The sequence below is a fragment of the Aminobacter anthyllidis genome, assembly GCF_018555685.1.
Lineage (GTDB): Bacteria > Pseudomonadota > Alphaproteobacteria > Rhizobiales > Rhizobiaceae > Aminobacter > Aminobacter anthyllidis.
In genome coordinates this window covers 222,153-274,702 of sequence record NZ_JAFLWW010000005.1, presented here as the reverse complement: position 1 = coordinate 274,702, position 52,550 = coordinate 222,153, and the positions used below count along the sequence as shown (strand labels likewise).

Below are 52,550 nucleotides of genomic sequence, written 5' to 3'. Positions count from 1 at the left end.
TGATGGTATTCCTACGATCGTCGCTAAGAGGTCGAGCCATGCGTTTCGATTGCATCCATATTTTCGTGCTGATCATTAAATGACTGTTTAGTCGCTCATTGTCAAGGGCCTTTTGCGCAGAGCGGAGGATGGCTAACAGTCGTTCCATCGAACCCGACCGATCGGAAGCGCCTGCAGGTGATCGTTGGTGACTGGTGCGGTTCATGGAAGAGGGCGTCCGATCAAGCAGGAACGTATGTCAGCCTGATCACGTCCTCGCCAATGCGATCGGTGAAAACAAGGCGGAGTGGCGGCCGGGGGCCGGCGAAGAACGGCTTGCCGCGACGAAGCACGACGGGGTGGAAGTAGAGTCGATACTCGTCGATAAGGCCGAGGTCGGTCAGGCTTCGCGCCAGGTCTGGTCCGGAAACTGCGATCTCCCCAACGAGCCGAGCCTTCAGCTCGCGTATCACCGCCTCGAGGTCATCCTCGACAAGCGTGGCGTTGGGGCCGACTGACTTCAACGAGCGCGACACGACCCATTTGGGTTGGCGCCGCCACGCCGCCGCGAACTCGCGTTGCTCCGCACTCCACTCAGGACGGTCTTCGTCCCAATAGCGCATGACCTCGTACATGCGGCGACCGTACACACTGCCCGCCAGGTCGCGCACGTGTTCTATCCAGTGACGAAAGAGCACGGGGTCAGGCGCAAATTCCTGGTGGTCGACGTAGCCGTCCAGGGACTGGTTCATTCCAAAGACGAGCTTCGCCATGCTGCATAATCTCCGCCGCAGGGACTCAGAATAGCTTGAGGCGACATTGCGCAAAAGTGAGGTTGGGCCGCACGCCGCTTTGTCGGAGTGACGAACAGTCAAAGCACAGCTGACCACCCTCATGCGACCTTCGAATTTCTGCTTCCGGGCCAACACCCTGCCTTCCGCCTCAAAGCAAAAAGGCCCCGCATCGACGGGGCCTTTCTCTTGAATGTGGGCTGGGTGGATCAGTCGGCCAGTCGCGGCGCCGACACGTCGTTGCCGAATTGGTGCAATGTCAGGCTTGGCGATGGGCGGGTGTCGGCCGGCACGAAGGTGATCGCGGCCTCGACATCCTTGTAGAAGAAGCGATGCCCGCCCTCGGGGAAAAGGCGAAACTTCGGCTGGCCGGTCAGCTGGGCAAACAGCTTGTCGCCGTCGCGCGTGATGTCGAAGACCATCTCGGGTGCCAACTGGTAGCGGCCGGTATAGCCGTCGAGCAGCTTGGGGTCGATGACGGCTTCGACCGGCTTCGGCTTCGGCTCGGTGAGCGGGATGTCACGGTTGAGCAGGTGCATGCCGATGTCGTTGACCCCGGCGTCGGAGTTGGCGAGGACGACGACGCCAGTTTTGGAGGCAGGGTGGAAGCCGATGAAGGTGGTAAAGCCGCCGGTGCCGCCGCTGTGCCAGACGATGTCGCCCGACGAGCTCTCGGTGACCATCCAGGCGAGGCCGATCTGTGTGTCGTAGTTGACCGGCCTGCGCTTGACGCTCGCCGCGGCAACGGCGTCGGTGAGCGGGGACTTTTCGGTGCTCAGCGCCATAGCCAGGAAATTGAGCAGATCGTTGGTCGACGAGCGCAAAGCACCGGCGCCGGCGAAGGCCGGAAGGTCCCAGTTGGGAACTGGCTGCAGATCGCTGTTGTGGCCGGTGGCCATGCGCTTGGCGAGTTCAGGCGAAAGCGTGATCGCGGTGCTCGACATGCCGAGCTGGGCGGTGATGCGCTGGCTCACCAGCGTCTCGTAGTCGACGCCGGCACGGCGAGCGAGCGCTTGGCCGAGCAGGCCGAAGCCGGTGTTGGAGTATTCGAAATCTGCACCGATGTCGCGCGGCAGCTGGTAGCGCGACAGGAAGCGGTAGAGCTGCTCGGTGGTATAGGTGGCATAAGGATTGAGCGTATCCGGCGGGATCAGATCGTCGGGCAGGCTCGGCAGGCTGGAGCGATGGGTTGCCAGATCGGCAAGCGTGATCACCTTGCCGGCGCGCTCGGGCACGGTGACGCCTTCGGGCATGTAGTTTGCGAGCGGGTCGTCGAGCCCGACTTCGCCGCTGGCCGCCATCTCGGCGAGCAACAGGCCGGTGAAGACCTTGGTGATCGAACCGATCTCGTAGAGCGTGTTGCCATCGACAGGGCGTGGATCGTTGGCGCCGAACTTGCCGTGTGCAACGATGCTGCGGCCCTGCGGCCCGATCGTGCCGACGACGATGCCGACGCTTTCGCCCCTGAGGTCGATGCGTTCGGCAAGGATCTTGCGGATTTCCGAATCGGCCGGGAATGGATTGGAGGCGTTGCTGGCGGATGCTGTCGTCACCGTGAAAGGTCTCTCGATCAGTTGGTCAAGATAGAGCAGGCCACCGGAGAAAGCAGCCACTGTGCAGATCGCCGCGGCGGCCGTCAGGGCACCTGAAAGCGCAGTTGGTTTTCTATTGGAAGTCATCGTGTTGCTGTCTCTCGAACAGGCGTTGTCGCTTGGGAGCATCGCTCATCTGACAGCTTGAGATTGCAAGAGCATTGCGCGGTGCGCGCCCAATCAGATGGGCTGCCAAGCGCAGTCGTCTGGCTTGCCGGTTCGCCCTGACAGGCGCATGATCCGGGCTTCAGCGAACTCGAAATGCCCCCGAGGTGCGAGATGAGCGGATCCGCCGCATTCGACGCCTGGAGTGCTGGCAACAGCTACGAGCATTACATGGGCCGGTGGAGCCGGCTGGTGGCGACGAAATTCGTCGCCTGGCTTTCGCCGCCCGAGCAGGCGGCGTGGCTTGAGATCGGCTGCGGCACCGGCGCGTTGACGGCAGCCGTGCTTTCAGCTGCGGCACCACGCTCGATACTGTCCATCGACCCGTCGGCCGATTTCGTCGCGCACGCCCGCAAGGCGATCGGCGACGGCCGCGTCCGGTTCGAGGTGGCGGATGCGCTGAACCTGCCGGCCGAGCCGGCAAGCATCGACGTCGTCACTTCCGGCCTCGTGCTCAACTTTGTTCCCGACAGGCCGGCCGCCCTTGCCGAAATGCAGCGCGTGCTGAAACCGGGTGGCCTGCTGTCGTTTTATGTCTGGGATTATCCGGGCGGCGGCATCGGCTTCATCCGCCAGTTCTGGCAGGCAGCAATCACCATCGATCCGGCCGCGGCGGAGCTGGGCGAAGGCAAGCGGTTTCCATTCTGCACACGGGAAGGGCTGCTGGCGCTGTGCCAGGAAGCCGGCCTGCGCGACATCGCCATCGCGCCGATGGAGATCGAAACCCGCTTCGCGGATTTCGAGGCGTTCTGGCAGCCGTTTACGCTCGGCGCGGGGCCGGCGCCCGGGTACTGCATGAGCCTGAACGAGTATCAGCGGGCGAAACTCAAGGCGCGCCTGGCCGAGCGGCTGGGATCAACCGAGCCGATCGAACTTTTGGCGCGCGCCTGGATGGTCAGGGCAAACAGGCAAGGCTGAGCGGCGGCTCACTTCCGGCCGCCTGGCGAAGCAAGCCGGCCTATTCGCTGGCGATGAACTTCAGCGTGCCGGCGATGCCCGAGCCTGACATGCCGCCCTTGCGGTCCGAGGGATGGTTGATGCCGTCCATGACCGGGATTTCGGTGAAGTCGAACGGGCTGATGCCTTCCAGGATAGCGGCGTTGACGCCAAACTGGTTGGGGTTCGAGCGGCGCTGGTGATGGGTGTAGATGCCGCATTTCGAGCAGAAGTAGTGCTTCGCGGCCATGGTGTTGAACTGATAGAGGGTGAGGGCTTCTTCACCTGCCAGGACATCGACGCCGCCAAGGTCGGCCGACAGGGCGACGGCGCCCTTCATCCGGCAGTAGGAGCAGGTGCAGCGCCGCGCGCTGCGCAGGCCGTCCGACAGCCTGACGCGCAGGCGGACCGTGCCGCAGTGGCAGGCGCCGTTGATCTCGTGGATGTCCATGTCCATCGGCAGTCTCTCTTCCCGCTTCATATCGCCAAGCATGCCAGCATGCCGGTATTGCCTGCGACGGGCAAAGGAAAGTCCCGGCTTGTCACCGGGACAATTTGGGAGCGGGCGGGAGGGAACTCGTTGTCAGCCGTGGAAGTTGCGGTCGGGGGTGCCGAAGGATTCGCTGCGTTCGACGCTGCGGTAATAGTCGACGAGCAACTTGCCGCGTTCGGGCTTGAACGCGCGGCCGGCTGAGGCGACCGAGGAAATGCGGTCGATGCGGAAGGCACGGAAGTCGTTGCGCATCTCGCACCAGGCGATCAGGGTCCAGACCTTGCCCCAGAACCACAGGCCGAGCGGACGCACCTCGCGGGCCGAGCCGCGACCGGCCTCGTCATTGTAATCGAGCTTCAGCACCTGGCGCTTTTCGACGGCGCGTTCGATCAGGTCGATCGCCTCGCGGTCGGCGTCGGAGACCACCCACATCGGGGTATGGATCTCGGTGCGGGCGATGCGGTCCTTTTCCGAGTCGGGCAGGACAGCGCCGATCTTGACCAGCGCCTCGTCGGCGGCGCGCGCCATGGCGGCACCGCCGAAGGCGCGGACCATGCGGGCGCCGGCAACCAATGCTACGATTTCGTCTCGTGTGAACATCAGCGGCGGAAGGTCGAAACCCTCCCTCATCATATAGCCCACCCCGGCCTCGCCATCGATCGGCACACCCGTCGATTGCAGGTCGGCGATGTCGCGATAGATCGTGCGCTCGGAAACCTCGAGCCACGCGCCCAGCTTGTGCGCGGTGACCAGGCGGCCACCTCGGAGATGCTGTACGATCTGGAACAGCCTATCGGCGCGTCTCATCGAAAACCCCTCAAAGTCTCGCGCTGTTCTTTGCCAAGTGGGGGCGCCTGGCGTCGATGACAATGCGCGTCGTCAAAAAGTCGGTCCGGCATGCCGTCTCGTACCTGGCGCCGAGCTGCGCCGAAGACCTCGGAATGCGAACCTCTTCATCCTATCATCGCACAGGCCTCCTGACAGCGTATTGTCAGGAGACGTCACCATGCTCTGGTGCGACCGTGGCATGCTCGCGCGCAAACATGGCGCGCATCCCGGCGATCTGGTCGACCTGTTCCGGAAACAGCGTCTCGAGAAAGGCCGCGGCGAAGGTGCCTGGCGCCGAGCCGGGGGCCGAGACGACGTTGTTGTCGGCAACGGCGTGCGGCACGTCCTGGTAGGCTGCGCTACCGGCATAGGCCGGCTCATGGCCGAGGATCCAGTCGCGGCCGTTGCTGGTATGGGAGACACCTTCAAACAGGCCGGCGCGGGCGAGCGCCAGCGTGCCGGCGCAGATGCCGCCGACGACACCGCCGCGCGCGGCGACTGCCTTGAGCAGCGGCGAAACGTCCGGCGCGTCCTTCGCCGTCCAGCCGTCCGAACCGATCACCGCGACCGCGTCCAGGTCGTTGTTTTCCAAGGGATCCGCGCCGCGCGTGGGGGAAAGACTGAAGCCGGCGATCGAGGTCAGCGGCGAGCCATGCGGCGAAATCGCCACCGCGCGCGAGCCGAACCACTCGACCGCCGAGGCAGCCAGCAGGCCGTATTCCCAGTCGGCATAGCCTTCGATGAACAAGACGCCGATGGTCTTGGGTGCGGTCATGGGCGTGTTCCCTGTGTCAGGCGATGTGTCAGTTGCGGTCGGCGCGGCGGGCGTCGAAACGGTCGGGCCAGCCGATATCCTTGCGGATGCTCGTCGGCAGGGAATTCATGAGACGCTCGGTGCGGATCTCATTGTGCATGGTCCTGACCTTGCCGGCATAATGCCTGATGGTGCGAAAGATGCCAGGTGTGAACGTGTTCATGACGGGTCCTCCTTATCTTGAGTGAGAGGAGTATCGCACACCCCTCCTGACAGCAGTCTGTCAGGAGCACGCTGGGGTTTTGAACTATATTCGCGTCAGCCCTTGGCAGGTACCGTGTAGTTGAGCGCGAGCCGTCCGCCATCGGCGAAAATGGTCTGCCCGGTGATGTAGCTGGCGTCGTCGGAGGCCAGGAAGGCGGCGATCGCGGCGATCTCCTGCGGCTCGCCGATGCGGCCGAGCGGGGTGCGCGACAGCATGCGGGCCTTCGCCGCCGGATCGGCCTTGGCGCGCGCCAGCATGTCGGTCGAGATCGAGCCGGGACCAATGGCGTTGACGCGGATGCCGTGGGGCGCGAGGCCGAGCGCCATGACTGTCGTCAGCTGGGCGATGCCGCCCTTGGACACCGCGTAGGGCACCTGGTCGGCGATGGCGACGACCGAGTTGACCGACGACATGTTGATGATGGTACCCGGCGCGCCGCCCGCCTTGACCTTGTCGACCATGATCCGTGCAACGGCCTGGCCGGCGAGGAAGGCACCCTTGAGGTTGATCCTGAGCACGCGGTCGAAATCGTCCTCGGTGAGGTCGAGGAAGTCGGCCTGGTGGTCGATACCGGCATTGTTGACCAGCACGTCGATGTCGCCGAAGGCGTCGATTGTCGAGGCGACGAGATTGTGGACATCGAGGCGCTTGCCGACGTCGGCGCGGACGAAGCGGGCTTGGCCGAGCTTCTCGAGGTCGCGCTCGGCGGCAAAGCCCTGCTCCTGGTCGATGTCGGCGATGACCACGCGCGCGCCTTCCCTGAGAAAGCGCTCGGCAATGGCATAGCCGATGCCCCTGGCGCCGCCCGTGATGATCGCCGTCTTGCCGTCGAGCTTCATTGAGCGCTCCTGCCGTTGTCGCCGGGAAGGCGAATCCAGTGGCGGACACTGGCGGGAAGGGCAGGCGGGGTCAACGGGGAGGGCTGGCGACCACCGTCCCTGTTCAGCCGCCCGATGCTGCTTTGAAAACCGCCAGCTGAGCGTCGTATGCGCGCCTGTAGGCGGGCCGCGCCTGGCCTCGGGCGACATAGGCGGCGAGGTTCGGATAATCCTCCACGATGCCATCCCCTTCCAGCCTGCGGAGCACCATCACCATCATCAGGTCGCCGGCGCTGAAGTCGCCATCGAGCCATTCGGCATCGCCGAGCCTATTGGAAAGTTGGTCCATCCGGACGCGGATGCGATCCTTGAGCATCGGTATCCGCTCCTCGAGCCAGGGCTTGTCGCCTTCCACGAAAGGCGCCTGCTCGAGTTCGACGATCGGCGGCTCGACTGTGTTCAGCGCCGCAAACATCCAGGTGATGGCGCGCGCCCGGGCGTTGGCTTCGCTTGGCAGCAGCCCGGCATGGATGATTGAGCCCGACTCGAACAGGACGAGGTCGCCTTCCTCGTAGGTCGGGATCTGCCCATAGGGATGACGCGCCAGATGCGCTGATAGCTTCATCGCCTTGAACGAAACCAGACGGACTTCGTAGGGCTGGCCTACTTCCTCGAGCGCCCAGCGTACGCGCATGTCGCGCGCCAGTCCCTGGCCCTGGTCGGGCGAAGCCTCAAAAGCGGTGATGGTGGGAGTCATCGGCAGGCTCCGGGTGGTGCATGTCCTTGCATGGTGCCTCCACAGGACGAACGCTGGGCAGGGTTGCCGACAGCCTCGTCGCATTTTCTTGAGTCATTTCTTGAGCCTGGGCATTTCGCGTTCGGAAGCTCCAATAGCACACGGCCGTGGCTGGTGCTTTTGTCAGCAGACAGCCGCCGTGGCCTTCCATCACCGGGTGGCCGGGGTGGACAATGGCCGTCGCGCCCCTATGTCGGAAAGGCGGGCGGGTTAACGCCGAACAGGCTGCAAGCGACAGGAGCGCACAATGCCGACTGCCAAGAACACGATCTGCCTGTGGTACGACAAGGATGCCGAGGCCGCGGCCCGATTCTATGCCACGGTGTTTCCCGACACCAAGATCACTGCCGTCCATCGCGCGCCCGGCGACTACCCCTCGGGCAAGGAGGGCGACGTGCTGACGGTCGAATTCACCGTCGCCGGCATCCCCTGCATCGGCCTCAATGGCGGGCCAATGTTCACGCATGACGAGGCCTTTTCCTTCCAGATCGCGACCGACGACCAGGAAGAGACCGACCGTTACTGGAACGCCATCGTCGGCAATGGCGGGCGGGAAAGTGCCTGCGGCTGGTGCAAGGACAAATGGGGCATCAACTGGCAGATCACGCCGCGCGTGCTGACCGAGGCCATGGCTGCCGGCGGCGCCGAAGCCAAGCGGGCGTTTGCCGCGATGATGGACATGAGGAAGATCGACGTGGCCGCGATCGAGGCCGCACGGCGGGGGTGAGGCAGGCTAACGAATGTCCTTCTGTAGCCTGACGGCTGGTGCCAGATCTGTCTGCACGGTTCCGGCAAACCGGAAGCCAGAGGCCTCGTAGAACGGGCGAGCCCGCTCGCCCGCCACCACCTCCAGTGTTCCCGCGCCGAGCGCCTTGGCGCGGCGTTCTGCTTCGGCGAGGAGCAGGCTGCCTATGCCTTTTCGCCATGCTTCTGGCGCGACAAAGAGATCCTCCAGTTCGGCTCGATCAGCGGCGTCGCCTGGAAGGACTGTCGCGAAGCCGACGATCTGCCCGGCCGATTCGGCGACCGTGACATGCGGCAGGTGCGCTGCCGGAACTTCTCTCGCCTCCGGCATCGCCCGCAGTTCCTCGACATGGTCACCCCAGGCCAGTGAAGACCGCAACTTGAGCGCGCCGAGGGCATCCCTGTCCTCTGGATGAGCAGCCCGAATGCCTGTTGTCATTGCAGTTCCCGTGCGCTCGTTCAGTTGCTGCCTCACATCTTCTCGCCGGGCAGGCGGCTTGCCTGCCTGACCCAGTCGGCGAACTGGCCTTCGTCGAAGGGACGGCCTTCATGGATGTCGAGATATCGCACGTCGGCCTGCCTGGACGTGCCGGGCGGCAGCGGCGAGAGTTGCGCGCCCTTGAAGAAGGCGACCTTGACGTATTTGGTCAGGCAGTGGAAGCCGAGGAACCAGATGTCCTTCTCCATGCCGTAGAAGGGTGAGTTCCATTTCACCGCCTTGACCACATCAGGCACCGCCTCGGTGACGAGGGCGTCGATGCGGCGGCCGACGTCGTGTTTCCAGTCGGGCATGGCGTCGATGTAGGACTGGACGACAGCGTCGCCATAACCCTTCGCAATCTGCGGATTGCCGCCGGACAGCAGCCTGGGTGCTGCGTCCTTGGCCATCAGGCGCGGCCCTTGGCAGCCGGCAAAGCGTCCTGCCCGCCGCTGAAATAGGGTGCGAAGAACATGTAGATGCCGGTCGGGATCAGCACGAAGAGCGGCGGCAGGGGCAGGTAATAGTACCATTCAGGCAAGGTGGTGAGGGCCATGCCGGCAAAGATCGATGCGACGATCAGGCTGAACAGGAGCGAGGTCCAGCGATGGACGATGCGGATCACTTGGCTCATTGCAATACTCCCTGAAATCGATGGCGGCGCTGCGGTCAGTCGAGCTTGGCGACGACGTTGCCCAACTGATCGAAGAAGCGCGGCCAGCCGACCGATGCGCCCTGGAAGTAGGCCTTCTGGGCGGTGGTGAAGCCGTGCTGCTCCATGCGCAGGCTGGTGCCCGACGCGGTGGGGGCGAGCGTCCAGGTGACGATGCTCCGGAGGTCCTTGGTGTCCCAGCGATAGGACAGCGCGCGGTGCTCCTCGACCGTCTCGACCTCGCAATCGACCTGGCCCCAGTCGGCGGAAAGCTTAAAGCGGCGGCCGGCCTCGGGGGCAAAGTCGTTGTTCATCAGCCATTCGGCGATGAGATGCGGCTGGGTCAGCGCGCGCCAGAGCTTTTCCGGCGGGTAGGGAAAATCGCGTTCGACCACGACCGAGCGCGTGGTTTCCATTGTTTCGGTCATTGGTCCATCCTCTTGAGTAAATTGTCGAGATCGTCGAAGCGGTCGTTCCAGAAACCGGACATCTCAGTCGTCCAGTCGACCAGGGTTCTCAGCGCATTGCGCTCGGCGCTGTAGTAGGTGTAGCGGCCCTGCTGCCGGTCGCGCACCAGCCCGGCCGTCTTCAGGATCTTCAAGTGCTTGGAAACCACCGGCTGCGAGACGCCGGCCTCGCCCAGGAGGCCCACGACGGTGGTGTCGCCATCGCGGCAGAGACGCTCGAACAGGCCGCGGCGCGTCGGATCGGAAAGCGCGCGAAAGATCGCATCCTGAGGCTCGGTCATGAGTCATACCCAATTGGCTATGTGATGATGCATAGCCAATTGGGTATGGGATTGTCAATGGGGTGGAAAGAGCTGTTCGGCTGCCTTCAGGTCGCGATGTCGTTGAGCGCTGGCAGTGGTTTCGGCAGGTTGGTTTCGCCAAGTCCCCTGCGCAGCTCGATCTCGATGTCCCGACAGATCTGGGAGATGGGCACGTCATTGGCGCCGCCTTCGAATGGGTTGGCGCTGCTCTCGCCGACCAGATCGAGCGACATGTACACCCAGCCCAGAAGGGCGCTGAACGGAATGGTGAGCCAGATCGCGATAGCGCCGAGCACGCCACCCAGCTTGCCCATTTCGGCAAAGACCGGGACAATGCCAAACGGCAGCAAGGTGCAGAAGATCATCATGAACATTGAGCTGATGATCGCGTATTGCCGGGGATAGGGATTGTTCTTGATACGGTCGCAACGCGCCTGCTGGTCGTGGAAATCACGAATGAGCTTGGTGAGTTCCGAATAGATCTGCGGCGGAATGCTGGTGCTTTTGAGCAGTCCGTTGACTTGGGTCAATTGCATGTCGAGCAGGGCTGTTGCCGGCTGAGGCGATTTCAGGACGTTCTCGGCTTCCTCGCCCAGCAGCCCGCGTAGTTCGTCGGCCAGCGAAGTCTTGTCTTCCTGGATGTGATATCGCCGCCGGCGGAACTCGACATTGGCTGCCCGTGCCAGCGACTCCCATGGCATCGGACGTCGCAACGCAAAGCGCAATGCCGTCAGCCAGGCGAGGTGGCGATGGACAAGCTGCCTGGCTGTGGCGGCATCCGTGAAGTCGCGGCAAAAGCTGGACCACAACCGGCTGCTTGCGGTGATCTGCGAAAAGGCCTGCAGGGCCTCGTTGGCGCGCGTGAATACCTGCGAATTCTTGAACCCGGCAACGAGCGACACGGTCGTGCCAAGCACCAATACGATGGACCATGGCACCGAGAAACCCGAGGTGCCCGGAAGGCGATAGGCCGCAATCGCCAGGCCGCTGACCACGACCATGTAGATGACGCTGCGCCGCGACCAAAGGGCGAAGTCCAGCAACCTGTAAGAACGACCTACATACATTGGATGTCCCGAATCCCTTCACGGCAGGCAAATCACGCCATCGAGCTCACCATAATCGGTCGAAATCGTTTTGACAGTCACGCGATATGGCGGTTCCACCCATTGCCCCATCCATGGAACCACACTTGCGCGCCGCCGCGGCGCTGTTGCAAAACAGGGCATGTCGAAGACCACTCCCGCCACGCTCGCACTGACCAAGTCGGGCATTCCGTTTGCGCTCGCGAGCTATGACTACGACGCCGGTGCCGAGCGCGTCGGGTTGCAGGCGGCCGAGGCGATGGGGGTTTCGCCTGCCATCGTGCTCAAGACGCTGATGGTCGAAGTCGACGGCAAGCCGGCCTGCGTGGTCGTGCCCTCCGACCAGGAGGTCAACATGAAGAAGGTCGCAGCCGCTTTCGGTGCCAAGGCGGCGCAGATGATGAAGCCCGTCGATGCCGAGCGGCTGACCGGCTACAAGGTCGGCGGCATCTCGCCCTTCGGCCAGCGCAAGCAGGTGGCGACCGCCGTCGAGGAGATGGCAACGCTGGAGGACGAGGTCTATCTCAATGGCGGCCAGAGGGGCCTGCAGATCCGCATGCGCCCGGACGATCTGATCGCCGCGCTTGGCGCAAAAGCGGCCGACCTGATCCGCTGATGTTTCGGCCGAAGGTGCTGTTCGGCCACGCTGGACGCAACGCTATTTCCTCTTGTCGATGAAATGCTGCTTCAGCCTTGTGACGTCGTCCGGCGACCAGCCCTTGATGTCGGCGACCTGCATCCAGGCGTCGATGTAGTGCTCGGCAGCGTAGACGTGGCCGTAGCCCATCGGGGCGGTGGTGGCCATGGCGATGTCGAGCGTCAGCTGCAGGAAGGTGACGACGGGGTACCAGCGCAGCTCGGGCGACACGTCGGGCCCGCGCGGCGTCTTCATCCAGTCGGGTTCGCGGTAGAGCGCGTGGGTTTCATAAAAGACGATCGGGTCCGAGGCGTATTGCAGGTAGACGAGGCGCAGCGGGCCCCATTGGGCGCCCGTGATGTCGAGCGCGTTCTTTTGCGCGGTGAAGCGAACATAGGAGCCGTCGCGGAATTGGGGCAGCCATTCCGGCGTGCCGGCATTGCGGTCATCGGTGATCGAACGCCAGATGCGGCTGGCGAAGGGCGGGCCGCTGAGCAGCGCGCCCTGATAGGGATCGCCAAGCACCTCGAACAGCTCGTTGGAAAGCTCCGTGCTGAGGGCCCCAAGGCTGAGGCCGAACAAATAAAGTTTCGGGCGCGTTTCCCGGGGCAGCGTGTGCCAGTAGCCGTAGATCTCGGTGAACAATGCGCGCGACTGTTCGGCGCCGTAGCCTGGTTCAACCAGCAGCGACAGCCAGCTGGCGAGATAGGAATACTGGGTGGCGACGCTGGCGACGTCGCCATTGTGCAGGAACTCGATCGGGTCGATGGCCTGTTCGTCGACCCAGCCGGTGCCGGTGGGCGTGACGATGACAAGCGTCGAGCGCTCGAAGCCGCCGGCGCGCTTGAGTTCCTCCAGCGCGAGTTTGGCGCGCTGCTGCGGCGTGTCGCCCGACTGCAGCCCGACATAGACGCGTACCGGCGCCTTGGCCGGCTTGCCGGTGAGGTTGCCGATATCGGCGGCGGTGGGACCGGTGGCGATGTAGGACCGGCCCATGCGGCCGAGGTCCTGCCAGCGCACCAGGGATGCGGCGCTGCCGGTCCTGGCGGGATCGGAGGGCTGCTGCGTTTCTGGCGGCATCAGCGTGTCGAGGCGCTGGAACGAGCTGTCCATCACACGCAGGCCGTAGCGGAAGATGATGCCGTCGGCCGCCGACCAGAACAGCAGCACCGCGATGGTGGTGCCGATGACGTAGGACACGCGCGTCGGCACGAAGCGGCGCAGCTTTTCGGAGACGAAGATCAGCGTCCGCTTGAACAGCCGGCCAAGTGCGACGAGCACGATGAAGGTGACGAGCGCGATGGCGCCGACTTCGAGCGGGTGGGCGGTGTCGACCGGGTCGAGCTTCATCAGGGCGCGGATCGAATTCTGCCATTCGGAGGCGCGCCACAGGAAGACCAGGCCGATAATGCCGCAGGCGACGGCGGCGACGAGCTTGCCGCCGAGCAATGTTCGCGCCTTGAGTTCGGGCAGCTCAAGATAGCGCCACAGCCAGCGCAGGAAGAAGCCGCAGCCATAGCCGACGGCGGCGGAAAGGCCGGAGAGTACGCCCTGGGTCAGGTAGTTGCGCGGGATAAGCGTCGGGGTCAGCGACGCGGCGAAGAACAGCGTGCCGAGCAGCAGGCCGGTCGTCGAGAACGAATACCAGTACCTGATGACCCAGTTTCGCAGCATGCAATGCCCCCGATATGCCCGTTCGCGGGCACGTTGCCCTGCGCTTCGCCATGGCGCAATACCGAAGCTGACGTTACAGGGCCGCGCCACCTGTCGGGCGCGTGGCCGGCCATGCGGTCGCGGCGGGCTTAGCTGCCATTTGACATGCAGGCATTTACCTGCATATTGTGCTCCACATACGAACGAGACCAATGGACGCTGACAAGGTTTTCAAAGCGCTGGGCGACCCGACACGCAGTAGGCTGCTTGACCTTCTGTGCGAAAAGAACGGGCCGACGCTCGGCGAGCCTTGCCGCCGAGCCGCCTTCACCTGGGCAGACCCGTCCGAGGCCGCAAGTCCGGCAAGTTACAGCCGGGTGACGTTCGACATCGAGGAATACGACACCATGGTCCGGCTGACCGTTACCCATGACGAACTCGAAGCCGGCAGCGGCATGGCAAACGGTATCAGCAAGGGCTGGCCGATCGTGCTGTCCAGCTTGAAATCCTTCCTGGAAACCGGCCGCGCAATCGACGTTTTCGCCAAGCCGAAATCGGCCTGACAACGGAAAGGCGAAATCATGAAGATCGGCGTTATTGGCATTGGCGAAATGGGGGGAACTATCGCCTCGAGGTGGAGCAAAAAGGGCCACAGCGTGTGTGTCGCCAATTCGCGCGGCCTGGAGGCAGTCAAGAAACGCGCGAATGAAATCGGAGCTGTTGCTGCCGACATCTACGGCGCCGTGGAAGGTGCGGACGTTGTGCTGCTGTCGATGCCCTTTCCCGCCGTGGCGACACTGCCCAGCGACCTGTTCGATCGGACGGCGGAAGGCGTAGCAATCGTTGATACCGCGAACTATTATCCCGACGTGCGCGATCCCCGCATTCCGCAGATCGACGCCGGAATGCCGGAAAGTGTCTGGGTATCGCAGCAGCTTGGCCGCCCCATCTTCAAGGCGTTCAATAACATCATGTTCTACGCCCTCTCTGAACTGGGAAAGCCCGAGGGCTCGCCAGATCGGTTAGCTATCCCCGTCGCGGGTGATGATGCTCGGGCCAAACAGATCGTCATGGGACTGGTGAATGAATTGGGGTTTGATCCGGTCGATGGTGGTTCGCTAGAGGAATCGTGGCGGCAGCAACCTTCAACGCCTGCCTATTGTTGCGACTATGGTGCGGCAAAGACGCGGGAAGGGATCAGGGCAGCCGTTAAAGGCAGGGCAGAGAAGATACGCGACAGCGTGTGGAGGGAGAAATATGGCAGGCTCTTTGCCAATAAGCCGACCTATGCCGATGTCCATGCTGATATCATAGCACTGAACCGTTCACTCAATCCATTCTAGAGCCGGGGTTCAGGCGCGAGATCCTGGCCCTGGATAGACCTTCTCGCCAAGCCAAAATCGGCCTGATCCCTTGCGCCGGCGGATGCGCGTGCGGCGCGATCCGTTATGAAACGAGCAGCGAACCCATTTTCCAGAACCATTGCCAATGCCGCGATTGCCAGAAACGAAGCGGCACCGGGCATGGATCCTATTTGACCTTCCCCCAACGCGCCGATGTCACAATTACGGGCGATGCGAACACCTGGCGGGTAGCGGGCGACAGCGGCAACGAAAAGGTCCACGCCTTCTGCCCGACCTGCGGCACGCCTGTCTACCTGACATTCGTCGGGATGCCGGACTTGATCGCGGTCCCCGCGACCAGCCTTGACGATCCGGACCAATTCAACCCGCACGCGGTCACATACAGCATCCGCCGCCATGGCTGGGACACGATGGACCCCGCGTTGCAGACATTCGAGCGAATGCCGAGGGGGACGTGACGTGGTGAAGGATTGATGGGTCCTGAGCCTAGACCCCGATGCCGCGCGCTTTCAGCGCCTCGGATATCTCGTCGAGGACGACAGGATCGTCGATCGTTGCCGGCATCTTCCACTCCTCGCGGTCGGCGATCTTCTGCATGGTGCCGCGCAGGATCTTGCCGGAGCGGGTCTTGGGCAGGCGCTTGATGGTGACGACCATCTTGAAGGCGGCGACGGGGCCGATGCGGTCGCGGACGAGGCCGACGACTTCCTTCTCGATGATGCCGGTGTCGCGGTCGACACCCGAGTTGAGCACGATGAAGCCGCAAGGGATCTGGCCCTTCATGGCGTCGGCGATGCCGATGACGGCGCATTCGGCGACGTCGGGATGCTCGGCGACGACCTCCTCCATGCCGCCGGTCGACAGGCGGTGGCCGGCGACGTTGATGATGTCGTCGGTGCGGGCCATGATGAACAGGTAGCCTTCATCGTCGATATAGCCGGCATCCGCGGTCTTGTAGTAGCCGGGAAACTCGGCGAGGTAGGCGCTGAAGAAGCGCTCGTCGGCGTGCCACAGCGTCGGCAGGCAGCCGGGCGGCAAGGGCAGCTTGATGACGACATTGCCGAGCGTGCCACGCCCGACCTCGTGGCCGGCATCGTCGAGAACGCGCACGTCGTAGCCCGGCATCGGCACGCAGGGCGAGCCGTATTTGACCGGCAACAGCCCGAGCCCGACCGGGTTCTGGCTGATCGGGCTGCCGGTCTCGGTCTGCCACCAGTGATCGATGACAGGGACCTTCAGCTTGTTTTCGGCCCATTTGATGGTTTCGGGGTCGGCGCGCTCGCCGGCGAGGAACAAAGTGCGGAATTTCGACAGGTCGTATTGCGGCACGAAGAGCCCTTGCGGGTCTTCCTTCTTGATGGCGCGGAAGGCGGTGGGCGCGGTGAACAGGGCGACGACCCCGTGTTCCGAAATGACACGCCAGAATGTGCCAGCATCGGGCGTGCCGACCGGCTTGCCCTCGAACAGGATGGTGGTGGCGCCGTGCAGCAGCGGGGCATAGACGATGTAGGAGTGGCCGACGACCCAGCCGACATCGGACGCCGCCCAGAACACTTCGCCGGGCTTGACGCCGAATTGGTTTTCCATCGACCATTTGAGCGCGACCATGTGGCCGCCATTGTCGCGGACCACGCCCTTGGGCTGGCCTGTGGTGCCCGAGGTGTAGAGCACGTAGAGCGGATCGGTGGCGGCGACGGAGACGCATTCGACCGTGCGGCCGGCGGCCTTGGCGGCGCCGACAGTGTCGGCATAGTCGAGGTCGCGGCCGGCAACGAGATCGCAGCCAAGCTGCGGCCGCTGCAGGATCACGCAGCTCTCAGGCTTGTGGGCGGAGAGTTCGATGGCGCCGTCGAGCAGCGGCTTGTAGGCGACGACGCGGCCCGGCTCGATGCCGCAGGAGGCCGAGATGATCAGCTTCGGCGTGGCGTCGTCGATGCGGGTGGCCAGCTCCTTGGCGGCAAAGCCGCCGAACACGACCGAATGGATGGCGCCAAGGCGGGCACAGGCAAGCATGGCGAATGCCGCTTCGGCGACCATCGGCATGTAGATGATGACGCGGTCGCCTTTTTGCACGCCCTGGTCCTGGAGCACGCTGGCGAGCGCATTCACTTCGGCGAGCAGCCCGGCATAGGTGAACTTCTGCTGCGTTCCGGTGATCGGGCTGTCGTGGATCAGGGCGACCTGCTCGGCACGGCCGCCCAGCACATGGCGGTCGAGCGCGTTGTAGCAGGTGTTGCATTCAGCCCCGGAAAACCACTGGCCATAGACGCCGCGCTTGGCATCGAAGACCTTGTCCCATGGCTTGAACCAGTCGATCGCCCTTGCCGCCTCGGCCCAGAACCCCTCGGGATCGCTGGCCCAACCGTCATAGACCTCGTGATAGCGAGATGGCATGGCGTCTCCTTCCCAGGACAGTGGCCCTCGAGGGCGTCTTTGTTGGCATGTCTTGTACCCGCCGGGCCGCCGGGGCGTCCATTTGACCTTGGTTTAAGAGCCTGTCCGCAAACTGGCTTTTTCGAAGCGTTTCGATGCAAGGCCGCTGTTCTCAAACTGTAGCGCGCCGGCACACTGTAGCAGATCGGGCCACCGGCTTTGACAGGGGCGCGCGAAGTTGATCAAAGGCAGCATGTCGAAGGCGCTGTCGCTCATCATCCTTGCCATCATGGCGCTCCAGCTGATCAAGCCGCTCGGCCTGCCGGGGCTGAGGCAGCGGCGGGACTTCTGGAAGCTTGCGGTGCTGGCGCTGGCGGCGATATCGATCACCGCGTTGCTGGGGCACTAGAAAATCGCGCCCTGAAAGGCCGGGGCGAGGCCCTGCCACGAAATATGCGCGCCGAGCAGCGCCAGTCCGGCAAAGAACCAGCGCCTGAAGCTTTCCGGCTCGACGCGGCTGCGCAGCCAGCCGCCCAGCCACATGCCGGCTAAGGCGGGAACGATGGCCAGGGCCGATATGCCGATCGACTGGAGCGGAATGGCGTCGTTCGACCACAGCCCGATGCCTAGGGCCACGGTGGAAACGGTGAAGGAGAGCCCGAGCGCCTGGACGAGATCGTCGCGGCCAAGTCCCAATCCACCGAGATAGGGCACGGCCGGAATGACGAAGACGCCGGTGGCGCCGGTCATGATGCCGGTGAGCGCGCCGACGACAGGCCCGGCCCAAGGCTCGGCGGCTGACGGTACCGACATTCTGAGCTTGAGCAGGCCGAGCGCGGCGTAGACGAGCAGCACGAGCCCGAGCCCTGATGTGACCATGCCGGTGTATCTGCTGGTGATCAGGCCGGTGGAGGCAAGCGTCGCGGCGAACACCGCCAGCATCATCGGCCACAGGCGGCGGACAAGTGTCGTGATGTCGGGCCCGACGAGCAACTGCCAGATGTTGGTGACGAAGGAGGGCAGCAGGAGCAGTGCGGCGGCCTCCGCCGGCAGTATGACAAGACCAAGCAGCCCCATCGCGACCGTGGGCAGGCCAAGCCCGACGACGCCCTTGACCAGTCCGGCAAGGACAAAGACGGCACCGATGATGAGGAAAAGCTGTTCCGGCATGCCGGCCAGCTTGCAATGCCCGTGTGTGGGCGGGCAAGGAGCCACTGACGCTTTGCGCCTGGGGGCAGACAAGAGCTCGCCGGAGGGAAACCCCTTCCCCACCCCGGCGAGCCCCACCTGATTTGAGACAAATCAGGCTCCGGCTACCGCCGGCAAGACATACCATGCATGACTCATGCCAGCGGTTTCTGTGCCGGGATGGGACAAGGATGCGAACACGACGCCGCCAGAACATGCCGCCTGGTCGCTGTGATGTTCCTGCTGGAATGGCTCTGGTCGAAATGAGCTGAATTCCTGTAGGAAACGGCCGCCGCGTTTCGTGGTATTTTGATGCATCCAGGATCGGGAGCGGGCGGGATGAGTTCCCAAGGTGTTGCCAAAGTCCCCTTCGGGCCGACGACGGTTGCCGCCATGGTCCTGGCGCTAATGATCTGTACGCTTGTCGCTTACTTCGTGATGGCCGCGTTGAGCATTGCCGTCGGTCAGCTGCTGGTGCTTGGCGATTGGATCACAGCGGGCGTGCGGCCGTCGCGCTACCTCCAGATTTTTGCCGCCATGGTCGGCGCGGCTGCCGGCGCATGCGCCGGCGTCTGGGTGGCGCGGGTGGTTTGCGACTTCGCATTCGCCGCCTACCTGCCACGCGCGGTGTTCTATGCCCTGGCGGTGCTGGCCGCGGCCGGGCTGGCCAAGTTATGGCAGGCCGGATCGCTTGCCGAGAGCGCGGTGATGCTCGCCCAACTCGTCGCGACCATTGTCGCTGCCTTCATCTGGTTCTGGCCTGAACGTTCGCCCACTACCATCGGCAACGGGATCGTTGGCTCCGACTGATCGGTGGCGCGGCGTGTTGGCTCGCCACGCCACCGATCACCGGGTTGCTGGACTTGCCGGCTGCCGGCAGCTACGTGTGCCTGATGAAGCAGAACAACCTCTACCTCATCATCGGCGCGCTGGTTGCAGCCGTCATCGCTCTTGGCATCTATGTCTATCGTGAAGAGTCGAAGCCCAAGGGCGTCGAACTGCGCATCGACGAAACCGGCATTTCGGTCCAGGAAAAGTAACCAGCGCCTGTCGCTGGCTACTTCTTGTTGACGCCAGCCACTGCGAGGTTGGTCAGCTTGCTGTTGGCGGCCTTTTCCTCGTCGAGGATCTCGCTCAGCAGCTTGTGCGCCTCGTCGTGGCCGAGAACCTTGGCCCATTCCCTGAGCGAGCCATAGCGGGCGATCTCGTAGTGCTCGACGGCCTGTGCCGCCGCGAGCAGGCCAGCATTCAATGCCGTACCCGAGGTCTCTTCGATCAGGCCTGCGCTTTCTTTCAGCAGGCCCTCGATGGCGTCGCACTTTTCGCCTTCAGGCTTGAGGCCGACTGAAGAAAACACCTTCTTCAATATCTGAACGTGACCCTTGGTCTCCTCCAGATGGTCGTCGAACGCCTGCTTGAGCTTGCTGTCGGTCACTGCCTTGGACACGGTCGGCAGTGCCTTGGCGATGGCATTTTCGGCGTAATAAATGTCGTGCAAGGTGTGTTCGAACAGCTCTGCAAGGGTCTTCATGATCGCTTTCCTCTGTGTTGGTGTGGGGAATAAGCGATGGGCGGCGCAAAGGTTCCTGCCCTTGTGGCCTATGGCGATGGGCGCTGCCGCCCGTCTTCCACCGGCAAGATCTCCATTGCCGCTAACACGGCTTGATGGAATTATGCGCCATGGCAAGATTGACGAATACCGCTCCGAACCGGGTGTTGGCTGTCGACACGACCGTGGTGAACGATGAGCCGCTTCTGGCGCTGCTCAACCTTGAGACCGACGATGGCGCCGTGGAACTCGCGATCAACCGGACGATGGCCGAACTGCTCGTCGATCAGCTCCTGACGCTGCTCGGATACGACGAGGAAGAGTAGCGCTCGCCTTCGTCCCGTTTTGAACGGCGTCAATGGAACGCTCTGCCGCATCGGGGGTTGTCTCATGGCGAGACAACAGTGAGACCCGCGATGTATGAGTTTTTGCAGAACTTCCTGGCCTCGGCCTGGCACGGCCAACCGGCCGACCCCAACGATCCGGTGCTGGACGTTGTCACAGCGGGCGACGTCAGCGAGCGCCTGCATCGCGATCTCGACGCGTGTTTTCAAGCGATCCACGAACAGATCTCCGAGCCCAAGCAATAAACGATCGCTTCGACGCGGCGGGGTCGCTGACCAGTGGGATGCCAAATCGATCGAAAGGACGGCCAATCATGTCTGGAAACCAGAACAACCACGAAACTGGCGCACGCGCGCCGCAAGTTCGCCGCGGACCCGACCCCAGCGACGCCTTTTCCCAGGACGCTGCCAAAAACAGGAAACCCGCAGACAGATACGGCAACACCGAGCCTGTCGACGAGGCTCCCGAAAAGGTCAGGCACGCGGACGGCCAGAACCCGCCGAAGTCGAAGCAGACCAGCGTCTCCCGAAAGGAGAAAACACCGTGAACGTTGCCAACCTGCAGCTCGAAGGCCTGCTGATGGCCATCGCAACCATCAATCACATCCTGGTCCGCAAGGGCGTGCTGTCCGCCGAGGAGATCGACATCGCCCTGCGCAAGGCCGAGGCGAGCGAGACGGCGGAGGAGCGTTCCCAAGAGCTGTCGTCGTCCCATCGCGATGCCGTCAATTTCCCGATCCGACTGCTGCAGCTGGCCAACCAGTGCCAGCCGGAAGCCGACATACCGTCGTTTTCGGCACTGGCCCGGATGGTGGGCCAGATGAAGGAGCCGTATAACGACCAGATGTGAGCCTGTCTCAACCCTTTTGCCGCCGTGCCCCATGCCCCACGGCCGCGATTGTTTTCAGATGCGTTGAGATTGACGCGGCCGCGAGGGCAGAATGAAAATCCTTGTTTTCCAGCATCTGCGGGTCGAGCACAGCGGCATCTTCGCCGAATTCTGGCGTGAGGCCGGGCACAGCGAGCATATCGTCGAGCTGGACGAAGGCGAGGCGATCCCCGATCTCGACGGCTTCGACATGCTGGCTGTCATGGGCGGGCCGATGGATGTCTGGCAGGAAGATGCCCATCCCTGGCTGAAGCCAGAGAAGGCGGCGATCCGGCACTGGGCGCGCGAACTCGAGCGGCCCTATCTCGGCATCTGTCTCGGCCACCAGTTGCTGGCCGATGCGCTGGGCGGCAAGGTCGGGCTGATGAAGGCGCCCGAGGTCGGGCTTGCCACCGTCGAGCTGACGCAAGCCGGCCGTGCGGACCGGTTGTTTGACGGTGTCGATCCAGCGATCGAAACGCTGCAATGGCATGGCGCGGAGGTGTCAGTGCTGCCCGAGGACGGCGAAATCCTGGCCGCCAACGCCGCTTGCCCGGTCCAGGCGATGCGCGTCGGACAAAACGCCTACGGCTTCCAGTATCACATGGAGATCACCGAACGCACCGTTGGCGACTGGTCGAAGATTCCAGAATATGCCGCGAGCCTGAAGCAGGCGCTGGGGGCTGACGAGGCCGGGCGGCTGGCGCAGACCGTGGCGCCGCATCTGCCGGCTTTCCGTGCGACTGCGCAACGCATCAACGACAATTTCTTCGCTGCCATAGGCCGCTGAGACGCGCCTGCCTTTGTCCCTGATGTTGGCACGGCAACATCGTGCGCCGACATGTCTTGTTGTGTTCGGGGGCATATCGCCCTAGAGCCTGTTCCACACTATGAGCGTGATCTTTTCCGAAAACCGGTTTCCACCGTTCGCTAGACGGACCTTGGGTTTGGGATCATGCTCTACGCAGGCATGAACCAGAAAAGGACACTGCATGCCCAGACCGACAAATTATAATCAGGAACGTCGAGACCGCGATCGCGCCAAGGCGATGAAGAAGGCCGACAAGCTCGCGGCCAAGGCCGAAGCCAAGGAACGCGGCAAGTCCGAAGGCGAGGTCGAAGCGACCCCTGAGGCGGAAACCGAGCTTTAAGGCGAGTTGCGCCCGATGGGGCGGACAAAGACGCCGTGACCCCCGGTGGCATCGTGCCGTGCCGAAGATCGTTTTCGATCTTCGGGCCGATGCGCCGGGGTCAGTCCTTGTCGTTGACGAAGACGTTGACTTCGCGTGCCGCGGCGATGAAGGCACGCCGCGCGGCCATGACCGGCTTTTCGCCCGACATCGCATCCGAGCATGCCTGAAGCGCTGCGCGATGCTTGGGGCTGCGCTTGCCGGGCCAGCTGTTGAGCAGGAAGGCGGACGCCTCCTTGGCGGTGCGCAGGAGTAGCGGAGTGCCGGCCGGATCGGCCTTCACGGTGACGGGAGTTTCAAACCTGACGTTTTCCATCGCCGCTCATACGCCAAACCGGCCAGGGAAGCGAGCCGCATAACGTCTCACGGTTGAAGAGCGGGCAAGCTTGTGCTGCGTCGGCTCGACAGCCGGTGGCGATGCTCCCAGTTTGGCCCTCTTGTGGGGCTGTGCCTACCGTGACAGATGAGGCGACACGCTTCAAGAACCATGGTGGGGAAGAATGAACATCAAACGGATACTGCCTGCCATTGTTGGCCTGCTGGTCGCTGCGACCGCGCCGGCATTCGCCGAGGGCGACCGCTACCGGGCTTTCAGCACCACCGCCGAGAGCATCACCGGCGACATTTCGATGGACGATTTCTCGATCACCTTCGCCAATGGCGAATCCCTGAAGTTCGCAGCCTTGCTGGGCGACCATTTCGTCGTCGACGGAGAACGGGTCAATGCCTCGCTCTACAGCGTCGAGGATCCGGCCGACCCCGAGTTGGAGAACGGCAACAGGCTGTGCGGCGCGGGCGACGTGACCTACCTTGCAAGCTGGAGCGGCGGCGAGGGCCTGACGATCGTTGCGGTGTTCACCGGCGACGAACCGCCCGAAAGCAGCGCCGACATGTGCGCGTCATATACGTATCAGGATTGAGGGGCGGCGCCAAAGACTCGCGCCGTTGGCTGGTGCTCGACAAGCGCTGCCTGCGATGATCTGTTGAGCACCCAGAACATATTCCCGCTTCGTCTAATGGTAGGACACCGCCCTTTGAAGGCGTGAATCGTGGTTCGAGCCCATGAGCGGGAACCAAACGGCTATCGTCCGTCGATAAGCAAAAAAGCCCCGGATCGCTCCGGGGCTTTTTCTTATTCATGCTTGACGGTTTGGCTTAGGCAGCCTTTTCGAGCCCGGACTTCCACTGGCCGAGGGCGGCGAGGTGGTTCATGTGGGCGCGGTGGGTGAAGGCGGCCTGGCCGGCGGCGAGGTTCTCGACCTTGCCCGACCATGCCTTCTGCGGGGCTGCCTGCAGCGCGCGGCCGTAGGAGAAGGTCAGCTTCCACGGATGCGGACCGATGGCGTTGATGGCGTTGAGGTTGGCGGTTGCCTCCTCGTCGGACTGGCCGCCCGACAGGAAGGCGATGCCCGGGACCGCGGCCGGAACCGTCTCGCGGAACAGCTTGATGGTCTTTTCGGCGATTTCCTCGGCGCTGGCCTTCCTGGCGGCCTTCTTGCCCGAGATGACCATGTTTGGCTTCAGGATGGTGCCTTCGAGCACGACGCGGGCGGCGTAGAGCTCGTCATAGAGCTTGACCAGCGTCGCCTTGGTGACGTCGTAGCAGGTGTCGATGTCGTGGGCGCCGTCCATCAGCACTTCTGGTTCGACGATCGGCACGATGCCGGCTTCCTGGCACAGCGCCGCGTAGCGGGCGAGCGCCTGGGTGTTGGCCGACAGCGAATAGGCCGACGGCACGTTGTTGGCGGTGTAGATGTCGATGACGGCGCGCCATTTGGCGAAACGCGCGCCGAGCTTGTAGTACTCGGCCAGGCGCTCGCGCAGGCCGTCGAGGCCTTCGGTGATGGTGTCGCCGGGGAAGTTGACGATGCCCTTGGCGCCGGCGTCGACCTTGATGCCGGGAATGGCGCCCGATGCCTTGATGAGCTCGACCAGCGGGGTGCCGTCGGCGGCGTTCTGGCGAATGGTCTCGTCGTAGAGGATGACGCCGGAGATGTACTTGGTCATCGCCTCCTTGGTGCGGAACATCATCTCGCGATAGTCGCGGCGGGAGTCGGCCGTGGACTCGACGCCGATGACGTCGAAACGCTTCTTGATGGTGCCGGAGCTTTCGTCCGCAGCCAGAATGCCCTTGCCGTTCGCAACCATGGCGACGGCGATGTCTTCGAGACGTTCGCTCATACAAGTTTCTCCTGATCAGATGCCGGGCGCATAGCAGATGGTTTTCCTGAACGGAATGCCGGCAACAAGCCTATAACCGATTGAAATTATTTCAATCGTTTTAGCTTGCGGGTAAGATCAGGGGGTATTTGGCCAGCGTCTGAACTTATAGATTGCTGCGTAGATAAAAGTACGCATCTGCACGACTTCTCACCTCGTCAATTCGACTCGGCCTGACTTGAAGCGACCGGGTGATGTGGACCGCCCGGATGGTCCCGGTGCTTGCCTATCTATTATATCAGCGAATGCTAAAATAATGACCCTCGCCATGCGCCCATGCGTATGACGATGATGGGAGGAAGCCATGGCCGATGGCGGAATGAACGTCACGAAATTCGAGTTCAAGTCCCACAACGAACCGGACGAAGTCCGTGCGCCCGACAAGACGCGGGTCGAGGTAGTCAGGCTAACCGGTTTCACGCTTGGCCGGCTCAACATGGAGCCGGGATGGAGGTGGTCGGAGTGCGTCAAGCCGGTGGTCAAGACCGACAGCTGCCAGGTTTCGCATGTCGGCTACGTCGTCTCGGGGACCCTGACCGTCAGGCTGAACGACGGCACGCAGAAGACGTTGAAGCAGGGCGCGTCCTACACCATCCCGCCCGGCCACGACGCCTGGGTCGAAGGCAACGAACGCTTCGTCTGCATCGAGGTGATGAGCGCCGAGCAGTACGCCAAGCCGGCTTAGGTGGAGCTGGCGCGGAGGCGGGACGGGCGGCGTGGACCCCTCTCCGTCTCGCCCTGCGGGCGAGCCACCTCTCCCCAGAGGGGCGAGGAAATCTGTTGCAGCGACTGTGCCTCTCCGGCTTGCTTCCTCGCCCCTTTGGGGAGAGGTGCCGAGCGCAGCGAGGCGGAGAGGGGTGCCTGGCGCAAGCCAAGCCGATTGCCGTGGAGAAATTCCTCCCTCGCTTCCGCGAGGGAGGAAGCCGCCGTTCAGGCCTTGAGCACTTCGACGCCGGGCAGTTCCTTGCCTTCCATCCATTCAAGGAAGGCGCCGCCGGCGGTGGAGACGTAAGAGAAGTCGTCGGCGACGCCGGCGTGGTTGAGCGCTGCGACCGTATCGCCGCCACCAGCCACCGAGACGAGCTTGCCGGCCTTGGTGCGGGCGGCGGCGTGCTGGGCGGCCGAGACGGTCGCCTTGTCGAAGGGCTCGATCTCGAAGGCGCCGAGCGGGCCGTTCCAGACCAGCGTTGCCGCACGGTCGATCCACTCGTTGATGGTGGCGACGGTCTTCGGGCCGACGTCGAGGATCATGGCATCGGCGGGAACGGCGTCGACGGCGACGACCTCGTTGGCAGCACCGGCCTTGAACTCGCGGGCGATGACGCCGTCCGACGGCAGGATGATGGCGCAGCCAGACTGTGCCGCCTCGATCATGATCTGCTTGGCGGTCGGGGCGAGGTCGTGCTCGCACAGTGACTTGCCGACGTCGGTGCCGCGCGCGGCCAGGAAGGTGTTGGCCATGCCGCCGCCGATGACCAGCGCGTCGACCTTCTTCACCAGGTTCATCAGCAGGTCGATCTTGGACGAGACCTTGGCGCCGCCGACGATGGCGACGACCGGCTTGACCGGGTTACCGAGGCCCTTTTCCAGCGCCTCGAGCTCGGCCTGCATGGTTCGCCCGGCAAAAGCCGGCAGCTTGTGGGCGAGGCCCTCGGTCGAGGCGTGCGCGCGGTGGGCGGCGGAGAAGGCGTCATTGACGAAGATGTCGCCATTGGCGGCAAGCTGCTCGACAAAGGCCGGATCGTTCTTCTCCTCGGCTTTGTAGAAGCGGGTGTTTTCCAAAAGCAGGATGTCGCCGTCCTTCATCGCGGCGACGGCGCTTGCCGCCTTGTCGCCGATGCAGTCGGCGGCAAAGCCGACCGGGCGGCCGATAACCTCTGATGTTGCTGCGGCGATGGGGGCCAGCGACAGGGCCGGATCGGGCCCATCCTTGGGGCGGCCGAAATGGGCGAGCAGGATGACCTTGGCGCCCTTGTCGGCAAGCTCGGTGATGGTGGGTGCTACGCGCTCGATGCGGGTGGCGTCGGAAACCTGGCCGTCGGCCATGGGAACGTTGAGGTCGACGCGGACCAGAACCCGCTTGCCGCTGACGTTGCCGATGGTGTCGAGAGTCCTGAAGCCGGCCATGGGTTTCCCTTTCCTCATTGGGGCGCGCATCGGGCTGCCGATACGCCGCGAGATCGCGCGGACCATAGCCAGCGCCGACGCGGATGCAAGGTTCGAGGGGGTAGCGGGTGGAAAATAGTGGGGTCTTCTGGACCGGCTTGGTGTTGATCGCGGCTTTCTGGACCGTCACAGACTTCACTGCCGCAGAGGCATGGCCACCGCTATTACGGTCCCAAACTGCAAAGGCAGCAGGTATCGAGCCCACGGTGCCGGCACGAAACTCGATGAGCCTACGCGTCCTCGGGCAGGCCCTCGGAGGTGGTCGCTGGCGCTTCGGGCTTGGCCTTGCCTGACCGCCCGGCAAGGAAGCGCTTGATGCGGTCGCTGATTTCGCCGCCGCTCAGGAACACTGGCACTGGCGGTGGTGGCGGGGCCGGTTCGATCGACAGGCCGACCGACATGATGCGGCCCTTTTCGTCGACGTCGCGGACGATCAGGTCGATCAGGCCGAGCGAGACGCGGTCGGCATATTCGACGTGGCCGCGCAGCCGCTGCTTGATCAGGTCGGCGATGGTGAGCTTGAGCTCCTCGTCCTTCACCGACGCGCCGTAGATGGCGACGAGCTCGCCGGCGAGGTGGGTCTGGTCGACGGTGAAGGCGCCGAAGAAATCCTCGTCCTCGGCATGGACCTCGGCGCGGGAGGCGAACAGCCTGTCGAGCAGGCGCGGATAGCGGTCGGGCACGAAGATGTAGACGTTGTCGCCCGCCTGCAGGCGGCCCATGTCCTGGAAACGCATCGAGCGGCCGTCGCGCACGACCAGCGAAGGCCGGGCCCAGCGCGGGATGCGCTGGCCCTTGGCGACGGGCGAGCCCGGCACGACGCGATAGGCGAGCAGTTCGTGATGGGCCGAGCCGGGCAGTTCGAGCTCGACCTTGTCGAGCGGGCCGAAGCGCTGCGGCACGATCAGGCCGAGGCGGCGGGCGAGCGGGCCGACGGTCCAGCCCTGGACCACCAGCGACGACAGCACGATGATGAAGGCGATGTTGAAGATGGCGCGGCCATTTTCGAGGCCGCCGAGCAGCGGCGTGATGGCGAGCAGGATCGAGACGGCACCGCGCAGGCCGACCCAGGAGATGAAGGCGGTTTCCTGGCGCGGGAACTTGAACGGGATCAGGCACAGCCACACCGCGATGGGCCTGGCGACGAACATCAGGAAGAAGCCGAGCAGCAGCGCTGACAGGACGATCTCGGGAAACTGCGACGGCGTGGCAAACAGCCCGAGCACCAGAAACATGATGATCTGGGCGAGCCAGGACATGCCGTCCTGGAAACGCTTGAGCGTCGAGACGGCGCGGATGTCGGAATTGCCGGCGACCAGACCGGCGAGATAGACGGCGAGGAAGCCCGAGCCGCCGACGGCGCCGGCCGCGGCGAAGACCAGCAGCGACAGCGTCAGCACGAAGATCGGCAACAGGCCACGGTCGAGGTTGAGGCGCTCGACAAGCTTGACGATAAGGAAGCCGCCGAGCAGGCCGATGGCGGCACCGAGGATCATCTGGACGAAGAAGCCGACGACGAGGTCGATGAACAGGAGGTCGGCGTCGGGCTTGGCGCCGAGCGCGATGATCTCGACAAGCGTGATGGTCAGGAAGATGGCGATCGGGTCGTTGGTGCCGGACTCGATTTCGAGCGTCGAGCGGACACGCTCGCGCAGGTTGATGTTGCCGGCGCGCAGCAGGAAGAACACCGCCGCCGCGTCGGTCGAGGCCACGGCGGCACCGAGCAGGAAGGATTCGAGCCAGGTGAAGCCGGTGAGATAATAGGCGGCAATGCCGAAGATGACGGTGGTGATGCCGACGCCGACGGTTGCAAGCGTGAGCGCAGGCAGGCCTGCCTGACGAAGTACGCCAACAGGCGTGCCGAAGCCGGAATCGAACAGGATGACGGCAAGCGCTATGGCGCCGACGAAATAGGCGATGTGGGCATTGTCGAAGACGATGCCGAGGCCGTCGACGCCGCTGGCAAGGCCGATGCCAAGGAACAGCAGCAGCAGCGGTGCACCGAAGCGGAAGGCGATCAGGCTCGAAAACGCCGCCGCCACGACCAGCGCGGTGCCTACCAGCGTGATTAGATATACCGCCTGTTCCATCCCCGACCCGTCTGCGAAGCACCTGTTAGTTGCGTCGGTTGAGAGTGCGGCGAAGAAAAGGCCGTGTGCAAGCAAGAATGGATTTTTGCCGGCTTGGACCAAAGTTTTTTGCATTGCGGCAAAAATGAAAACGCCCGGCCGAAGCCGGGCGTTGCCAATGGGTTAGCTGGGTACCGGCAAATCAGCCGATGGTGCGGCCCATCACGACGGCCGTGTCGGCCATGCGGTTGGAGAAGCCCCACTCGTTGTCGTACCAGGACATGACCCGGACGAGGTTGCCTTCGATGACCTTGGTCTGGTCGAGCGCGAAGGTCGACGAGGCCGGGTTGTGGTTCATGTCGATGGAAACCAGCGGCTCGTCGGTGAAGGCAAGCACGCCCTTGAGCGGGCCGTTGGCGGCGGCGATCAGCACCGCGTTGACCTCTTCGACCGTGACGTTCCTCTTGGCCACAAACTTGAAGTCGATGCACGAGACGTTGGGGGTCGGCACGCGGATCGAGACGCCGTCGAGCTTGCCCTTGAGTTCCGGCAGCACCAGGCCGACGGCCTTGGCAGCACCGGTCGAGGTCGGGATCATCGACATCGCCGCTGCACGGGCGCGGTAGAGGTCCTTGTGCATGGTGTCGAGCGTCGGCTGGTCGCCGGTGTAGGCGTGGATCGTGGTCATGAAGCCCTTTTCGATGCCGAAGGCATTGTTGAGGACCATGGCGACGGGAGCCAGGCAGTTGGTGGTGCAGGACGCGTTCGAAATGACGATGTGGTCCTTGGTGATCTTGTCGTGGTTGACGCCGTAGACCACGGTCAGGTCGGCACCGTCGGCAGGCGCCGAAACGATGACGCGCTTGGCGCCGGCGGTCAGGTGCGCCGAAGCCTTGTCCTTCGAGGTGAAGATGCCGGTGCATTCGAGCGCGATGTCGACGCCGAGTTCCTTCCACGGCAGCTGCGACGGATCCTTGATCGCGGTGACCTTAAAGCTGTCGGTGCCGATGTTGATGGAATCGCCTTCGACCTTCACTTCGTGCGGGAAGCGGCCATGCACGCTGTCGTAGCGCAGCAGGTGGGCATTGGTCTCGACCGGGCCGAGATCGTTGACGGCAACGACGTCAATGTCCTTGCGGCCCGATTCATAGATCGCACGCACGATGTTGCGGCCGATGCGGCCGAAACCATTGATGGCAACTCTAACGGTCATGTCTGATCCTCCTGGGGGAACGTCTTAAGCCTGAAGCCGAGCCGTGGCAGCCTGGGCGGCGGCCTCGGCGGTGATGCCGAAATGCTTGTAGAGCTCTTCGATCGGGGCGCTGGCGCCGAAGCCGTGCATGCCGATGAAGATGCCGTCGGTGCCGATGAAGCTGTCCCAGCCCATGCGGATGCCGGCCTCGATGGCGACCTTGACCTTGGCGTTGCCGATCATCGCCTTGCGGTATTCGGGGCTCTGCTGTTCGAACAGCTCGAAAGCAGGAACCGACACGACGCGGGTCGGGTGGCCGGCGGCCTGCAAAAGCTTGCGGGCGTCGAGCGCGATCTCGACCTCGGAGCCGGTGGCGAAGATGGTGACTTCGGCATCGCCGTCGGCGGTGGCGAGTTCATAGGCGCCGTAGCCGCAGAGGTTTTCCTCGACATATTCGGTGCGTACCGCCGGCAGGTTCTGGCGGGTGAGGGCCAGCGTCGACGGTGTGGTGCGGTTTTCGAGCGTCAGCTGCCAGCATTCGGCCGCCTCGGTCGCATCAGCCGGGCGGAAGACGATGTGGTTGGGGATGGCGCGCAGTGCCGCCAGGTGCTCGACCGGCTGGTGGGTCGGGCCGTCTTCGCCGAGACCGATCGAATCGTGGGTCATGACGAAGCCGACGCGGATGCCCATCAGCGAGGCCAGGCGCATGGCCGGGCGGGCATAGTCGGAGAAGCACAGGAAGGTGCCGGAGTAGGGGATGACGCCGCCATGCAGCGACATGCCGTTCATGGCAGCGCACATGCCGAGTTCGCGGATGCCGTAGTGGACGAAGCGCTGGCCGTAGTCTTCGGCCGAGATCGGCTTGGTCTGGCTGGTCTTGGTGTTGTTGGAGCCGGTCAGGTCGGCGGAGCCGCCGATGGTCTCGGGCACGACGCCGTTGATGACCTCGAGCGCCATTTCCGAAGACTTGCGGGTGGCGACCTTCGGCTTGTCGGCGGCGAGCTTCTTCTTGTAGTCGGCAATCGCGGCGTCGAAGCCGGCCGGCAGGTCGCCCCGCATGCGGCGCTCGAACTCGGCGCGGATTTCGGTCTCGGTCTCGGCGAGGCGCTTTTCCCAGTCATTGCGCTTCTTGGCCGAGTTGAGGCCGGCGAGGCGCCATGCGTCGAGGATGTCGGAAGGAATCTCGAAGGCCGGGTATTCCCAGCCGAGCGCCTTGCGGGTGGCTTCGATTTCGGCGGCACCGAGCGGCGAACCATGGACCTTGTTGGTGCCGGCCTTGGCCGGCGAGCCGAAGCCGATGGTGGTCTTGGCGGCGATCAGGGTCGGGCGGTCGGAACGCTTGGCGGCCTCGATGGCGCCGGCGATCGCTTCGGGATCATGGCCGTCGATGGCCAGCGTGTTCCAGCCGGATGCGGCGAAACGGGCGAGCTGGTCGGTCGAGTCGGCAAGCGAGATCGGGCCGTCGATGGAAATGTTGTTGTGGTCCCAGAAGACGACCAGCTTGTTGAGCTTGAGGTGACCGGCAAAAGACAGCGCTTCCTGCGAGATGCCTTCCATGAGGCAGCCGTCGCCGGCGAGCACGTAGGTGTAGTGGTCGACGAGCTTGTCGCCGAACTGGGCATTCATGATGCGTTCGGCGAGCGCCATGCCGACCGCGTTGGCGAGGCCCTGGCCGAGCGGACCGGTGGTCGTCTCGATGCCGGCGGCGTGGCCGTATTCGGGGTGGCCGGCGGTCTTGGAGCCGAGCTGGCGGAAATTCTTGATCTGCTCGATGGTCATGTCCTCGTAGCCCGAGAGATAGAGCAGCGAGTAGAGCAGCATCGAGCCATGGCCGGCCGACAGCACGAAGCGGTCGCGGTCGTGCCAATGCGGGTTGGCCGGATCATGCTTGAGGAAGCGGGTGTAGAGCACGGTGGCGATGTCGGCGGCGCCCATCGGCAGGCCGGGATGGCCGGAATTGGCCTTCTCGACCGCATCCATGGACAGAAAGCGGATCGCATTGGCCATCCGGTCGTGTTTTTCGCGCGAGGACATCGTCCCTCCCATAAGCCGTGGAAACTGGGGCGATGGGAGCCCCGGAAAAGTGCGCGACACATAGCAGGCACAGGGCTTGAGTCAATAAATCGGTGCGTTTTCACAGCCGCATTGCGGCGCCAAGTCACGCCCCGGCCACTTTCCTGTGTCGGGCTGGACACGCTTAGTGGGGGAAAGACAAAACAGCTTTGTTGACGCCTCCTTCAACCGGTGCCTAATGTTTCGGTGATAACGCGTTCTGAAACGTGCGCGATTCGGTGATGGGCGAGGGTCTACGGGAGCCATGACCGGGGATACGACACTCAGGGAAGTCATTGGCCGGCTAGGCAAGGCGATCGATACGCTTGAGGGCGCGGTCGCCGCACGGCTGGAACATGAGCAGGACTACGGCGAAGCCGAAGCGGAGGTCCAGCGCATGAATGCCGACCGGGCGCGCCTGGCGCAGGAGCTCGACAATTCCGAAGCCCGCGCCGAACGTCTGGAAGAAGCCAACAAGGAAGTTTCCCGGCGGCTCGTGACCGCCATGGAGACGATCCGCGCCGTGCTGGACAGGTAGGATGGAGATGGCGCAAGTCACGGTTACCATCGACGGCAAGCAATACCGCATGGCCTGTGACGAGGGGCAGGAAGAGCACCTCATCGATCTCGCCAGCCGCTTCGACCGCTACGTGCTGCACCTCAAGGACTCGTTCGGCGAAATCGGCGACCAACGCCTGACCGTGATGGCCGGCATCATGGTGATGGACGAGCTGTCGGAACTGCAGAAACGCGTCAAGGGCATGGAAACCGAGGTCCTGACGCTGCGCAAGACGCGTGACGACGCACTGACCAAAGCCGACAAGAACGACGCCGCGCTGACCGGCGCGCTGGGCTCGCTGGCCGAGCGCATGGAGCAGCTGGCGCTGAGCCTGGTGAAGAAAGTTTAGGGACGGGCTTCCAGCTTCCCGTGCATGACCCCGAAAATCGGAAACGATTTTCGGAAAAGGCCATGCACCGGTTCAAAGTGCGTCCTTTGCGCGTCCAAGTGGACGCGCGGCGATGTAGGGGAAGATGGAGACCAAAACGAAAAACGCGCCGGTTTTGCCGGCGCGTTTTTTTGTTTGTCGAAGCTGTAAGGCTCAGGCGTCGATGGTGCGGAGCGCCTGGGCCTGCTTCTTGGCGGCGGCCTTGACCGCGTCCTGCACCTTTTCGAAAGCGCGGACCTCGATCTGGCGGACACGCTCGCGGGAGATGTCGAACTCGGCCGAAAGCTCTTCCAGCGTCAGCGGCTCGTCGGACAGACGGCGCGCCTCGAAGATGCGCTTTTCGCGGTCGTTGAGCACCGACATGGCGCTCGCCAGCATGCCGCGGCGGTTGTCGAGCTCGTCCTGCTCGATGAGCATGGTTTCCTGGCTGTCATGGTCGTCGACAAGCCAGTCCTGCCACTCGCCCGACTCGCCTTCGCTGGCGCGGATCGGCGCGTTGAGCGAGGCGTCGCCAGACAGGCGGCGGTTCATCGACACGACCTCGGCCTCGGATACGTTGAGGCGGGTGGCGATCTCGGTGATGTGCTCGGGCTTCAGGTCGCCATCGTCGAGTGCCTGGATCTTGCCCTTGACCTTGCGCAGGTTGAAGAACAGGCGCTTCTGGTTGGCGGTGGTGCCCATCTTGACCAAGGACCACGAGCGCAGGATGTACTCCTGGATCGAGGCCTTGATCCACCACATGGCATAGGTGGCGAGACGGAAGCCACGCTCCGGCTCGAATTTCTTGACGGCCTGCATCAGGCCGACATTGCCTTCCGAGATGACCTCGCCGATGGGCAGGCCGTAGCCGCGATAGCCCATGGCGATCTTGGCCACGAGACGCAGGTGGCTGGTGACCAGCTTGTGGGCGGCTGAGGTGTCCTCATGCTCGTTATACCGCTTGGCGAGCATGTACTCTTCCTGCGGCTGGAGCATCGGAAAGCGGCGGATTTCTTCCAGGTAGCGGCTGAGGCCGCCTTCGCCGGAGACGATACTGGGTAGTGACTGGGCCATAAAGCGCCCTCCCTCTTTGCGAGAAATGCTCCCTGATCCAGGCGAGCATGTGGCGCGGCTGCCGGATGCCTGTCGCGCCATGGGGTATAATACAGGAACAAAACCAGAAAAGACACGATTTGTTCAACGCGAAACAGACTGTCACGCCTAAGTGAACAATACGAGTCAGGTTTTCTGATCGAAGGTTCAGAGATTGCGAAAGCCTTCGACCAATTCCCCCATGTCGCGAGGCAAGGGTGCCTCGAACCGCATGATCAAGTGGGTAGCCGGATGGCGAAATGCAAGGAGGCGGGCGTGCAAAGCCTGGCGCGGAAACGCCTTGACGTTCGACTTCAGTGGCTCGGGCAGGCGGTTCGACTTGGTGCGGAAAGCCTGGCCGTAATCGGGGTCGCCGAGGACGGGGTGGCCGATATGGGCCATGTGGACGCGGATCTGGTGGGTGCGGCCGGTTTCGAGCCGGCACTCGACCAGGCTGGCGGCGGCAAACTCCCCTTGTTCGGAACCGAAACGCTCCAGCACGGTGAAATGGGTGATGGCGTGGCGGGCGTCGTCGCGGTGCTCCGGCACGACCGCGCGGCGAACGCGGTCGGCGTGGCGGCCGAGCGGGGCATCGATGGTGCCGGTCATGCGCTGCGGGAAGCCCCAGACGAGCGCGTCATAAGCGCGTTCGAGATCGCCGGTGCGGCCGTGGTCGGCGAAGGCCTCCGACAGCGACTTGTGGGCGCGGTCGGTCTTGGCGACGACCATGACGCCCGAGGTTTCCTTGTCGAGGCGATGGACGATGCCCGGCCGCTTGACGCCGCCGATGCCCGACAAGCTGTCGCCGCAGTGATGGATCAGCGCATTGACCAGCGTGCCGGTCCAGTTGCCGGCGCCGGGATGGACGACGAGGCCGGCCGGCTTGTTGATGACGATCAGCTCGTCGTCTTCATAGAGGATGTCGAGCGGGATCGCTTCGCCCTCGGGATCGGCCGGTTCGGGTTCGGGCATGTCGATGGCAATCTGGTCGCCCGCGGCGAGCTTGCGCTTGGCTTCGCCGACGACATTGCCGGCAATGCGCACGGCACCTTGCTTGATCAGCGCCTGGACGCGGCTGCGCGACAGGTCGGGCGCGAGGCGGCCGGCCAGCCACTGGTCGAGCCGCAGGCCTGCGGCATCGGCGTCGGCCTCGAGCACTATCAAAGTGCCTGTCGCTTCGCTATCTGATGCGCTCATAACAATTGTTCCGGAAGTTTGACATGTCTCGGCCCGCCATCGAAGAAGAAGACAAGCCGCTCGACCCATCGGTTGAGCGCGTCCGCAGGAAACTCGTCCGCTTCTTCATCATCAATATAGGGCTGTTGTTCATCGCCCTTATGGCCGTCCTCGGCGGCGTTGTCTACAAATCACAGACGCTCGAGGCAACGGCCCCGGTGGCCAGCGGCGACATCCAGGTGCCGGCGGGCGGCCAGATCAGCGGCGAGATCGTGTTGCCGGTGGGCGCCAAGATCATGTCGCAGGCGCTGTCGGGCAACCGCATCTCGATCGACGCCGAACTCGTCGACGGCAGCCGGACCATCTTCCTCTACGACATCGCCGCGCGTCGCCTGATCGGCCAGTTCCAGGTGCGCAACAAGTGAGCGGCTTTGCCGCTTCGGGGCGCCGTGTCGCTACTGTCTCGGTCGTCGTCGCCGACTACGACCAGGCGATCGCCTGGTATGTCGACAAGCTCGGCTTCATGCTTGCCGAGGATGTCGACCTCGGCGGCGGCAAGCGCTGGGTGACGGTCGCGCCGGGCGGCGGCCAAGGCGCCAGACTGCTGCTCGCCAAGGCGGATAGCGAGAGCCAAGTGGCCGCGATAGGCAACCAGACCGGCGGCCGCGTCTTCCTGTTTCTCGAAACCGACGATTTTGCCCGCGACCATGCGCTGATGCTGGCCAAGGGCGTCGAATTTCGCGAGGAGCCGCGCCACGAGGCCTACGGCACCGTTGCTGTGTTCGCCGATATCCACGGCAATCTCTGGGATCTGCTCGAGCCGAAGCGCTGATACCCCTGCGGCAGCAAGGCCGGGCGCAAATAACGGCTTTGGGGCTGTTGCTTTTTCGAAACCGCCAGCCTATATCGCCGATCTCGGCTGCGCCCATCGTCTAGCGGTCAGGACACCGCCCTCTCACGGCGGGAACAGGGGTTCGATTCCCCTTGGGCGTACCAAGTTTTCCAAGCACTTGTTTTACTTCGGGCTGAAACCGTCAAATGACGGTCAAGCAAGACGGCGGTCGTGATCGTGAAGCTCGCATCGGCGATCGTCGCCGGGGGTCCGAGCGCTTCATGCAACAATCCCCGAAGCGCCGGACGACACTTCGGGGCATATTGTCGACGTCATTCACTTGCCTGTAGTCACTTGCCTGTAGTCACTTGCTTGTCGCCGCCTGCTCGACGATGGCGGCAACGGCTTCGGGCTTCGAGACATAGACGGCATGGCTGCCTGCCGTTTCGATTACGGTCGACCCGGCGCGCTCGGCCATCATGCGCTGCGCTGCCGGCGGGATCATGCGGTCGTCGGAGGCGACCAGGTAGTAGCTCGGCTTGGCCTTCCAGGCCGGATCGGTGACGGCGCCAGCCAGGGCTTCGACACCCCACGGAACCTGCGAGTCGGCCATGAAGGACGCGACATCGGCGTCAACGTCAGCGGCGAAGGAGGCGGCGAACTTGCCCTTGTCGAGGAACAGGAAACCATCGACGGGCGGCAGGATCGGCGGCACGGGAGCGCCGGCAGGCGGATTGGCGATCAGCGAGGACACGGACTCGCCCTTGTCGGGTGCGAAAGCGGCGATGTAGACGACAGCCTTCACCTTCTCGTCCGTGCCGGCTTCACTGACGACCACGCCGCCATAAGAATGGCCCACGAGAACAACCGGACCGTCCTGCTCGGCAATCGCGCGCTTGGTGACAGCCACGTCGTCAGCCAGCGAGGTCGTCGAGTTCTGAACGATGGTGACGTTGTAGCCGTCCTTCTTGAGGATGTTGTAGACGCCCTGCCAGCCCGAACCGTCGACGAAACCGCCATGGACGAGGACGACGTTCTTTGCGCCTGTCGGCTGGGCTGCGGCGGGGGTGAGAGCGGTTGCAGCCAGGGCGAGCGTTGCGGCTGCGGCGGTGATGAGCGTGTTGGTCATTTCGGTATCTCCTTTTGTGTTTGCCGCGACAATCATTATCGCGATAATCACTGTGTATGGCAGCACGCTTCCCTTGTAAAGCGATTTCTTTATCGCGATATCATTTTGTGTGGTAAGGGGTGTCCGAGCCACCAGATGGAGACCACAATGGCCAACGACCCAGTGCTGCCGCTTGATGGCCAGCTTTGCTTTTCGATCTATTCCGCCTCACTCGCCATCCAGCGGGTATATAAGCCGATGCTGGACGAGCTTGGCGTCACCTACACGCAGTATCTGGTTCTGAGCACCCTTTGGGAGCGCGACGGGCTGACGATCGGCGCCATCGCCGACAGGCTGGCGCTGGAGCCAAGCACGATCACGCCGGCGGTCAAACGGCTGGAGGCCGCAGGCTTTGTGGCCCGTCAACGCAGCACGACAGATGAAAGACAGGTGCAGGTCCAACTGAGCAAGAAGGGCGCGGACCTTCACGCCGAGACGGGCTGCCTGACATCAGCGCTGCTGCTCAATTCGGGCTTCACGGTGCCCGACATGATCGAACTGAACCGCAAGGTGCAGTTGCTGCGTGACGGCATGCGAAACGCTGTCGCGCCAGTTTCAGCGGCGTGACCCTTCGCCCCTGAAACGCCTCTCCTGGTAGCATCGAGCCGAACAAGACAAGCGGTAAGGCGGACAGACGTTCTTGACCGGGTACGGATCGATCTGGAGCCGACAGCTTCTCCAGACTCATTCATCGATCGGCGCAGGTGAACGGGCAGGCGCTTAGCCTGCCCGAAACACTCATTTTGTGCGGCAGCGGCCGGTCTTGGTGGTTTCCTTGTCACCATCGTCATAGGCGATGGTGACTTTTTCGCCGGCCAGCGAGGTGATGGTGCCCTTGTACCACTCGCCGGCGCCCTTGAAGTTGCACTCGACCTTGGTGCCGATCATCCAGTCGTAGGGACGGACCTTGCTGAGGTTTGTCGTTTCGCGCTCGTTGTCGTCGTAGCGGACGGTGATCGTGTCGCCCTGCACCTTTTCGATGACGCCCGCGAACCAGTAGCCGGAGCCCTTGTAGTTGCCCAGTACCCAGTCGCCCGTCGTCTGGGCGCTCGCCATGCCTGCGGTGGCGAGCATGGCGCCTGCAGCCAGTAGAACTGAAAGATGTCGCGTCAAAATTTCACCCTTGGGATTACCCCAGCCCCCATTGAGCTGCGTAAGCATCCATATGTGAGCCGATGTGAATGCACGGTGAAAATTGTCTCGCCGGACCCACATAATTCGGCCGGCGACGGTGCTGTGCTGGACGTCCTTGAACCGCCGGACGACCGGCGGAACCTTGCGTGCCGACGGGCGTTGCGTTGGCAAAGGAGAACCATTGCCATGTTTCGAGCGCTAGCACTGCTTGTCGTCGGTTATGCCGCCTACAGGATGGGCCGGGAGTTCATCGCCAGCGTGCCGTCGGATTTCGATCCGGTGCCTGCGCCCTCGGCTACGCCCAAGCGCCACCGCAAGCCGGCCGCGAAGCCGAGTGCCAAGGCTGGGGCCGCGGCGACCACGCACTGAGGTTGCTTGGATTAGCCTTAAGCCGGCCGAACGAGTTCGGTGGGACGCGGGACCTCCGTCTCGAGGGTTCGGATCCGCTCCGGCTGCTCGGTTTCGGGCGGTTCAGGCTCGGCCGCTGTGTCGCGATCGTGCTCGAACTGCTGTGCCTCCGGCAACGGGTGCAGCCAGTTTTCGCGACGGCCGGTCCACAATTCATATTCAGGCGTGAGATCTGACGGCACGACGTCGAGGCTGCCAAGCATGACTTCGGCCTCGTCGCCGCGGACAAAGGTCACGCGGCTGCCGCAGGTGACGCAGAAGCTCCTGTTGCCATATGTGCTGACCTGGCCGCTCTGTTCGAGGGCCGAGATCGGCCAGACCGCATAGGCGGAAAACGCCGAACCGCTGGTCTTGCGGCAATCGGCGCAGTGGCAAATTCCCACCCTGAGAGGTTGACCGGTGACCCGGAAGGCAACGGCACGGCAATAGCAGCTGCCAAATCGAATGGTTTCGCCGCTACGATTTTCCATGGCAGGGCTCCTTTCCGCTTCAACGGAAAGCTATGGCCAAACGTTCCCGACGCTAAAGCGGCATGCGGCCACGTTTCGGCGTGACTATCCACGGATCGATCGACACCGGATCGGCTTCGCGGATTCCGACGGAACGGGCGAATCCGGCGAAGGCGTTGCGGGCTCCGTCGACCGACAGGCGGTCCTCGCGCGCCGCATGACATGCCCGCATCGCCGTGTTGTAGATCGGACCACGCCGCTGTTCGGGCCACCTTGCCAAAAAGCCGAGCGCGTCGGCGACGCTTGCGATCTGCAGGATTGCCTGATCCGCGTCCTTGACGAAAATCGGGCTGGAAAAGTTTGTTGCTGTCATCACTTCCTCCTGGTCATGGACCGTCTTTCGAGCAAGCGACCTGCCGGCAATGGCGCGACAAGCTGACCAGGAAAATGGCGACGGCTGCCTTCCCAGTCAAGAATGCAGTTCAAGCCGTGCCTGGTGGCATGGCCAGTATTCCGGCCTCGTTGCAGAAGCTTTCGAAAGCTTCCCGGGCCTCGTCGACAGGGATCGAACCGTTGATCGCGGCCTGCATGGCGTTTTCAGCCAGGTAGAAGAACGGATTACGCTTGTCCTGAGGCCAACCGCCAAGAAACTCGACGGCGTCAGGCACCGAGACGACCTCGCGCAACGAAAACTCTCCATCCCTGATCCAGACGTTCGGTGTAAAATCCATCCACCAAAACGCGGCTGAGGACGGAGAGTTGCATCGGCCGTCTTTGCTGGCCGCGGCGCTGTTGTCGCACGCCGCATGCCCGGCATCTCTCGGCGCTGCTAACCGGAACTCATTCGGTAACGGCCGCGGCTCCGCAATTCGGCTCGCCGTCCGGCACGCCCCTGTCCTTGAGCCAGGCAATCACGTCGCTGCGGCCGAGATGGGTGTAGACGCCGCCCGAACCGCAGGCCTTGTCGGGAAAGCGGTGGTTGACGGGGAGGGCGCGCGAAATGACGCCAAACGGGATGAAGTTGCCACGGGCGCGAAAGAAGGCCGGCCCGCCGCTGTCGCCGCCGCAGGTGTCGCGCGCTGTGCCGCGAATGGGCGTGGCGCCGGCGATGAATTCGGCGAATGGCAGGCAGCTCAGGCCGCGCGCCTGCCTTGTGGCGCACAGGACCGAGTCGAGGCTGACGACGGCTTCCTGGCGACTGCCGAGATCCTGGGCCGCCGAGCCGCTGAAGCCGTAGCCGGCGACGCTGATGTTTTCGGGCGGTGTCGGAAACCAGTGGGCGGCGAACTCGATTGCCGGCAACAGGCTGTATTGCGGGCAGGTCGTGGCGATGTCGGTCGACCACAGCGGTTGCGTGATCTCCAGCAGCGCCAGGTCGTCGCCGCGCGGAATGTAGTGCTTGTCACAGTTGTAGTTGCCGAAGCGCGAAACAAACGTGCCCGAACGAAACTTGCCCTTGTCGAAGTCCTCGTTGGTGACCCGGTAGTTGGTGGCGCCGCAGGTGCAGTGGGCGGCGGTGAGAATGCGACGGGCCGAGACGTAGAGCCCGCTGCACACCCTTGTTTCGTTATCCTGGGCAAAGGCGATGCCGACGATCTTGCGATCGTCGCTCGGCGTGCCGCCGATCACCGAAATGCCGAGTGGCAGCGGCGCGGGCACGGTCACGCCAGCCGGCAGGCGGCCCGTCTGCGTCGGGTCTGCGGCCGCTGGCAACCAACTCGACAGAATGACCAGCAAGGCAATCGCAGCGCGCACGAACGCCAGGCGCATGACCGTCACTCGGCGTAATATCTGAGGCAGTCTTCAGAGGCGAATTTGATGCGTTCGCACCGCGCCATTTCGTCCGCGGTCAGCGCGGCCGACCGTGGCGAAGGCAGAACGGTGCTGCGAGGAGCGAGAGCGTCGACATTGTCTCCGGCAGAGAGGCGCGCCGCCACGACCTTGTTGAGCGCGGCTTCGCTGTCGTTCAGGGATGCCTGTGATTGTAGTCGGGTCGAACGGGCCCCCGCCACGCCGCCGGTGGCTGAATTGACTGTCGCCTCGATGATCTTGAGCGGCAATTGGGCGACGGCGAGGCCTTAGGAGGGTTTGTTGACCTTTACCTGGGTCAAGGCGCCGTCGACGAAGGTGATCGTCGTCGCGCGCGCGACGAACAGGGTGCGCCTGATGTCAATCCGGAACATCGGCGAGCCATTGGCGAAAGCGTGCGGCACGAGCTGGGTGGTGACGCCCTTTTCGACGACATGGACCATCAGCGAGGCCGGACGGCGATAGTAGATGCCGGGTGCCGCGCGAGGCGGCAATGTGGTGTCGACCATTGCGCCCTGCACGTAGGTGGTGCCGAGCGAGTGCTTGCCGCAGCCCGGGCTCCATAGCCCGGGTGCTACCTCGACCTCGACGCAGGAGTTGTGCTGGCTGAGGCTGGCGTTGACGGCCATCGCATCGCGATAGCTGAACGGGTCGAAGGAAATGTCCTTGAGCAATGGCTGGCTTATGGGAGTGTCGCGCAGTCGCACGACAAGCTTGGCGACCTCGACCAGGATATCGGCGGTCCTGTCCGTAAGCGTTGCGCTCACCGATTTGAGCAGGCCGTTCTCGTAATCGACGGTGATGTCGTCATCGGAAAGCGGCGAAAGCGCCAGGCCGGTTTCGAGTGCCAGCCGGCGGTCCTGCACCGGCGTGCTGGCAACGACGATCCGCTGGCTGGTCTTGTCGCCGTAGAGCTTCACATTGAGCAAATGCTTGGGCAGGTAATAGACGCCGGCCTTCTGGCCGTCGCCCGAGGTGTAGGCTTGCGTCACTGGCTGGCTGTTGACTGCCGAGCAGGCTGTGAGCGCAAGCGTGGCGGCGGCGATGGCGTACCGCAAATAGTCCCTGGTATCGCAACCCATGCAGTCCCCCTGCTATCAAAAGTTGCTTTGTAGAATTTATACAACTTTAAATTTAGCAGAAAGCCGAAGCCTTGTCCCGTGGTTGTTGGTTTGACGATCGACGGCGGTCGATCAGTGGCATTTCGCAGTCAGGAGAAAGCATCGGCCGACAGCGCTGGACTTGCCTTGCCGACACGAAATCATCTTGTGCTGTCGGTTCTCCTTGGGCATGAGCAGTGCTCAATCCAGTATTGCTCGATATCAGCTGGCTGGGTTGCTGCCCGGAACCGGAGCTGCCCGACAGGCGGCCCATTGCCACAAAATGCAATTGCATCGCGACGTTGAAATGCACACGCCCGTCCAGAGTTCGCCCCGCCGCCCGACAGACCCAATGAGTGCAGAGGAGTTGACGGCGCATCCGCTCTTTCCACGCATTGACCGCCGCCTGGCTCTCCACCTGATCGCCATCCACGAGCAGACGCCAAGGCTGGCACGGCTCAAGGCTTCGCATCGCAAATGGCTGATGACCCAGTCGCTCTATGCGCTGACGCTCGAACGCACCGAGGACGACCCCGATTCCGGTCTTTCCCAGTCGCGCCTGGTCGAAATCGCCACCAGCATCGGCGCTGTGAGCCACAACACGGCAAGGGCCTTTCTGCAGGAGTTGCTGACCTACAAGTTTCTGGCTGAGATACCCACCCCTCACGACAAGCGGCTGCGCCTGCTCGATACGACCGAGGCGAGCCGGAAGGCGATGACGGGCTGGTTCATGGGGCATATGAGCTGCCTCGATGAACTGGACAATGGCGGCCGCCATGCCCGCTGTGCGGCCGACGGCAGGATCTTCCGGGCGGCCCAGCCGCGCGCCGCGCGCCGGCTCATCGAAAACCCGTTGTGGCGCTATCCGGCCGAAAGCATCAATTCGTTCCTGCAGTCGGAACTGGGCGGGATGATCCTGCACGAGATCATCTCGCGCATCGACGACTTCACGCCGCGGGACGGCAAGGTGGTCGTCGGCCCCTCCAGCCTCGCGGAACTCGCCGCGCAATACTTTATCTCCGTCACGAACCTGCGCAGGATGTTCAGGAAGGCGGAGACAAGCGGCCTGATTGGCTGGCCGGTGACATCGGAACAGCGGGTACTGTGGCTGTCGGCCGCGTTCCTGGACGACTATTTCCTGTGGCAGGCGCAGAAATTCGCAGCCCTGGACGAGGCCTATTGCTGGGCGGTTCAGAACGTCGCCGGAGACACCACTGCGTCACCGCCTGATGCGGCAGAACTGTCACAACATGCTGGAGCGGCAGAATAGCACCAGATTTGGTCGTTTACCGGGCGCGGAGCTAGCCTCTATCACGCACCGCAGGGCGTGCAGCAGTCAGTTTTCAGGGCAACGAATAGTTGCCGTGTTGTGCCCCTTCATTCCAGGGGTTTTTCATGAAAACAGTTCTTCTTGCTTCGACCTTCCTGTTTGCCGTTGCAGGCAGCGCCCTTGCTGCCGATGTGGTTGCCCGCGAGCCGGCGCCCGCGGCAGCGCCCGCAGGTTTTGTCTGGACCGGCGGCTATGTCGGCCTGCATGGCGGCTACGCCTGGCTCAATGGCACGGTCGATGTCGCTACGGCCGAACGGCCCTTCGATATCGATGGCTTCGACAACGGGCTGCTGGGTGTCCACGCAGGCTACAATTGGCAGCTCAATGGCAACTTCATCGCTGGCGTCGAGGCCGACATCTCGCACAGCTGGACCAAGCGTGACCTGGTCGTCCGCGTCAGCCTTCCCGATTTCCCGCCGATGAACGTGCCCGTCGAAGCCGGGACCGATTGGCAGGGCAGCGCGCGCCTGCGTGCCGGCTACGCGATGGACCGCACGCTGCTTTTCGCAACCGGCGGCGTGGGCTTCGCCAACACCTACGTGAAGATGCAGGCATACGACGAAAGCAAGACGTTCCTCGGCTGGACCGTGGGCGCCGGCATCGAGCATGCGTTCACCGACAACTGGATCGGCCGCTTCGAATACCGCTATGCCGACTTCGGGTCCGAGACGTTTCCTGGAGACGTCAAGATCGATCTCAAGGAGCACACAGTGCGCGCCGGCATCAGCTACAAGTTCTGACCGGCACTGCTTGCAAAACAAAGCCCGGCCTCGCGCCGGGCGCCCGCATCGACAAGGCCGTCGGCTTTCACTCGTTTGGCAGTGCCCGCACGAACTCGACGCCGTCGATGACGAGCAGGCGGGGCTCGGGGGCGGCGGCGATGCGCTGGACGCCATCGCTGCAGGAAAATACCGGCCAGCCGCTGTCGGCGCACAGGATCTCGACGAACCAGTTGCCGAGTTGGTCGGTCAGACTGATGCGCAAGGCGCCGTCCTTGAGGCGCCGCGCATGTGAGCCGTTGGTTGCGGTCCACGTCCACGGCCCGCCGAGTGGCGGTCGGGAGAACATGACAAACGGATAGGTCCTGAGTGGCAGGTCTTCGTATTCGGCCGCCATGCGATAGCGCATCATCGCGGTGGTGTAGTCGGCGGCGATGGACGGCCAGCGCGCGTAAAGAAAGCCAACGCCATGCTGATGCGGATCGACCAGCAACTGCCGGGCACGGCTTTCGGCAGCATGAACCGCTGTGGCCATGGCAATGGCCGCGATGGCGGCAAGCAGCGTGGCGATGCGTCGCGACATGTGCCCGGGCCTTGGAGCCCGTCCCTGACCGGAACGAGCGCCAATTTTCTCGTTGGAGCGTGACCTTGCCCGAGAACCCGTTTCCCAGTTTTCGGGAAAGAATCAGTCGACGTCATTGTCGCCGCTTGCCGTAGCGGGATCAATGGCGGGATCAAATCCGCAGATTGATTGCCAGGGGTCAGAGAAAATTCGGGAAAATGAATCGACACAAAAAACCCGAGCGCCCAGTGCGCTCGGACATCAGGGCCGCCCAAAGCGCTCGGTGAAGCGTGCCAGCAGCCTGGCATCAACATCACCACCGCCCGAAAGCCGAGTGCTTTCGGGCTATCAATTCGGGGTTGCAGTCCGCCTTTTCGTCAGGCGGCGGTTCTCGTCCTGAAACGGGGTATGCTTGCCAGCAGCAGGTCCTTGTCACGCACGCCGCTACGATAAAGCTTGAGGAGCGTCCTCGCTATTTCGCTTGCCCATACCGAGCTCGGATCTTCGCCGCGTTCGTGGCAAATCTGGTCGAACACATGCTGAAGAAGCGCGAGATCCCTGGGATAAATCGGGGAGTTAGGCTGGGTGAAAAGTACGTGCTCCATAGTCTTCTCCCATATGGTGCTTGTTCTTTTGTCTTATGCTTTGCTGCTGAGTTTTTGCCTGCTTGCTGTCACGGTCAGCAAAGCTGATCGCGATCGACAACTAAATCCCCGCCTATGCCCGTGGGTATAGAACGAGGATAGAGTTCAGCATCGTCACGTATGTGGAAGCATCTGCCGCAGGCGATAGCATCGATATGCCTCCTTGAGGCAAAGGTTGCATGCTGGCGTGGGTCATTTCAGGGCGGAAATTCTGCTCTACAACCTGTGTGATGTCGAGTCACTCTGGGTTGCATCGGAGTTGCAAGCAAAGGTGCTGAAAACCTGGTGAAAGGACCCGCCGCGAGGGGGGCGGCGGGCCCTTTCTGAGCGTGGCTGAAAGGAAAAGACCACGCCCGATGTGCCTGGATGCAACTCTCCGGGGCGGGAAATGGTTCCGCGCAAGAGGCTTTGCCTTACATCCTGACATCGACCGTGATCGCAATCCTTTATCATTTGTTCACCATCAACTCCGCACCATTCACATGCGCAATGTATCGAGTGCGCGTCTTTGGCAACGCCCGGCGGGCTGCACAACCCTTCGCCCGCCGGTGCGCCTCAGGCCTGCCATGGCCTTTCCAACGCTGCCTGCATGACTTAGCCTGACGTCACCGTCCTGCCGGCCAGCCGGATGGCGGCACCGGACCGCGGGATCGAAGGAAAGGCACAAAAGCTTGGCTGAAATGACCATCATCGTTGAATTCGAGACACTGGACGGGGCGGAGGAGCAGTTCCTCGACCTGATCTCGGAACATGCCCGCGCCACGTTGCAGGAAGAGCCGGGCTGCCTGCGCTTCGAGGTCATCAAGCCGGTGGAGCGTGACGGCACGCCGATCGCCAACAAGGTGATGGTCAACGAGCTTTATGCCGACGACTCGGCGGTTGCTGCGCATGAGCGCAATCCGCGTATGTCGGATGTGCAGGCGGCACTCTCGCCCTTGCTCAAGTCGCGCCGGATGATCCGGGCCAGGTCGCTCGGCCTCGTCGATCCCAATGGCGGCATGCGGCCGGAAGAGCTCAACGCGGCCAATGACGATTAGCCGAGAGGTTTCGGACGCTCTTGAGGCTGCGACTGGCGGTTTCCTGGTCGTCCGCTTGTGACGCTGCGGAAAGTAAGTGCAGATTCGGCGGTAGCTTTTCGCAGCTTCTCATTTCGATTACATTTGAATCCGCTCATGTATGGCGCCGCGGCGTTAAGGTTAGTCAGTCGTTAATGCTTCTGCGGCAAGGTTTGTCGCGGCGGTCTGCGGGGGAGCAGCATCGCTCCATGCATGCAGGGCTGACGGATGCGGAAAATTCTGGGCTCGGACGTCAACGATCCGACCGGCGAGCCGGCCAATGAGCGGGGGCTGACGAACCAGGCTGGCGATGCGCGGGCCCGGGACGATCTCAGCCTGCCTTATGCCGATCTCGAACGCACCATCGATTCGATGAACATGGGCGTGGTGCTGGTTGATGCCGGCCTGAACGTGCAGTTCATCAACAGGGCCTTCTACGACATCTGGAAGCTGACCGTCGGCCAGGTCGCCATGGGCTGCCCGTTCAGGGCCCTGATGGACATCAACCGCTATAGCGGGGTCTACGCCATTCCCGACGGCGACTGGGAAAGCTACGTCGCCTTGCGCGAGTCCGAGATCTCGGCCGGCGATGTCGCGCCGCGCGAATTCCGCCGCGCCGACGGCTGCACCATGATCTATTCGGTCACGGCCCTTTCCGGCGGCAAGCGGTTGGTTTCGTACTACGACGTCAGCGAGATGAAGCGGCGCGAGGTCGAAGCCGTCGAGGCCCGCCACCGGCTGGCCGAAGTGCTGGAATCGCTGCCGGCGGGCGTCATCATCTACGACCGCGACGACCGTTTCGTGCTTGCCAACCGCAAGCTCAAGAGCGCGTTGCCGGCGCTCAGCGGCGTCTTGACCGAGGGCCACACACTGCGCGACAGCATGGTGCTGGCGCAGCGCTCGGGCTACTTCCGCGACACCAGCGACGAAGATCTCGATGACCTGTATGACGCCGATCCCGAAGCCTGGGTCGAGGGCATGGTCGAGCGCTATCACACCAGCCAGGCGGTGCGGGAACGGCGCAATCCCGACGGGCGCTGGTACCAGATCTTTGACCAGCGGCTGGCCGACGGAACCTTCATCGGCGTGCGCGTCGACATCACCGAACTCAAGCAGCGCGAGCGCGCGCTGCAGGACTCGATGCGCGAGAACGAGGTGTTCCGCAGCCTGATCGACAATGTTCCGGTGTCGATCTACGCCAAGCACGCCGACCTCAGGCTGATGTATGTCAACCAGGGCTGGTGCGAGCTGACCGGCTATTCCAAAGAGGAAGCCATCGGCAAGACCGACCTGGAGATCTTCGGCGCCGAAGGCGAGCCCTTCATGGAGGCCGACCGCGAGGTCATGCGTAGCGGCACGACGGTGGAGATCGAAGAGACGGCGACAAGCGCCGACGGGATGGTGCGCCATCAGTTCGCACGCAAGGGCGCGATGGTGGCGTCCGACGGCTCGCTTTACCTGATCGGCTCGACCACCGACATCACCGAGCTCAAGCAGCGCGAGACGGAGCTTGAGGAAGCGCAGCGCCGGGCCGTGCTGGCCGACCGCGCCAAGTCGGAGTTCCTCGCCAATATGAGCCATGAAATCCGCACGCCGATGAACGGCGTGCTCGGCATGGCCGAGCTTCTGGCGAAGTCCGATCTCGATCCGAAGCAGAAAACCTTCACCGACATCATCGTCAAGTCAGGCAATGCGCTGCTGACGATCATCAACGACATCCTCGATTTCTCGAAGATCGATGCCGGCCAGCTGGTGCTCGACCCGATCCCGTTCAACCTGTCGGAGGCGATCGAGGACGTTGCCACGCTGATGTCGACGCGGGCCAAGGAGAAGGACCTCGAACTGATCGTCCGGATGCAGCCCGATCTCCGGCACCTCTATGTCGGCGACGTCGGCCGCATCAGGCAGATCATCACCAATTTGCTCGGCAATGCGGTGAAGTTCACCGATTCTGGCCATGTGCTCGTCGATGTGACTGGTCGCAGCGATGGCGAGGCCACCAAGCTGCACGTAGCCGTTACCGACACCGGCATCGGTATCCCCGAAGCCAAGCTCAAGCTGGTGTTCGAAAAGTTCAGCCAGGTCGATGCGTCGTCGACGCGCCGGCACGAAGGCACCGGCCTCGGCCTCGCCATTACCTCCCGGCTCGTCGACATGATGGGCGGCGAGATCGGCGTTGAAAGCGGCGAGGGCGCCGGCTCGACCTTCTGGTTCACGCTAACCCTGCCCAATGCGGGGCGGCTCGAAACGCGGCCGGCGGCGCTGATCGACGTGACCGGCGCGCGCGTGCTGATCGTCGACGACAACGCGGTCAACCGCACCATCCTGACCGAACAGATGCTGTCGTGGGGTTTCGATTCCTGCGCCGCGAAAAGCGGTGCCGAGGGCCTGCAGGTGCTGCAGGCCGCGCAGGCGATGGGCGTCAAAGTCGATTGCATCGTGCTCGACTACCAGATGCCCGGCATGACCGGCGCCGAGATGGCGCGGATCGTCAGGCAATCACCGACCCTGTCTGAAACGCCAATCGTCATGCTGACGTCGGTCGACCAGTCGCTTTCGGGGCCCGCGCACCGCGATCTCGCCATCGATGCCCAGCTGATCAAGCCGGCGCGCTCCTCGGCGCTGCTGGAGGCGCTCGTCGCGGCGATCCAGCGCAAGCGGGCGCCCAATCTCACGCCGGCGCAGATGGCCGATGCGCAGGTGCCGGCTAAACATGCCAGCAATCCGGCGCCCAGCGTCGCGCGCCTGCGTGGCGGCCAGCGGCCAGGCGGCGATGGCGGTCTCGACATTCTCGTTGCCGAAGACAACGAGGTGAACCAGATGGTGTTCAGCCAGATCCTTGCCGAGACCGAGCTCAGCTTCGAGATCGTCGGCAATGGCCGGCGCGCGGTCGCCGCCTATGGCGAGCGCCGTCCCAGGATGATCCTGATGGACGTGTCGATGCCCGAGATGAACGGGCTCGAGGCGACGAGCGAAATCCGCAAGCTCGAACGCGGCACGGGCATGCGCGTGCCAATCATCGGCGTCACCGCCCACGCCCTGAAAGGCGACAAGGAACGCTGCCTCGAAGCCGGCATGGACGACTACCTGCCCAAGCCGATCAGCCCGCGCGCGCTGCTCGAAAAGATCGAGCGCTGGTCGTGGCAGGACGAGGAGCGCCGCGGCGCCGTCTGACCCGAATCCGGGACACAGACCGGGCCGTATCTCAAAGACTGTGGAAATGTGACAGTTCCACACGCCAAAGGCCGGCCTGACGTTGGGTAGGCGGCTTGCATTCGTTGCCTGCCTGTAGTTTGCCTCGCGCCGGCAAAGGACCGAGGAAACGACCCCTTCAGCGCCAAGCACTGCAACCGTTACAGGGGTGACACGAAACTGTCATGCAACTGTAATAGAGGGGGGCTATTGGCTCACCGGGCGCCGAGGAATGGCGTCATACGAGATACTCCCACAGGAGCAGGCCCCAATGAAAAAAGCTCTTCTCACCGCGTCGGCTGCTGCCTTCGCGATCGCAGCCTCGGTAGGCTATGCCTCGGCCCGCGACCAGATCCAGGTTGCCGGTTCCTCGACCGTTCTGCCTTATGCCAAGATCGTCGCCGAGCAGTTCGGTGAAACCTTCACCAACTTCAAGACCCCGGTCGTTGAATCAGGCGGTTCGGGCGCCGGCATCAAGGAATTCTGCAAGGGCGTCGGCGAGAACACCATCGACATCGCCAACTCCTCGCGTCCGATGAAGAAGGACGAAGTGCAGTCCTGCGTCGACGCTGGCGTCAAGGAAATCCAGGAAGTGAAGATCGGCTATGACGGCATCGTCTTCGCAACCGACGTCAAGGGCCCGGACTGGGCGCTGACGCCTGAAGACGTCTACAAGGCGCTCGCCGCCAAGATCGCCGTTGACGGCAAGCTGGTCGACAACCCGAACACCAAGTGGAACCAGGTCAACCCGAACCTGCCCGACTGGGACATCGCCGCCTACATTCCGGGCGAAAAGCACGGCACCCGCGAAGTCTTCGAAGAGAAGCTGCTGATCGCCGGCTGCAAGAAGCTCGGCGGCGTTGAAGCCGGCAAGGCTGCGGGCCTCGACGACAAGGCCGCCGAAGCCGCGTGCAAGGCAGTGCGCAAGGACGGCAAGGCTGTCGACATCGACGGCGACTACTCCGAGACGCTCGCCCGCATCGACTCCAACAAGACCGGCGTCGGCGTGTTCGGCCTGGCCTTCTACGAAAACAACGCCGACAAGCTGAAGGTCGCCACCGTCGGCGGCATCACGCCTTCGGTCGAGACCATCGCCAAGGGCGAGTATCCGGTGTCGCGTCCGCTGTTCTTCTACGTCAAGAAGGCACATCTCGGCGTCGTTCCCGGCCTCAAGGAATATGTCGAGTTCTTCCTCGACGACCAGATGGTCGGCCCGGAAAGCCCGCTTGCCGAATACGGCCTGGTTGCCGCTCCGGACGCTGAGCGCGCTGCCCAGCGCGAAGCCTTCGGCGCCGGCAAGACCATGTAATTGAACTGCCAAGGGGCGGCGGAAAAAACTGCCGCCCCTTGGACTATTTCGCCGGCTGTTCCGTTCGGCACAATGATCTGAATCCACCGAGGCTGGCCCATGTCTTTCCTGCTTGTCTTCGCCATCGTACTTGCAATCGGACTGGCGGCCTTCGTGGCCGGCCGGCAAAGGGCGCGTTCGCAGGATGACGGAACGGTCAAGCCGCACTCGCGTGCGCATTACCACGGCTGGTGGGCGTTCCTGACGGGCGTTGTTCCGGCGGTATTGTTTCTCGCTGCGTGGGATATCGGCGCGAGCGCCTATCTTAACAGCCACATCCATTCGGCGCTGCCGGCCGACGTCGCCGACGGCACCGTCGCGCATGAAGATCTCGCCGCCGGCCTGGTCAAGAGCCTCGCCAGCGGCCTGCGCAAACTCGACAGCCAGACGCTTGGTGCATTGCCTTCGAGCTTTGCCGACCTGCAGCCGATGCTCGCCGCAAAGGGCGTGGCGCTGGCGCCCGACACGCAAGACTACATGATCCCGATCGCGACCGAGGCCAACCGTGTCTCCGATCGGCTCGGCATGATTTCCGCCGTCGTCTCGATCGGCCTCGCCTTGATCGGTGTCGGTTACGGCTTGAAGGGCATCAGCCCCCGCGCCAGGGCGCGCAACAATGTCGAGAAGGTGATGCTGTGGAGCCTGCTCGGCGCCTCGACGCTCGCCATCCTGACGACCATCGGCATCGTGCTGTCGATGCTGTTCCAGACCATCGCCTTCTTCGAGAAGGTGCCGCTGAGCAACTTCTTCTTCGGCACCGTGTGGGATCCGCGCTTCGCCGCTGCCGGCGCGGGCGCCAGCGAAGGCCAGTTCGGCCTGATCCCGCTGCTCGCCGGCACGCTCTACATCGCCTTCGTGGCGCTGCTCGTCGCCGTGCCGATCGGCCTGATGTCGGCGGTCTACATGTCGGAATACGCCGCTCCCAAGGTGCGCGCGGTGGTCAAGCCGGCGCTTGAACTGCTCGCCGGCATCCCGACCATCGTCTACGGTATCTTCGCGCTCGTCACCCTCGGACCCTTCCTGCGCGACATCAGCGCGGCCTTGACCGGCGGCACCCCGTTTATCCAGGCGCAGTCGATCCTGACCGCCGGCCTCGTGATGGGCGTGATGCTGATCCCGGTGGTCTCTTCCCTCTCCGACGATATCATCACCGCGGTGCCGCGCGCCATGCGTGACGGTTCGCTCGGCCTTGGCGCCACGCGCTCCGAAACGATCAAGCGCGTCATCCTCCCGGCCGCCTTGCCCGGCATCGTCGGCGCCATCCTGCTCACCGCTTCGCGCGCCATCGGCGAAACGATGATCGTGGTGCTGGCGGCTGGCGTTGCGGCCAACCTGACGCTCAATCCGTTCGAGGCGATGACCACCATCACCGTCAAGATCGTCAACCAGCTGACCGGCGACCTCGAGTTCAACACGCCGCAGACGCTTGTTGCCTTCGCGCTCGGCATCACGCTCTTCGCGCTGACCTTGGTGATGAACATCGTCGCGCTTTACATCGTCCGGAAGTACCGGGAGCAATACGAATGACCGATATTTCGCTCGACACGCTGACCACGTCGGCTGCCCGACCACGCCGCGACATCGGCATCAAGAAAC

67 protein-coding genes and 2 tRNA genes (2 of these 69 cut by a window edge) are annotated in these 52,550 nt (G+C 63.4%); 32 read left to right on the top strand and 37 right to left on the bottom strand.

The annotated features are described in order from the left end of the window. From J1C56_RS18460 to J1C56_RS18450, 3 genes are all read right to left on the bottom strand, one after another. On the bottom strand, positions 1–205 hold the start of the coding sequence (locus tag J1C56_RS18460; protein ID WP_214391523.1) for a TetR/AcrR family transcriptional regulator. The gene continues 527 nt to the left of window position 1, outside the view; the window shows 205 of its 732 coding nt (coding positions 1–205); its start codon is at positions 203–205; the stop codon falls past the left edge of the window. A 16-nt stretch (positions 206–221) separates the two neighbouring features. Next, positions 222–752: a dihydrofolate reductase family protein gene (locus J1C56_RS18455; RefSeq protein ID WP_214391522.1), complete on the bottom strand. Its 531-nt coding sequence runs from the start codon at positions 750–752 to the stop codon at positions 222–224. Positions 753–979: 227 nt separating this feature from the next. Continuing rightward, positions 980–2,449: a serine hydrolase gene (locus J1C56_RS18450; protein ID WP_214391521.1), complete on the bottom strand. Its 1,470-nt coding sequence runs from the start codon at positions 2,447–2,449 to the stop codon at positions 980–982. A 192-nt stretch (positions 2,450–2,641) separates the two neighbouring features. Between J1C56_RS18450 and J1C56_RS18445 the strand changes: the two genes are divergently transcribed. Further along, the gene (locus J1C56_RS18445) at positions 2,642–3,445 is read left to right on the top strand and encodes a class I SAM-dependent methyltransferase (RefSeq protein WP_214391520.1); all 804 of its coding nucleotides are present in this window, start codon (positions 2,642–2,644) and stop codon (positions 3,443–3,445) included. 40 nt (positions 3,446–3,485) lie between these two features. Here J1C56_RS18445 and J1C56_RS18440 read toward each other — a convergent pair whose 3' ends face one another. From J1C56_RS18440 to J1C56_RS18415, 6 genes are all read right to left on the bottom strand, one after another. After that, entirely contained in the window at positions 3,486–3,920 is a 435-nt protein-coding gene (locus J1C56_RS18440) for a GFA family protein (RefSeq protein WP_214391831.1), read from the bottom strand. Positions 3,921–4,046: 126 nt separating this feature from the next. Beyond that, entirely contained in the window at positions 4,047–4,763 is a 717-nt protein-coding gene (locus J1C56_RS18435) for a helix-turn-helix transcriptional regulator (RefSeq protein WP_214391519.1), read from the bottom strand. Positions 4,764–4,947: 184 nt separating this feature from the next. Further along, complete coding sequence (locus tag J1C56_RS18430) at positions 4,948–5,559, bottom strand: DJ-1/PfpI family protein (RefSeq protein ID WP_214391518.1); 612 nt, start codon at positions 5,557–5,559, stop codon at positions 4,948–4,950. 28 nt (positions 5,560–5,587) lie between these two features. Next, on the bottom strand, positions 5,588–5,761 hold the full coding sequence (locus J1C56_RS18425; RefSeq protein ID WP_214391517.1) for a hypothetical protein: 174 nt from the start codon (positions 5,759–5,761) through the stop codon (positions 5,588–5,590). A 95-nt stretch (positions 5,762–5,856) separates the two neighbouring features. Next, positions 5,857–6,642, bottom strand: coding sequence for an SDR family NAD(P)-dependent oxidoreductase (locus J1C56_RS18420; RefSeq protein ID WP_214391516.1), 786 nt, complete (start codon positions 6,640–6,642; stop codon positions 5,857–5,859). Positions 6,643–6,745: 103 nt separating this feature from the next. Beyond that, on the bottom strand, positions 6,746–7,378 hold the full coding sequence (locus J1C56_RS18415) for a glutathione S-transferase family protein (protein WP_214391515.1): 633 nt from the start codon (positions 7,376–7,378) through the stop codon (positions 6,746–6,748). Between the two features lie 286 nt (positions 7,379–7,664). Between J1C56_RS18415 and J1C56_RS18410 the strand changes: the two genes are divergently transcribed. Continuing rightward, positions 7,665–8,144: a VOC family protein gene (locus J1C56_RS18410; protein ID WP_214391514.1), complete on the top strand. Its 480-nt coding sequence runs from the start codon at positions 7,665–7,667 to the stop codon at positions 8,142–8,144. Positions 8,145–8,150: 6 nt separating this feature from the next. Here the strand turns inward: J1C56_RS18410 and J1C56_RS18405 are convergent, their stop codons facing one another. The 6 genes from J1C56_RS18405 to J1C56_RS18380 all read right to left on the bottom strand — a co-directional run bounded on the left by J1C56_RS18405 (position 8,151) and on the right by J1C56_RS18380 (position 11,127). Further along, the gene (locus J1C56_RS18405) at positions 8,151–8,600 is read right to left on the bottom strand and encodes a GNAT family N-acetyltransferase (RefSeq protein ID WP_214391513.1); all 450 of its coding nucleotides are present in this window, start codon (positions 8,598–8,600) and stop codon (positions 8,151–8,153) included. Positions 8,601–8,632: 32 nt separating this feature from the next. Beyond that, complete coding sequence (locus J1C56_RS18400) at positions 8,633–9,049, bottom strand: DUF1801 domain-containing protein (protein ID WP_214391512.1); 417 nt, start codon at positions 9,047–9,049, stop codon at positions 8,633–8,635. Next, positions 9,049–9,273: a hypothetical protein gene (locus J1C56_RS18395; RefSeq protein ID WP_246591566.1), complete on the bottom strand. Its 225-nt coding sequence runs from the start codon at positions 9,271–9,273 to the stop codon at positions 9,049–9,051. The genes J1C56_RS18400 and J1C56_RS18395 overlap by 1 nt, the downstream gene beginning before the upstream one ends. A 35-nt stretch (positions 9,274–9,308) precedes the next feature. Beyond that, positions 9,309–9,719, bottom strand: coding sequence for an SRPBCC family protein (locus J1C56_RS18390; protein WP_214391511.1), 411 nt, complete (start codon positions 9,717–9,719; stop codon positions 9,309–9,311). After that, positions 9,716–10,039: an ArsR/SmtB family transcription factor gene (locus J1C56_RS18385; protein ID WP_214391510.1), complete on the bottom strand. Its 324-nt coding sequence runs from the start codon at positions 10,037–10,039 to the stop codon at positions 9,716–9,718. Before J1C56_RS18385 ends, J1C56_RS18390 begins: the two co-directional genes overlap by 4 nt. Positions 10,040–10,125: 86 nt before the next feature. Then, a complete protein-coding gene (locus J1C56_RS18380; RefSeq protein ID WP_214391509.1) occupies positions 10,126–11,127 on the bottom strand; it encodes a bestrophin family protein in 1,002 nt (333 codons plus the stop codon). 160 nt (positions 11,128–11,287) lie between these two features. Between J1C56_RS18380 and ybaK the strand changes: the two genes are divergently transcribed. Further along, positions 11,288–11,761, top strand: a complete 474-nt coding sequence (gene ybaK / locus J1C56_RS18375) for a Cys-tRNA(Pro) deacylase (RefSeq protein ID WP_214391508.1) — start codon at positions 11,288–11,290, stop codon at positions 11,759–11,761. 42 nt (positions 11,762–11,803) lie between these two features. Here ybaK and J1C56_RS18370 read toward each other — a convergent pair whose 3' ends face one another. After that, complete coding sequence (locus J1C56_RS18370; protein ID WP_214391507.1) at positions 11,804–13,456, bottom strand: alpha/beta hydrolase; 1,653 nt, start codon at positions 13,454–13,456, stop codon at positions 11,804–11,806. A gap of 191 nt (positions 13,457–13,647) precedes the next feature. Here J1C56_RS18370 and J1C56_RS18365 point away from each other — a divergent pair, with 191 nt between their 5' ends. The 3 genes from J1C56_RS18365 (at position 13,648) to J1C56_RS18355 (ending at position 15,257) form a co-directional block, all read left to right on the top strand. After that, entirely contained in the window at positions 13,648–13,998 is a 351-nt protein-coding gene (locus J1C56_RS18365) for an SRPBCC domain-containing protein (protein ID WP_214391506.1), read from the top strand. Positions 13,999–14,016: 18 nt separating this feature from the next. Then, a complete protein-coding gene (locus tag J1C56_RS18360; protein ID WP_214391505.1) occupies positions 14,017–14,778 on the top strand; it encodes an NADPH-dependent F420 reductase in 762 nt (253 codons plus the stop codon). A 62-nt stretch (positions 14,779–14,840) separates the two neighbouring features. Next, the gene (locus tag J1C56_RS18355; RefSeq protein WP_214391829.1) at positions 14,841–15,257 is read left to right on the top strand and encodes a GFA family protein; all 417 of its coding nucleotides are present in this window, start codon (positions 14,841–14,843) and stop codon (positions 15,255–15,257) included. Positions 15,258–15,285: 28 nt separating this feature from the next. Here J1C56_RS18355 and J1C56_RS18350 read toward each other — a convergent pair whose 3' ends face one another. Next, complete coding sequence (locus J1C56_RS18350; protein ID WP_214391504.1) at positions 15,286–17,193, bottom strand: propionyl-CoA synthetase; 1,908 nt, start codon at positions 17,191–17,193, stop codon at positions 15,286–15,288. Positions 17,194–17,410: 217 nt separating this feature from the next. On the opposite strand from J1C56_RS18350, the gene J1C56_RS18345 reads away from it, so the two are divergent. Continuing rightward, positions 17,411–17,581 (top strand): hypothetical protein, encoded by a 171-nt coding sequence (locus tag J1C56_RS18345; RefSeq protein WP_214391860.1) that lies wholly within the window; start codon positions 17,411–17,413, stop codon positions 17,579–17,581. Here J1C56_RS18345 and J1C56_RS18340 read toward each other — a convergent pair. Further along, positions 17,578–18,342: a sulfite exporter TauE/SafE family protein gene (locus tag J1C56_RS18340; RefSeq protein ID WP_214391503.1), complete on the bottom strand. Its 765-nt coding sequence runs from the start codon at positions 18,340–18,342 to the stop codon at positions 17,578–17,580. The two genes, J1C56_RS18345 and J1C56_RS18340, sit on opposite strands and share 4 nt — an antisense overlap. 357 nt (positions 18,343–18,699) lie before the next feature. On the opposite strand from J1C56_RS18340, the gene J1C56_RS18335 reads away from it, so the two are divergent. Together J1C56_RS18335 and J1C56_RS18330 are read left to right on the top strand one after the other, a co-directional pair. After that, positions 18,700–19,170: a hypothetical protein gene (locus tag J1C56_RS18335; protein WP_214391502.1), complete on the top strand. Its 471-nt coding sequence runs from the start codon at positions 18,700–18,702 to the stop codon at positions 19,168–19,170. A gap of 83 nt (positions 19,171–19,253) precedes the next feature. Beyond that, complete coding sequence (locus J1C56_RS18330) at positions 19,254–19,400, top strand: hypothetical protein (protein WP_115733637.1); 147 nt, start codon at positions 19,254–19,256, stop codon at positions 19,398–19,400. A gap of 17 nt (positions 19,401–19,417) precedes the next feature. Here the strand turns inward: J1C56_RS18330 and J1C56_RS18325 are convergent, their stop codons facing one another. Then, positions 19,418–19,891 carry a YciE/YciF ferroxidase family protein gene (locus J1C56_RS18325; RefSeq protein ID WP_214391501.1) on the bottom strand — a complete coding sequence of 158 codons (474 nt, stop codon included), beginning with the start codon at positions 19,889–19,891 and terminating at the stop codon, positions 19,418–19,420. A 149-nt stretch (positions 19,892–20,040) separates the two neighbouring features. On the opposite strand from J1C56_RS18325, the gene J1C56_RS18320 reads away from it, so the two are divergent. The 6 genes from J1C56_RS18320 to J1C56_RS18295 all read left to right on the top strand — a co-directional run bounded on the left by J1C56_RS18320 (position 20,041) and on the right by J1C56_RS18295 (position 22,272). Further along, positions 20,041–20,235 carry a hypothetical protein gene (locus tag J1C56_RS18320; protein ID WP_214391500.1) on the top strand — a complete coding sequence of 65 codons (195 nt, stop codon included), beginning with the start codon at positions 20,041–20,043 and terminating at the stop codon, positions 20,233–20,235. A 90-nt stretch (positions 20,236–20,325) separates the two neighbouring features. Continuing rightward, entirely contained in the window at positions 20,326–20,499 is a 174-nt protein-coding gene (locus J1C56_RS18315; protein ID WP_214391499.1) for a hypothetical protein, read from the top strand. A 68-nt stretch (positions 20,500–20,567) separates the two neighbouring features. Next, positions 20,568–20,801: a hypothetical protein gene (locus J1C56_RS18310; protein ID WP_214391498.1), complete on the top strand. Its 234-nt coding sequence runs from the start codon at positions 20,568–20,570 to the stop codon at positions 20,799–20,801. Next, a complete protein-coding gene (locus J1C56_RS18305; protein ID WP_214391497.1) occupies positions 20,798–21,103 on the top strand; it encodes a hypothetical protein in 306 nt (101 codons plus the stop codon). Before J1C56_RS18310 ends, J1C56_RS18305 begins: the two co-directional genes overlap by 4 nt. Before the next feature lie 91 nt (positions 21,104–21,194). Next, positions 21,195–21,911, top strand: coding sequence for a type 1 glutamine amidotransferase (locus J1C56_RS18300; RefSeq protein ID WP_214391496.1), 717 nt, complete (start codon positions 21,195–21,197; stop codon positions 21,909–21,911). Between the two features lie 202 nt (positions 21,912–22,113). Continuing rightward, entirely contained in the window at positions 22,114–22,272 is a 159-nt protein-coding gene (locus tag J1C56_RS18295) for a hypothetical protein (protein ID WP_214391495.1), read from the top strand. A gap of 100 nt (positions 22,273–22,372) precedes the next feature. Here J1C56_RS18295 and J1C56_RS18290 read toward each other — a convergent pair whose 3' ends face one another. Beyond that, positions 22,373–22,627, bottom strand: coding sequence for a DUF982 domain-containing protein (locus J1C56_RS18290; protein ID WP_214391494.1), 255 nt, complete (start codon positions 22,625–22,627; stop codon positions 22,373–22,375). A gap of 184 nt (positions 22,628–22,811) precedes the next feature. On the opposite strand from J1C56_RS18290, the gene J1C56_RS18285 reads away from it, so the two are divergent. Both J1C56_RS18285 and J1C56_RS18280 read left to right on the top strand, forming a co-directional pair. Further along, positions 22,812–23,231 carry a hypothetical protein gene (locus J1C56_RS18285; RefSeq protein ID WP_246591564.1) on the top strand — a complete coding sequence of 140 codons (420 nt, stop codon included), beginning with the start codon at positions 22,812–22,814 and terminating at the stop codon, positions 23,229–23,231. Between the two features lie 82 nt (positions 23,232–23,313). Beyond that, a tRNA-Gln gene (locus tag J1C56_RS18280) sits at positions 23,314–23,387 on the top strand. Positions 23,388–23,466: 79 nt separating this feature from the next. Here J1C56_RS18280 and J1C56_RS18275 read toward each other — a convergent pair. Further along, positions 23,467–24,492: a class I fructose-bisphosphate aldolase gene (locus tag J1C56_RS18275; protein WP_214391493.1), complete on the bottom strand. Its 1,026-nt coding sequence runs from the start codon at positions 24,490–24,492 to the stop codon at positions 23,467–23,469. Positions 24,493–24,835: 343 nt separating this feature from the next. Between J1C56_RS18275 and J1C56_RS18270 the strand changes: the two genes are divergently transcribed. Further along, entirely contained in the window at positions 24,836–25,216 is a 381-nt protein-coding gene (locus J1C56_RS18270) for a cupin domain-containing protein (RefSeq protein WP_214391492.1), read from the top strand. A 245-nt stretch (positions 25,217–25,461) separates the two neighbouring features. Here J1C56_RS18270 and J1C56_RS18265 read toward each other — a convergent pair whose 3' ends face one another. The 4 genes from J1C56_RS18265 to tkt all read right to left on the bottom strand — a co-directional run bounded on the left by J1C56_RS18265 (position 25,462) and on the right by tkt (position 31,992). Further along, positions 25,462–26,658 (bottom strand): phosphoglycerate kinase, encoded by a 1,197-nt coding sequence (locus J1C56_RS18265; protein ID WP_214391491.1) that lies wholly within the window; start codon positions 26,656–26,658, stop codon positions 25,462–25,464. A 269-nt stretch (positions 26,659–26,927) separates the two neighbouring features. After that, positions 26,928–28,787: a potassium/proton antiporter gene (locus tag J1C56_RS18260; protein ID WP_214391490.1), complete on the bottom strand. Its 1,860-nt coding sequence runs from the start codon at positions 28,785–28,787 to the stop codon at positions 26,928–26,930. A gap of 181 nt (positions 28,788–28,968) precedes the next feature. Then, positions 28,969–29,979 (bottom strand): type I glyceraldehyde-3-phosphate dehydrogenase, encoded by a 1,011-nt coding sequence (gene gap, locus J1C56_RS18255; protein WP_214391489.1) that lies wholly within the window; start codon positions 29,977–29,979, stop codon positions 28,969–28,971. Between the two features lie 24 nt (positions 29,980–30,003). Continuing rightward, entirely contained in the window at positions 30,004–31,992 is a 1,989-nt protein-coding gene (gene tkt, locus J1C56_RS18250; RefSeq protein WP_214391488.1) for a transketolase, read from the bottom strand. Between the two features lie 283 nt (positions 31,993–32,275). Between tkt and J1C56_RS18245 the strand changes: the two genes are divergently transcribed. Further along, positions 32,276–32,548 carry a DUF4164 domain-containing protein gene (locus tag J1C56_RS18245; RefSeq protein WP_115730532.1) on the top strand — a complete coding sequence of 91 codons (273 nt, stop codon included), beginning with the start codon at positions 32,276–32,278 and terminating at the stop codon, positions 32,546–32,548. Between the two features lie 7 nt (positions 32,549–32,555). Beyond that, a complete protein-coding gene (locus tag J1C56_RS18240) occupies positions 32,556–32,918 on the top strand; it encodes a cell division protein ZapA (protein ID WP_214391487.1) in 363 nt (120 codons plus the stop codon). A 192-nt stretch (positions 32,919–33,110) separates the two neighbouring features. Here J1C56_RS18240 and rpoH read toward each other — a convergent pair whose 3' ends face one another. Further along, positions 33,111–34,010 carry an RNA polymerase sigma factor RpoH gene (gene rpoH / locus J1C56_RS18235; protein ID WP_115730533.1) on the bottom strand — a complete coding sequence of 300 codons (900 nt, stop codon included), beginning with the start codon at positions 34,008–34,010 and terminating at the stop codon, positions 33,111–33,113. Between the two features lie 186 nt (positions 34,011–34,196). After that, entirely contained in the window at positions 34,197–35,225 is a 1,029-nt protein-coding gene (locus J1C56_RS18230; RefSeq protein ID WP_214391486.1) for an RluA family pseudouridine synthase, read from the bottom strand. 23 nt (positions 35,226–35,248) lie between these two features. Between J1C56_RS18230 and J1C56_RS18225 the strand changes: the two genes are divergently transcribed. The 3 genes from J1C56_RS18225 to J1C56_RS18215 all read left to right on the top strand — a co-directional run bounded on the left by J1C56_RS18225 (position 35,249) and on the right by J1C56_RS18215 (position 36,200). Next, positions 35,249–35,629: a fimbrial protein gene (locus tag J1C56_RS18225; protein WP_214391485.1), complete on the top strand. Its 381-nt coding sequence runs from the start codon at positions 35,249–35,251 to the stop codon at positions 35,627–35,629. Beyond that, positions 35,626–36,036 carry a VOC family protein gene (locus J1C56_RS18220; protein WP_214391484.1) on the top strand — a complete coding sequence of 137 codons (411 nt, stop codon included), beginning with the start codon at positions 35,626–35,628 and terminating at the stop codon, positions 36,034–36,036. Before J1C56_RS18225 ends, J1C56_RS18220 begins: the two co-directional genes overlap by 4 nt. Positions 36,037–36,125: 89 nt before the next feature. Then, positions 36,126–36,200 (top strand) — tRNA-Glu (locus J1C56_RS18215). 200 nt (positions 36,201–36,400) lie between these two features. Here the strand turns inward: J1C56_RS18215 and J1C56_RS18210 are convergent. Continuing rightward, the gene (locus J1C56_RS18210; RefSeq protein ID WP_214391483.1) at positions 36,401–37,165 is read right to left on the bottom strand and encodes an alpha/beta hydrolase; all 765 of its coding nucleotides are present in this window, start codon (positions 37,163–37,165) and stop codon (positions 36,401–36,403) included. Between the two features lie 147 nt (positions 37,166–37,312). Here J1C56_RS18210 and J1C56_RS18205 point away from each other — a divergent pair, with 147 nt between their 5' ends. Next, positions 37,313–37,771 carry a MarR family winged helix-turn-helix transcriptional regulator gene (locus J1C56_RS18205; protein WP_214391482.1) on the top strand — a complete coding sequence of 153 codons (459 nt, stop codon included), beginning with the start codon at positions 37,313–37,315 and terminating at the stop codon, positions 37,769–37,771. A 171-nt stretch (positions 37,772–37,942) separates the two neighbouring features. Here J1C56_RS18205 and J1C56_RS18200 read toward each other — a convergent pair whose 3' ends face one another. Next, positions 37,943–38,278, bottom strand: coding sequence for a tudor domain-containing protein (locus J1C56_RS18200; RefSeq protein ID WP_246591562.1), 336 nt, complete (start codon positions 38,276–38,278; stop codon positions 37,943–37,945). A 246-nt stretch (positions 38,279–38,524) separates the two neighbouring features. Between J1C56_RS18200 and J1C56_RS18195 the strand changes: the two genes are divergently transcribed. Next, entirely contained in the window at positions 38,525–38,707 is a 183-nt protein-coding gene (locus J1C56_RS18195; RefSeq protein ID WP_214391480.1) for a hypothetical protein, read from the top strand. A gap of 17 nt (positions 38,708–38,724) precedes the next feature. Here J1C56_RS18195 and J1C56_RS18190 read toward each other — a convergent pair whose 3' ends face one another. The 6 genes from J1C56_RS18190 to J1C56_RS18165 all read right to left on the bottom strand — a co-directional run bounded on the left by J1C56_RS18190 (position 38,725) and on the right by J1C56_RS18165 (position 42,086). Continuing rightward, positions 38,725–39,216, bottom strand: coding sequence for a GFA family protein (locus J1C56_RS18190; RefSeq protein ID WP_214391479.1), 492 nt, complete (start codon positions 39,214–39,216; stop codon positions 38,725–38,727). A gap of 52 nt (positions 39,217–39,268) precedes the next feature. Then, positions 39,269–39,568, bottom strand: a complete 300-nt coding sequence (locus J1C56_RS18185) for a DUF982 domain-containing protein (RefSeq protein WP_214391478.1) — start codon at positions 39,566–39,568, stop codon at positions 39,269–39,271. Between the two features lie 109 nt (positions 39,569–39,677). After that, positions 39,678–39,926 carry a DUF982 domain-containing protein gene (locus J1C56_RS18180; protein ID WP_214391477.1) on the bottom strand — a complete coding sequence of 83 codons (249 nt, stop codon included), beginning with the start codon at positions 39,924–39,926 and terminating at the stop codon, positions 39,678–39,680. A 109-nt stretch (positions 39,927–40,035) separates the two neighbouring features. Continuing rightward, a complete protein-coding gene (locus tag J1C56_RS18175; protein ID WP_214391476.1) occupies positions 40,036–40,965 on the bottom strand; it encodes a trypsin-like serine protease in 930 nt (309 codons plus the stop codon). Positions 40,966–40,970: 5 nt separating this feature from the next. Further along, a complete protein-coding gene (locus J1C56_RS18170) occupies positions 40,971–41,255 on the bottom strand; it encodes a hypothetical protein (RefSeq protein ID WP_214391475.1) in 285 nt (94 codons plus the stop codon). 18 nt (positions 41,256–41,273) lie between these two features. Further along, positions 41,274–42,086: a hypothetical protein gene (locus tag J1C56_RS18165; RefSeq protein ID WP_214391474.1), complete on the bottom strand. Its 813-nt coding sequence runs from the start codon at positions 42,084–42,086 to the stop codon at positions 41,274–41,276. A 208-nt stretch (positions 42,087–42,294) separates the two neighbouring features. Between J1C56_RS18165 and J1C56_RS18160 the strand changes: the two genes are divergently transcribed. After that, positions 42,295–43,374, top strand: a complete 1,080-nt coding sequence (locus J1C56_RS18160; protein WP_214391473.1) for a hypothetical protein — start codon at positions 42,295–42,297, stop codon at positions 43,372–43,374. A gap of 125 nt (positions 43,375–43,499) precedes the next feature. Further along, positions 43,500–44,174, top strand: a complete 675-nt coding sequence (locus J1C56_RS18155; RefSeq protein ID WP_214391472.1) for an outer membrane protein — start codon at positions 43,500–43,502, stop codon at positions 44,172–44,174. Positions 44,175–44,241: 67 nt separating this feature from the next. Here J1C56_RS18155 and J1C56_RS18150 read toward each other — a convergent pair whose 3' ends face one another. Both J1C56_RS18150 and J1C56_RS18145 read right to left on the bottom strand, forming a co-directional pair. Continuing rightward, on the bottom strand, positions 44,242–44,736 hold the full coding sequence (locus tag J1C56_RS18150; protein WP_214391471.1) for a hypothetical protein: 495 nt from the start codon (positions 44,734–44,736) through the stop codon (positions 44,242–44,244). 356 nt (positions 44,737–45,092) lie between these two features. Next, the gene (locus J1C56_RS18145) at positions 45,093–45,320 is read right to left on the bottom strand and encodes a hypothetical protein (RefSeq protein WP_184772479.1); all 228 of its coding nucleotides are present in this window, start codon (positions 45,318–45,320) and stop codon (positions 45,093–45,095) included. Positions 45,321–46,039: 719 nt separating this feature from the next. Between J1C56_RS18145 and J1C56_RS18140 the strand changes: the two genes are divergently transcribed. From J1C56_RS18140 to pstA, 5 genes are all read left to right on the top strand, one after another. Then, positions 46,040–46,396, top strand: coding sequence for a putative quinol monooxygenase (locus J1C56_RS18140; protein ID WP_214391827.1), 357 nt, complete (start codon positions 46,040–46,042; stop codon positions 46,394–46,396). Between the two features lie 246 nt (positions 46,397–46,642). Further along, the gene (locus tag J1C56_RS18135; RefSeq protein ID WP_214391470.1) at positions 46,643–49,588 is read left to right on the top strand and encodes a response regulator; all 2,946 of its coding nucleotides are present in this window, start codon (positions 46,643–46,645) and stop codon (positions 49,586–49,588) included. A 289-nt stretch (positions 49,589–49,877) separates the two neighbouring features. Further along, positions 49,878–50,915 carry a PstS family phosphate ABC transporter substrate-binding protein gene (locus J1C56_RS18130; protein ID WP_214391469.1) on the top strand — a complete coding sequence of 346 codons (1,038 nt, stop codon included), beginning with the start codon at positions 49,878–49,880 and terminating at the stop codon, positions 50,913–50,915. 99 nt (positions 50,916–51,014) lie between these two features. Then, a complete protein-coding gene (gene pstC / locus J1C56_RS18125; RefSeq protein ID WP_214391468.1) occupies positions 51,015–52,481 on the top strand; it encodes a phosphate ABC transporter permease subunit PstC in 1,467 nt (488 codons plus the stop codon). Further along, positions 52,478–52,550: the 5' end (the start) of a phosphate ABC transporter permease PstA gene (gene pstA, locus J1C56_RS18120; RefSeq protein WP_214391467.1), read on the top strand. Its footprint extends 1,244 nt past the window's final position; 73 of the gene's 1,317 nt are visible here — the first part of the coding sequence; its start codon is at positions 52,478–52,480; its stop codon lies beyond the right edge, outside the window. Before pstC ends, pstA begins: the two co-directional genes overlap by 4 nt.

Coding starts and splice junctions, on each gene's coding strand:
- J1C56_RS18455 (WP_214391522.1), bottom strand. CDS start 752: ATGGCGAAGCTCGTCTTTGGAATGAACCAGTCCCTGGACGGCTACGTC.
- J1C56_RS18450 (WP_214391521.1), bottom strand. CDS start 2,449: ATGACTTCCAATAGAAAACCAACTGCGCTTTCAGGTGCCCTGACGGCC.
- J1C56_RS18445 (WP_214391520.1), top strand. CDS start 2,642: ATGAGCGGATCCGCCGCATTCGACGCCTGGAGTGCTGGCAACAGCTAC.
- J1C56_RS18440 (WP_214391831.1), bottom strand. CDS start 3,920: ATGGACATGGACATCCACGAGATCAACGGCGCCTGCCACTGCGGCACG.
- J1C56_RS18435 (WP_214391519.1), bottom strand. CDS start 4,763: ATGAGACGCGCCGATAGGCTGTTCCAGATCGTACAGCATCTCCGAGGT.
- J1C56_RS18430 (WP_214391518.1), bottom strand. CDS start 5,559: ATGACCGCACCCAAGACCATCGGCGTCTTGTTCATCGAAGGCTATGCC.
- J1C56_RS18425 (WP_214391517.1), bottom strand. CDS start 5,761: ATGAACACGTTCACACCTGGCATCTTTCGCACCATCAGGCATTATGCC.
- J1C56_RS18420 (WP_214391516.1), bottom strand. CDS start 6,642: ATGAAGCTCGACGGCAAGACGGCGATCATCACGGGCGGCGCCAGGGGC.
- J1C56_RS18415 (WP_214391515.1), bottom strand. CDS start 7,378: ATGACTCCCACCATCACCGCTTTTGAGGCTTCGCCCGACCAGGGCCAG.
- J1C56_RS18410 (WP_214391514.1), top strand. CDS start 7,665: ATGCCGACTGCCAAGAACACGATCTGCCTGTGGTACGACAAGGATGCC.
- J1C56_RS18405 (WP_214391513.1), bottom strand. CDS start 8,600: ATGACAACAGGCATTCGGGCTGCTCATCCAGAGGACAGGGATGCCCTC.
- J1C56_RS18400 (WP_214391512.1), bottom strand. CDS start 9,049: ATGGCCAAGGACGCAGCACCCAGGCTGCTGTCCGGCGGCAATCCGCAG.
- J1C56_RS18395 (WP_246591566.1), bottom strand. CDS start 9,273: ATGAGCCAAGTGATCCGCATCGTCCATCGCTGGACCTCGCTCCTGTTC.
- J1C56_RS18390 (WP_214391511.1), bottom strand. CDS start 9,719: ATGACCGAAACAATGGAAACCACGCGCTCGGTCGTGGTCGAACGCGAT.
- J1C56_RS18385 (WP_214391510.1), bottom strand. CDS start 10,039: ATGACCGAGCCTCAGGATGCGATCTTTCGCGCGCTTTCCGATCCGACG.
- J1C56_RS18380 (WP_214391509.1), bottom strand. CDS start 11,127: ATGTATGTAGGTCGTTCTTACAGGTTGCTGGACTTCGCCCTTTGGTCG.
- ybaK (WP_214391508.1), top strand. CDS start 11,288: ATGTCGAAGACCACTCCCGCCACGCTCGCACTGACCAAGTCGGGCATT.
- J1C56_RS18370 (WP_214391507.1), bottom strand. CDS start 13,456: ATGCTGCGAAACTGGGTCATCAGGTACTGGTATTCGTTCTCGACGACC.
- J1C56_RS18365 (WP_214391506.1), top strand. CDS start 13,648: ATGGACGCTGACAAGGTTTTCAAAGCGCTGGGCGACCCGACACGCAGT.
- J1C56_RS18360 (WP_214391505.1), top strand. CDS start 14,017: ATGAAGATCGGCGTTATTGGCATTGGCGAAATGGGGGGAACTATCGCC.
- J1C56_RS18350 (WP_214391504.1), bottom strand. CDS start 17,193: ATGCCATCTCGCTATCACGAGGTCTATGACGGTTGGGCCAGCGATCCC.
- J1C56_RS18340 (WP_214391503.1), bottom strand. CDS start 18,342: ATGCCGGAACAGCTTTTCCTCATCATCGGTGCCGTCTTTGTCCTTGCC.
- J1C56_RS18335 (WP_214391502.1), top strand. CDS start 18,700: ATGAGTTCCCAAGGTGTTGCCAAAGTCCCCTTCGGGCCGACGACGGTT.
- J1C56_RS18330 (WP_115733637.1), top strand. CDS start 19,254: ATGAAGCAGAACAACCTCTACCTCATCATCGGCGCGCTGGTTGCAGCC.
- J1C56_RS18325 (WP_214391501.1), bottom strand. CDS start 19,891: ATGAAGACCCTTGCAGAGCTGTTCGAACACACCTTGCACGACATTTAT.
- J1C56_RS18320 (WP_214391500.1), top strand. CDS start 20,041: ATGGCAAGATTGACGAATACCGCTCCGAACCGGGTGTTGGCTGTCGAC.
- J1C56_RS18315 (WP_214391499.1), top strand. CDS start 20,326: ATGTATGAGTTTTTGCAGAACTTCCTGGCCTCGGCCTGGCACGGCCAA.
- J1C56_RS18310 (WP_214391498.1), top strand. CDS start 20,568: ATGTCTGGAAACCAGAACAACCACGAAACTGGCGCACGCGCGCCGCAA.
- J1C56_RS18300 (WP_214391496.1), top strand. CDS start 21,195: ATGAAAATCCTTGTTTTCCAGCATCTGCGGGTCGAGCACAGCGGCATC.
- J1C56_RS18295 (WP_214391495.1), top strand. CDS start 22,114: ATGCCCAGACCGACAAATTATAATCAGGAACGTCGAGACCGCGATCGC.
- J1C56_RS18290 (WP_214391494.1), bottom strand. CDS start 22,627: ATGGAAAACGTCAGGTTTGAAACTCCCGTCACCGTGAAGGCCGATCCG.
- J1C56_RS18285 (WP_246591564.1), top strand. CDS start 22,812: ATGAACATCAAACGGATACTGCCTGCCATTGTTGGCCTGCTGGTCGCT.
- J1C56_RS18275 (WP_214391493.1), bottom strand. CDS start 24,492: ATGAGCGAACGTCTCGAAGACATCGCCGTCGCCATGGTTGCGAACGGC.
- J1C56_RS18270 (WP_214391492.1), top strand. CDS start 24,836: ATGGCCGATGGCGGAATGAACGTCACGAAATTCGAGTTCAAGTCCCAC.
- J1C56_RS18265 (WP_214391491.1), bottom strand. CDS start 26,658: ATGGCCGGCTTCAGGACTCTCGACACCATCGGCAACGTCAGCGGCAAG.
- J1C56_RS18260 (WP_214391490.1), bottom strand. CDS start 28,787: ATGGAACAGGCGGTATATCTAATCACGCTGGTAGGCACCGCGCTGGTC.
- gap (WP_214391489.1), bottom strand. CDS start 29,979: ATGACCGTTAGAGTTGCCATCAATGGTTTCGGCCGCATCGGCCGCAAC.
- tkt (WP_214391488.1), bottom strand. CDS start 31,992: ATGTCCTCGCGCGAAAAACACGACCGGATGGCCAATGCGATCCGCTTT.
- J1C56_RS18245 (WP_115730532.1), top strand. CDS start 32,276: ATGACCGGGGATACGACACTCAGGGAAGTCATTGGCCGGCTAGGCAAG.
- J1C56_RS18240 (WP_214391487.1), top strand. CDS start 32,556: ATGGCGCAAGTCACGGTTACCATCGACGGCAAGCAATACCGCATGGCC.
- rpoH (WP_115730533.1), bottom strand. CDS start 34,010: ATGGCCCAGTCACTACCCAGTATCGTCTCCGGCGAAGGCGGCCTCAGC.
- J1C56_RS18230 (WP_214391486.1), bottom strand. CDS start 35,225: ATGAGCGCATCAGATAGCGAAGCGACAGGCACTTTGATAGTGCTCGAG.
- J1C56_RS18225 (WP_214391485.1), top strand. CDS start 35,249: ATGTCTCGGCCCGCCATCGAAGAAGAAGACAAGCCGCTCGACCCATCG.
- J1C56_RS18210 (WP_214391483.1), bottom strand. CDS start 37,165: ATGACCAACACGCTCATCACCGCCGCAGCCGCAACGCTCGCCCTGGCT.
- J1C56_RS18205 (WP_214391482.1), top strand. CDS start 37,313: ATGGCCAACGACCCAGTGCTGCCGCTTGATGGCCAGCTTTGCTTTTCG.
- J1C56_RS18200 (WP_246591562.1), bottom strand. CDS start 38,278: ATGCTCGCCACCGCAGGCATGGCGAGCGCCCAGACGACGGGCGACTGG.
- J1C56_RS18195 (WP_214391480.1), top strand. CDS start 38,525: ATGTTTCGAGCGCTAGCACTGCTTGTCGTCGGTTATGCCGCCTACAGG.
- J1C56_RS18190 (WP_214391479.1), bottom strand. CDS start 39,216: ATGGAAAATCGTAGCGGCGAAACCATTCGATTTGGCAGCTGCTATTGC.
- J1C56_RS18185 (WP_214391478.1), bottom strand. CDS start 39,568: ATGACAGCAACAAACTTTTCCAGCCCGATTTTCGTCAAGGACGCGGAT.
- J1C56_RS18180 (WP_214391477.1), bottom strand. CDS start 39,926: ATGGATTTTACACCGAACGTCTGGATCAGGGATGGAGAGTTTTCGTTG.
- J1C56_RS18175 (WP_214391476.1), bottom strand. CDS start 40,965: ATGCGCCTGGCGTTCGTGCGCGCTGCGATTGCCTTGCTGGTCATTCTG.
- J1C56_RS18165 (WP_214391474.1), bottom strand. CDS start 42,086: ATGGGTTGCGATACCAGGGACTATTTGCGGTACGCCATCGCCGCCGCC.
- J1C56_RS18160 (WP_214391473.1), top strand. CDS start 42,295: ATGAGCAGTGCTCAATCCAGTATTGCTCGATATCAGCTGGCTGGGTTG.
- J1C56_RS18155 (WP_214391472.1), top strand. CDS start 43,500: ATGAAAACAGTTCTTCTTGCTTCGACCTTCCTGTTTGCCGTTGCAGGC.
- J1C56_RS18150 (WP_214391471.1), bottom strand. CDS start 44,736: ATGTCGCGACGCATCGCCACGCTGCTTGCCGCCATCGCGGCCATTGCC.
- J1C56_RS18145 (WP_184772479.1), bottom strand. CDS start 45,320: ATGGAGCACGTACTTTTCACCCAGCCTAACTCCCCGATTTATCCCAGG.
- J1C56_RS18140 (WP_214391827.1), top strand. CDS start 46,040: ATGACCATCATCGTTGAATTCGAGACACTGGACGGGGCGGAGGAGCAG.
- J1C56_RS18135 (WP_214391470.1), top strand. CDS start 46,643: ATGCGGAAAATTCTGGGCTCGGACGTCAACGATCCGACCGGCGAGCCG.
- J1C56_RS18130 (WP_214391469.1), top strand. CDS start 49,878: ATGAAAAAAGCTCTTCTCACCGCGTCGGCTGCTGCCTTCGCGATCGCA.
- pstC (WP_214391468.1), top strand. CDS start 51,015: ATGTCTTTCCTGCTTGTCTTCGCCATCGTACTTGCAATCGGACTGGCG.